Raw genomic sequence first — 45,089 nt, 5'->3', positions numbered from 1 at the left:
TTCGGGTTCACTTCAAAATAAGTTAGTCTTTTTATTCGTAGAAAAACGATTGCGGATTTTGTCTAATGAAAATAATTGTATAATTCAGAAAAATACTTATAATCAAATCTAAGAGGTGATTCAGGTGTCAGAAAAAATAATAATAGATGTAAAAAACCTAACAACAAAAGGACTGGAAACGAGAGAGAAGTTATTGTGTGCTGCAGAAGAGGTATTTGGTAGTAAAGGATATTATGAGGCTTCTATCGTGAATATTACGCAAGAAGCAAAGGTAGCACACGGAACTTTCTATAATTATTTTCCAGCTAAAAAAGATATATTTGATGAATTAATTCGCAAGTTTAACCGTGAATTACGCTTAATTATTAAAGAAGAAATGAAGGGAGGATCTAGTTATGAGGAAGCGCAAAGGAGAGGTTTTCAAGCATTTTTCCGTTGGGTAAAAAAACGCCCCAATTTATATAATATAGTGCAACAAGCAGTTGTTGTTGATAATGAAATATACAAATGGTATTATGCAAAACTTGCAACGGGATTTGTTAAAAGTTTATCGGCAGGTATAGAAGCGGGAGAATTTAAAAAGCTTGATACAGAAACAATTGCATATTGTCTTATGTCAATTGGACAGTTTCTTGGTATGAGATGGGGACATTGGGAGGGGCAAGAAGTTCCAGAAGTTGCTTTTGAAGCAGCGATGTCATTAATATTTGAAGGATTGAGAAAGAGATAAGGGGGTGGAAAAATATGCAAGGTATCGCTTATTGGATTGAAAAACGAGCATATTTACATCCAGATCGCATTGCTGTTATTACGGAAAAAGAGGAAATAACATATAAACAGTTACATGAGTATGTGAGTAATGTAGCAGCATATTTAAGCTACGACTTAAATATACAAAAAGGTGAGAGAATAGCTATTTTATCACAAAATAGCTTGGAATATATTGTACTTTTATTTGCTATAGCGAAAGTAGAATGTATTGCTGTTCCACTGAATATACGGTTAACAGAAAATGAACTTATATTTCAATTAAAAGATAGTGGAGCAACCGTGTTATTTGTTGAAGAACAATTTCAAAACATGAAATTGTTAATGGAGCATATGTCATATGAAAAACGAGTAATATCGCTCTGTAGTTTAAAAGAAATTAAAGGCCGTAATATTCACTTTTTTAAGGAAATAAATGAAAACGCTCCCTTTATTATATGTTATACATCTGGTACAACAGGGAAACCAAAAGGTGCTGTGTTGACACAACAAAATATGTTTTGGAATGCTCTTCATAATATGTTAGCTATTGATTTGACTTCACAAGACCGCTCTATTGTATTATTACCTTTATTTCATATTGGGGGAATTGGCTTATTTGCATTTCCAACTTTGTTTGTAGGTGGCATGATCATCATCCCAAAAAAATTTGAGCCAACAATTGTACTTTCTCTAATAGAAAAATATAAAGTGACTGTTGTAATGGGGGTACCTACTATTCATCAAGCTTTAATGAATTGCTCAAAGTTTGAAACTACAAATTTACAATCAGTTCGTTGGTTTTATAATGGCGGTGCCCCTTGTCCAGAAGAGTTGATGAAAGAATTTATTGATAGAGGGTTTTTATTCGGTCAAGGTTTTGGCATGACTGAAACATCACCAACCGTATTTATGCTTTCGGAAGAAGATGCCAGATGTAAAATAGGCTCAATTGGAAAACCTGTTCTGTTTTGTGAATATGTACTTATTGATGAAAACAAAAATAAAGTTGAAGCTGGTGAAGTGGGAGAGTTAATTATAAAAGGACCGAATGTAATGAAAGAGTATTGGAATAGGCCAGATGCAACAGTAGAAACCATTCAAGATGGTTGGTTATATACAGGTGATTTAGCTAAAGTTGATGAAGATGGTTTTGTATACATTGTTGGGAGAAAAAAAGAAATGCTTATTTCAGGTGGTGAAAATATTTATCCACTTGAAGTAGAGCAAGTCATTAACAAGCTTTCAGAGGTATGTGAAGTGGCCGTCATTGGTATGAAACACTCGACATGGGGAGAAGTTCCAATCGCCTTTATTGTGAAAAAGGGTAGTAGTGTATTAACGGAAAAGGAGGTCATTGAACATTGTCGTTTATTTCTAGCAAAATATAAAATACCGAAAGAAATTGTTTTTCTAAAAGAATTGCCTAAAAATGCAACGGGTAAAATTCAAAAAGCAAAATTAGCAAATCAATTAAAAAGTAGGTGAAGAGATGACTATATATAGCGCTGGTCAACAGGCGTCATGTAGTAAAACAATAACAGAAACGGATTTTGTATTATTTGCAGGTTTGAGTGGGGATTTTAATCCGATTCATATTGATCATGAGTATGCGAAACAAACTAGATTTAATCAAAGGATTGCACATGGTTTATTAACTTCAAGTTTATTATCTCAATTGCTTGGGATTCATTTACCTGGAAAAGGATCCGTTTATATGGAACAAACTATTAAATTTACAGCACCAGTTTTTATAGGAGATACGATTACAGCTACGGCTACAGTACAAGAATTTATTATAGAAAAGAGAGTTTTGAAATTGTTAACGCAGTGTCATAACCAAAAAGGAGATTTAGTATTAACAGGTGTAGCTACTATGATGGTGCCAATAGAAGGGGGAGTAGTCTAATGAATATTGGGGTTGAAGCGACTGGAGTATTCTTCCCAAAAGACATAGAGACGGCTGCAGATTTATCTAAAAAAACAGGTATCCCTGAGAATATTATTATAGAAAAATTTGGGTTATATGAAAAACATGTTGCAGACGAAACGATGCATGCATCAGATTTAGCTATTGCTGCTGCAAAGCCAATATTATTAAAAGTTGATCCTCAATCTATTGATGTAGTTATTTATTTTGGCAGCCCACATAAAGATTACCACGTATGGTCTAGTGCCCCAAAAATTCAGCATGAACTTGGATTGAAAAATGCTTATGCTTTTGAAATTATGAATGTTAGTTCTTGCTTTCCAATTGCTCTCAAAGTCGCAAAGGATATGCTCTACTCTGATAAATCAATTGAAAATATATTATTAGTAGGTGGGTGTAAAGAATCCCAAATTGTAGATTATGATAATCCACGCTCACGTTTCATGTTTAATTTCGCTGATGGAGGAAGTGCAGCTTTAGTAAAAAAGGGAGCTAGCAGCGGTGAAATATTAGGCAGTGCAATTATAACGGATGGTTCATTTCATGAAGATGTTCGTATTCCGGCTGGCGGATCGAAACAGGTTGCTAGCTATGATACGGTGGAGAATCGGCAACATTATATCGATGTAATAGATCCTATCAGTATGAAAGAACGTTTAGATCCGGTTTCAACGCCTAATTTCGACAAGGTTATTCGAGAGGCGTTAAGAAAAAGCGGATTAACTCCTAAAGATATTAAAGTGTTGTTACCACTGCATACAAAACGTTCTATGTTAATAGAATTGTTACAGGGGCTAGGGCTAGCAGAGGAACAAGTTATATATTTAGATCATTATGGACATATGTCAGCGCTAGATCCGTGTATTGGCTTACACTTTGCAAATGAACAAGGAAAATTACAACCTGGAGATATTGCAGTGGCTGTTAGTGCAGGTACTGGGTATACTTGGGCAGCTACTGTAATTAGATGGTAGTAAGCATGAATTTTATCAAAAAAATTATATGTTGTTTTTTCAGTGTTACTCTGGGTCTAGGGGTGTTTGCTTCTGTAGGAAGTGCCTCTGCTGTAAAATATGTGAAATCATGGGGGAGTGAGCTAGATACTTCTAAGTTATTAAGGACACCTGTGGCAATGGCAAGGGATACAAAAGGATTTTTGTATGTTGTTGATATGGGAAATAATCGGGTTTTGAAAATAGATAAAAATGGAGAAGTTGTTAACGCTGTAGGAACTTTAGGTGAAGGTCCGGGACAGTTTAATATGCCATTTGGTATTGCTGTTGATAAAGAAGGTAATATTTTAGTTGCGGATACAGCGAATTATCGTATTCAAAAATTTAATGAGGAGTTTCAATTTATTAAAAGTTGGGGTACGAAAGGTAAAGGAAGTGAGCAGTTCTCGTTTCCTAGGGAAATTGCAGTAGATAGCGATAACGATTACTATATTACGGATGAATACAATCATCGTATTCAAAAATATAGCCCAGATGGGCAGTATATTCAAACAATAGGGAGTTATGGAAAGGCGAACGGAGAAATGGCTTTACCACAAGGAATCGCGATAAATAAACAAGACGAGGTCTATATTGCAGACACATATAACAATCGTATTCAAGTGTTTGATAAAAAAGGGGAGTTTCAGCGAGTAATCGGAACAGGAATTGCAGGTTTAGGCCCATATCAATTCTACCATCCAAGAGGAATAAATTTTGACTCAACATCTGGATCGCTATATGTAGCAGATACATATAACAATCGGATAATGAAATTTACAAATAAAGATCAATTTTTATATACAGTAGGTAACTTTCCACAGTTTGTGTATCCTAATCAGGTTCTTCCGGATGATAAAGGGAATATCTATATAACGGATACGGGAAATAATCGTGTACTGTTATATAATGAGGTAGGCTTAACAGCGGTAATGAAGAAAACCATAGGTAATGAAAGGAATGGAAATACACAATATGCAGGACCTTATGATGTTGAAAGAGACACGAATGGAAATGTTTTTGTATCTGATTCCTTTAATCATCGAATTTTGAAATATGATATATCTGGGAAGATTGTTGGGAAGTGGGGAAGTTTATTTGGTATTGGTGGGCCACTTGGGTTCGGAAGTCTTCCAGGGCAGTTTTTTGTTCCAAGACAAATTGCAACGGATCGTTACAATAATGTGTATGTATCTGATTCTGTAAATCATCGTATCCAAAAATTCACTAATTCAGGGATAGTGCTTGCTTCATATGGTTCATTTGGAGTATTACCAGGTTTTTTTCAATTTCCATCTGGAATAGCTATTGATAGTAAAGGAAACATATTTATAGCTGATTCAGAAAATCATCGCATTCAAAAATTTAATCCATTCTTTGTATATATGAAAGAATGGGGAAGAAAGGGAAGTGGAGAGGGAGAGTTTTTTCAACCTATGCAATTAGCAATTGATTCAAAAGATAATGTTTATGTTGTTGATCGGATTAATAATAGGATTCAAAAATTTAATAATGAGGGTAAATTTATTACAAAATGGGGTACAAATCATGGGGCTGGAAACTTAGATCCACTAGAAAATTGGAGAGAGGGTCCAGGAGATCTTTTTTTGCCAATAGGAATTGAAATCGATATAAATAATACGGTTTATGTCACAGATACTTCAAATAATCGTGTGAATATTTATAATGAAAATGGGGGTTTTTTAGAGTCTTTTGGAAGTTTTAATGGTATGTCAGGGCAGTTTTTCTCACCACAAGGAATAGATGTAGATAGCCAAGGGAATATAATTATTACAGATGGTTTACTCCAAAGAATTCAAATGTTTAAGAAAGCTAATTAATATTGGATACTCAAAATAATTGTTAGAAAGGATAGAAGTTTAATAGAGTGGGAATGCGGTTAAAATATTTATATAAAATTGTAAAGGTGTTTAATGGAAAGCGGAGAAGATACATTTATACTAATAATCTTGTCTATATTATTCAAAGAAAAAGTCATAATTACGGGTGGATAACTTTGGCGTGTTTGATTCTATCAGAAAGTAAAGTATGGGGAGGATCACAATGTCGATGAAAAAGCGTAAATGGCTAAAGACGATGTTTACTGGTTGTGTTTTAGGTTCATTATTAATAACGGCAGCTTGTTCAGGGAAGAAAACAAATACAGAGGATGAAAAAACGATTAAGGTAGGAGTCCTTGCTTCTTTAACTGGACCGCTAGAATCGTATGGAAAACAAACAGTGAACGGATTTGAATTAGGATTAGACTACGCAACTGGTGGAACTGGGAAAGTCGAAGGGAAGAAGATTAAGTTTGTTGTAGAAGATACGGAAACGAAAGCAGATGTAGCAGTTAAAAAAGCTACGAAATTATTAGAAGAAGAAAAAGTAGATTTTTTAGTTGGATCATCAAGTTCAAGTGATACATTAGCAGTTTTACCACTTGCGGGGGAATATGAAAAAATTATGGTTGTAGAACCGGCAGTAGCTGATAGTATTACCGGGAAGAACTGGAATAAATATATTTTTAGAACAGGTAGAAATTCATCTCAAGATGCAGTCGCTGGTGCTGCGGCCATTGCTAAAAAAGAGGTGAAAATAGCAACGCTAGCTCAAGATAATGCATACGGTCGTGAAGGGATTGCTGCATTTAAAGCGGGTGCAAAAAAATTAGGTGCGAACATTGTAAATGAGCAATACGCAGATACGAATTCAACAGATTTTACAGCAAATATTCAAAATATCATTAGTTCAAAACCAGATTACTTATTTATCGTTTGGGCAGGGGCAAATTCACCTTGGAAACAGTTAAAAGATATGAATGTGGAAGCGCAAGGTATTAAAATATCTACTGGAGCGCCAGATATACCAGCATTAAAAACAATGGATGCATTAGTAGGTATGCAAGGTTTTTCTGTATATTATCATACACTTCCAAAAAATAAAGTGAATGATTGGCTAGTTGAAGAGCATAAAAAACGTTTTAATGGTGCAGTACCAGATTTGTTTACAGCAGGAGGAATGTCAGCTGCAATTTCTATTGTAGAAGCCTTAAAGAAAACAAAAGGTGATACAGATGTAGATACATTGATTAAGAAAATGGAAGGAATGGAATTCGATACACCAAAAGGAAAGATGAAGTTTAGAGAGAAGGACCACCAAGCGATGCAAACGCTTTATTCTATCACATTGAAAAAGCAAGATGGTGTTGATTATCCGGTGCCAGTGTTAGACCGAGAATTAACGATGAAAGAGACAGAACCACCAGTTCAAAATAAATAGACTGAATTTTCTGTTGTTTTTGTATAAAGAGGGGATTCCCTCTTTATACGTATTTCTTTCATACTCATGGCTTTAAAGGGAGGGATTTCGTGACACATTTGCTAGAGACGAAAAATCTTAGCGTATCTTTTGGTGAACATCATGTTATTAAAGATGTGAATTTAACTGTCGAAAAAGGAAAGCTCATTTCCATTATCGGACCAAATGGTGCGGGGAAGACAACATTATTTAATTTACTAAGTGGCCAGATTTCACCAACAAAAGGTGAAGTATATTTTAAAGGGCAAGATATTACAAAACTATCGATTTCAGATCGAACGCGCTTAGGAATCGGTCGCTCTTTTCAGCTTACAAACATATTCCCAGAATTAACGGTACTTGAAAATGTCCGTTTAAGTGTTCAATCATACGTACAAGATTACTATAGTTTTTTTCCGAGTCCAGCAAAATTTAAGCAACAAGTTGGAGAGGCGAGACGTTTCTTAAAAACAGTATTACTTCATGAGAAAGAGAACGTATTAGCGAAAGATTTGGCACATGGAGAGAAAAGAAAGCTAGAACTTGCGATGTTATTAGCCTTAAAAACGGATGTGTTATTACTTGATGAGCCGACGGCAGGTATTTCGGTTGAGGAAGTACCTGCTATATTACAAGTGATTGAAAATATTAAGAAACATCCAGAGAGCACAATTGTACTTATCGAACACAAAATGGATATGATACTAGGTTTGTCAGATCATCTTATCGTTTTATTTCATGGAGAGTTATTGGCTGAAGGATTGCCAGAAGAAATGATGAAAGATGAGCGTGTACAAAGTGCTTATTTAGGGGGATTATATAGTGGCACTATTACAAGTGAATAATATAGAGACGTATTTAGATCAGTTTCATATTTTGCAAGGAGTATCTCTTACTGTTGAGAAAGGGACGATTACTGTACTGTTTGGTAGAAACGGGGCAGGGAAAACAACGACATTACGCTCAGTTATGGGATTTCACCGAATCGCAGATGGTGAAATTTATTATGATAGTGCAAAACTAAGTGGATTATCTACACATTTAATTTCAAGGAAAGGAATTGGGTATGTACCAGAAAATCAAGGTATTTTTCATGATTTGACAGTAGAAGAAACATTCGCTCTTGCTAGGGGGAAAGGTGAAGAAGTAGAAGGGAAAATAGAGTGGATGCTTGAACTATTTCCGGATTTAAAGCAGTTTTGGAATAAGAAAAGTGGGCTCTTGAGCGGAGGGCAAAAGCAAATGTTGGCTATTTCAAGGGCGTTTATTAATAGTGATGGATTATTACTAATTGATGAACCGAGCAAAGGGCTATCCCCGATAATGGTGGAGAAATTAATGGTAGCTATTTTGAAGATGAAAGAGAAAACAACAGTTTTACTTGTTGAGCAAAATTTTATGATGGCTAGTCAAATTGGTGATTATTTTTACATTATGGATAACGGACGAATTGTTCATAACGGTTTTATGAATGAATTAAAAAAGGATAAGGGAATGTGTCATAAATATTTAGGAATCTCTTAACATGAATCCGAGGTGAAAAGGATGGATGTGTTAATAAATTTATTTGTAAATGGGATTTCAACAGGGATGCTCATTTTTTTATTAGCATCAGGTCTTTCGCTTATTTTCGGTCTAATGAGCATTCTAAACTTTGCACATGGTGGTTTATTCGCATGGGGAGCATTTACAGGTGTTTGGTTATTTAATATGACAGGAAGTTATATATTAGCTCTAGTTGGAGCAGTTGCTATGGGAATGTTCCTAGGTTTTATTTTAGAAAGGTTTCTTATTAGGCCGGTATACGGAAATCATGTTCGCCAGCTTCTCGTAACGCTTGGAGGAATGCTCGTTCTTAGTGAGTGCATTAAAATATTTTGGGGCCCAAATCCAATTGGTGCAAAACTACCGTTATGGTTACAAGGAAGTTTTACATTTGGAGGCGTCATATTAATTAAATATCGTCTATTCGTTATTTTAATTGGCATCATCATTTACATTGCTTTACTATTATTACTCAAAAAAACAAAGATCGGCCTGATGATCCGCGCTGGTGTAATGGATAAAGAGATGGTTCAGGCGCTCGGCATTAACGTGAAAGCTATATTTTCGTTCGTCTTTCTATTAGGAGCAGGAATGGCAGCGTTAGGTGGCTTCCTATTTGCGCCATATTCAGGCGTTGTTTTCGCCGAAATGGGTATGCAATATGCAATTTTAGCTTTCATTGTAGTAATAATTGGAGGATTAGGTAGCGTCCAAGGTTCAGCTATGGCTTCTTTAATCGTTGGATTAGCTGGTGCTTTTACAGCGTATTTTATACCGGATTTATCACTTGCGATCAATATGCTAATGTTACTATTTTTCTTAATAGTAAAGCCAACGGGTCTTGTTGGTGAAAAGGGGTGAAGTGGTGAACAGTACATCGGACCGAATTAAAGTATACTTCGTAGTATGTATGCTCATTTGTTTAAGTGTATTTCCGTTCGTAAATGATTCAAGAAGCTTGTTAATTTTGTTCACTCAAATCTTCATCTTTGCTATTTTTGCAATGAGTTTTGATGTATTGCTTGGGTATACAGGAATTGTATCGTTCGGTCATTGTATGTTCTTTGGGATAGGAGCATATGGGGTAGCGCTTTTATTTGATCGGCAAGGCGTATCAATAACGAACTTTTTAATAGGAATAGTAGCCGCAATTATTGTTTCAGCAATCGTTAGTTATATAATCGGTTTGCTTTCTTTACGGTTGAAAAGTCATTTTTATGCAATGTTAACACTTGCTATTTCACAGTTGTTTTTCGTACTTGCTGAAAAATGGCGTGGGCTTACTCATGGAGGAGATGGTTTTACATTTGGTGTACCAGAAATATTCCGTGATCGTTTTACATTTTATTATGTATCACTTATATGTTTACTCTTCATTTTTATTCTATTACGTCTTTTTACAAAGTCTTCTATTGGGAAAGTATTAAAGGCAATTTCACAAAATGAACAACGTGTGGAAGCACTAGGATATAAAGTACTTCATTATAAAATTATTGCTAGTATTGTTGCAGGAGTAGTAGCTGCGATTAGTGGTGGTTTATTTGTTATCACACTTCGCTTTGTTAATACGACTGTATTTTCAATTGAAATGACACTAAATGCACTATTGATGACAATGATTGGAGGAGTCGGAACATTAATTGGAGCTATTGCTGGATCTGGGATTATTGAATCACTAAAATATTATTTATCAGAACTAGCGACGGAATATCCGATTTTTGAAAGATGGACGATTATTCTAGGTTTATTATATATTATCGTGCTACTCGTTTTTCCGAAAGGATTGGTTGGAACGGTTAAGAAATTGAAGGGTTTTAAAAGGAATAAGAAGGAGAAAAGTACAGAAGTGGAGCAAAACGTGTGAAAAATCAATTGTATAAAAAATAAAGATCCCTCTTTTATACACGTTCAAGAGGGATTTTTATTTTGAAAAAAGTTTGTAAACAAAGGCATTTTATTAATCAAATAGTTCATCAGGGATATGTTTTATAAAGTTTTGATTCGTAAAAAAATGAACAGCTAACTTTTCAATGGGAACACCTTCAATTGTTACTAATTTATCATTGTTAATTGGTAAAAAAGCTATTCCATTTCCATCATTAATAAACTCTTCCATAAGCGAATAAGAATCCAACTGTTGAAGTTGGCTCTGAGATAGATTGTTTTCTTTTAAAAATTGTATTGTCTTATTCCTAAAAGGGCACTTTTTGTCATTGCTAACGAAGAAAATTTCTTTTGAATAGTCAATGATATACTTTTCTTTCGCTTTTAATAGGCCTATAGAAATTGAAGTAGTGAACATTTTTTTAAAAGCTACGTCGGGATAATCCTCATAAGTTATGACCATATCAACTTTTTGTTGCTGTAGTAATTTTTGCAAATGACTACTATTTTCAACATATACTTGATAATTTCTGAAGTTTTTTTTAATACGCTTACTTAAATAATTTGTCAAAATAGATTGTGACGTCGCTATTATATAAGAAGACCCACTCGTTTTAATTTCATCTTTTACTTCTTCTAATAGAGTTAATATTTTATTCGTGTAGTCTAATAAAATGTCACCAGCAGGTAACAAGGAAACACCTTTGTTATCTCTATGTAGTAAAGGTGTTTCTAATTCTTGTTCTAATTTTTTGATTCGCTCAGTTACGTTCGGTTGAACATATCCTAACTCTTTAGCAGCTTTACTAATAGAACCTTCACTGGCTACAGTTTTGAATATAATAAGATCATTTATTTCCATATATCTCAGCCCCTTATGCACTATCATTATAAATGATATCAAACATAATTTATACCTATTTTACGTCAGCCGCTCATCGATTTATCATAATGTATATAAGATTGAAAGTGAGTGATAAACATGATTGGAATGCAATATAAGGTCATTCTGCCTAAGGATTATGACATGGAGATTATTAAGAGAAGGGTAAAGGATAATGGCTATAAAACTGATGGTTTCCAAGAACTAAATTTAAAAGCATATTTAATTACGGAGACGGGGAAGAATGGGAATTTTTATAACTGCTATGCACCTTTATATATTTGGAATGGTCATGAAGGGATGAACAAATTTATCTTTGAAGGGTATTACGATAATATTTTACAATCGTTTGGGTGGCAACACATAAATATAGGTGTTCCATTGGTTGTTAATCTAAGTGATGGATTTAAGAAAAGTAGATATGTTGTTGAATATGTAGGAAGTATTTCTCAAAGTAAAACGCTGATTGGGATTCAATTAAGCACTATGAATGAAGATGTACAAAATAACGAAAAGTGTTTAGGGAATGTAATCGTTTATAATCCGGATAAATGGGGATATAGTAGGTTTAATTTTTATGAGGAGAAGCCTGACATCGCAGTGAATAAGGGTGTTACAGTATATGAGATTTTACACATTTCACGATGAAATTTTGTTGCATATAAAAAATAAGAAAAGGAATGAAAATCTATGCCTTTTGTGAAGGTTTATTATCCTGAAAATATATTAAATAAAGAAGAGTTGGAAAAGATAGGTGAATGTATCCATCTTTCATTGATTGAATATTTCAACATTCCTGAAAATGATTACTTTCAAATGTTTTTACCTTATCAACTAAATCAATTTTTGTATAATCCATATTATTTGTTGGAAAGAGGAGAAAAGAGAACAGAGAATATGATTTATGTTTCTATTACATGTGGACCGGGAAGAACAGTGCAACAGAAAAAAGATTTGTATCAATCTGTATCCTTAAAAATTCCGGAATGTTCCTACGTTAAAGTTTCGGACATTTTTATTACACTAAATGAGACAGCTGCTGAAAACTGGTCATTTGGTCAAGGAATAGCACAAATGGTGAAAATAAAGGGAGAAAAAAATGAAGAATGAACCTATTGAATTACATATTAAAAAGAAAATGAGAGAAATGGCACCTGCATCTGCTCATTATAGTGAAAAGATATTGTTTGAAGAAGTGTGGCGGGATGCCACTGTAACAGTAAGAGAAAGAAGTTTATGTACTGTGTCGGCACTAATCAGTCTCGGTAATACAGAACAATTACCATTCCATCTGAAGCTTGCGAAACAAAATGGGGTTATGGAGAATGAATTGGTTGCATTAATAACCCATATGGCTTTTTACGTTGGTTGGCCAAAAGCTGTGGCAGCTTTAAATATAGTAATGAATGAAATGAAAAGTTAAAAATAATGATAAGTAAGGATTCATGTTTATATGAATTCTTACTTATCATTATTTATGCAATACTCTATCGCTATATTTTTTACATTATCTCTTGCTTTTTCATCACTTGCGTAGTAAAGTGATAGTAAGATTAACGCTAGGAAGTGACAAAACATGCGTGATAATACGATAGGCTCATTAATATGGTTACGTTTAATACGATTTACGAACCAAAGTAATCAAATGTCAAATGAGTTTTTAAAACGTTTTGATCTAACGACAGCTCAATTTGATGTACTTTTGCAAATACGGACATATCAGCCATTAACACAAATGGAGTTAGCTGAGAAGGTTACTGTTACACAAGGCGGTATTTCTCGAATGTTAACTCGCCTTGAAAAAGAAGAATATATTGTGCGAAAACAAGATTGGAAGACGAAAACAATTAGTCTTACGGAGCAGGGGGAAGCAGCTTTAGAAAGAGCATTGCCAGAACAACTTGCATTCCAATCATCGTTTTTTGAGGATGTATTAAATGAAGATGAACAGAAAATACTATACGAGTTGATGACAAAAGTTCATAAGCATAGTGAAAAAAAAGAATTACCTCAAGAGTAATTTTTTTTACATTATCAATTGACTAATCAAGTGATAGTCGAAGGAGGCAATAACATGTATACAATTCCGGGACATCACCACATTTCTATGGTGACGAAAGATGCGAAAACGAATAATGATTTTTATCAAAAGGTTTTAGGGTTACGACGAGTGAAAAAGACTGTAAATCAAGATAATCCTTTTATGTATCATTTATTTTACGGGGATTTAACAGGTAGTGCTGGAACGGAATTATCATTTTTTGAAATGCGAAATGTAGGAAGAACAATTCGTGGAACGAATGCGATAACACAAATAGGGTTACTCGTACCTTCACTAGAGAGTCTTACTTTTTGGAAGGAGCGTTTTGAATCATTCCATGTGACACATGGAGAAATTACAACATATGCAGGACGGGATGCATTGCATTTTGAAGATCCAGATGGACTCCGTTTAGTGTTGTTAAACAATAACGGAGAGAAAGTACCAGAATATTGGGCTGCATGGGATGAATCTTCTGTAGAGAAAAATTATCGTATTCTAGGCATGGGTACAGTTGAAATGACGGTAAGAGATTTAAATAAATTATCCCAAACGTTAACAGATTTGTTTGGGTATAAAGTAGTATCAAGCTCAAATGATAAAGCGATATATCAATCAGTTCCAGGACAATCTTTCGGAGAAATTTTGGTGAAACAGCAAGAGGGAGAGAATGAAAGACCTGGAAAGGGAAGTATTCATCATTTAGCGATTCGTGTAAAAAATGATGAAGAACTAAACTATTGGAATGAAGCTGTGAAAGAAAAAGGTTTTGAGACGACGGGAGTTATTGATCGTTTTTACTTTAAAAGTTTATACTTTCGTGAATCGAATGGGATTTTATTTGAAATAGCGACTGACGGACCAGGTTTTACTATAGATTCAGCGGTTGAAGAGTTAGGGGGAAATCTTGATTTACCACCATTTTTAGAAGAAAGAAGACAAGAGATTGAAGAGAAATTAATACCACTTGATTAAAGGGGAGAGCAACAATGGAAAACTACCGTATCGATACAAAAAAAGGAATTGAGTTTGGATTATATTCAATTGGGGATCATGTTTTAAATCCACATAATGGGGAGAAAATTACGCCAGAGAAAAGAATTCATGAACTAATTGAAACAGCTAAGTTAGCAGATGAGGCAGGGCTTGATGTGTTTGCTGTCGGTGAAAGTCATCAAACACATTTTACAACGCAAGCTCATACAGTTATTTTAGGTGCGGTCGCGCAAGCTACGAAAAATATAAAAATTGCAAGTTCTGCAACGATATTAAGTACATCTGATCCGGTTCGAGTATACGAGGATTTCGCTACCATTGACTTGATTTCTAATGGTCGTGCTGAAATCGTAGCTGGTCGTGGATCTCGTATTGGAGGATATAGTTTACTTGGTTACGATGTGCATGATTATGAAGAGTTATTTGAAGAGAAGATGGATCTTTTATTAAAAATTAATAAAGAGGAACACGTAACATGGAATGGGCAGTTCAGAGCCCCACTTGAGCACGCTTCAGTTATTCCAAGAGCTAAAAATAATAACTTACCAATTTGGCGTGCGGTTGGTGGACCGCCAGCCAGTGCGATTAAAGCAGGCCGCGCAGGTGTACCAATGATGATAACAACACTTGGTGGTCCAGCTATTAACTTTAAAGTGTCAGTAGATGCTTACCGTGAGGCTGCTCAGCAAAGTGGATTTGATCCAGCTAGTTTACCAGTTGCGACAACGAGTTTATTTTATACGGCAAAAAATTCACAAGATGCACTTAGTGAATACTACCCTCACATTAATGCTGGTATGCTTACACTGCGTGGTGGTGGTGGGTATCCGAAACAGCAATTTACAAATGCAATAGATTATCGTGATGCTTTAATGGTTGGTAGTCCGCAACAAATCATTGAGAAAATGCTTTACCAATATGAACTGTTTGGACAACAACGCTTTATGGCACAAATTGATTTTGGTGGTGTACCATTTGATAAAATTGAGAAAAATATTGAATTAATTGCTACTGAAATTTTACCAACCGTTAGAAAACATAAAACAAAATAAAAAACGAGNNCTCGTTTTTTATTTTGTTTTGGAAAAATGACAAAAAAATGAACTTTTAGTCTAGAAAAGGAGAAGTTGTTTTCTATTTTTGAATAACATTATTTCAGATTTTCATTTTGGGGATGCATTTTTTTCTTGACAAAAAACAAGCTATTTTTCGATAAGAATCCGAGGACATTTTTTCGATGGAAAGTCAAGTGTATGAAGAGAAAAACGATTGTTTTATTGATATAAAAGTAAGTCTTATATTGAAAAAACACATTTTACTAATGAAAAAAATTTAATTCAAAAAATGACAAAAGACATATTTCAGACAAAATGATGTCAATAATACGTCAAAAATAAGCTGAATTTACTATGCAGGTATATTATACAATTCGATTAACGAATAAAACACTACAGAAATAGTGAAAAGGTAAAAAATAGCATTAAAATAGTTTGAAAAACTGAAGTTTCATATTTTTTGACAATACATACAATATGCTTTTGTCTTTTCGTATTTCTTAATAATTGAGTCTGGTAAGATTGCTCAATTAATTTTTATTATAAAAACTATGAAGGAAGTGATTTTAGTATGGAAACGCTCGAATTGGCACGAATACAATTCGCATCAACAACGATTTTCCATTACTTTTTTGTTCCGCTGTCTATTGGTTTAGCTTTTATCATTGCGCTAATGCAAACGTTGTATGTGGTAAAGGGACAAGAAATTTATAAGAAGATGACGAAGTTTTGGACACAAATATTCCTTGTAAACTTTGCGGTAGGTGTAGTAACTGGTATTTTACAAGAATTCCAGTTTGGTATGAACTGGTCAACATATTCACGTTTCGTAGGTGATGTGTTTGGTCCATCACTTGCGATTGAAGGTTTATTAGCATTTTTCATTGAGTCTACATTCCTAGGTTTATGGGTATTCGGTGAAGATAAATTACCGAAGCGAATTCATCTATTATGTATTTGGCTCCTTTCAATTGGAACAATGTTATCAGCATTTTGGATTTTAACTGCAAGTGCATTTATGCAATCGCCAGTAGGATATGAAATGGCAGCAGATGGACGTGCACAAATGAATGATTTCTTAGCAATTATTCAAAACCCGCAACTATGGGTGCAATTCCCGCATACAATTACAGCGGCGATTGCAACTGGTGCATTCTTTATTGCAGGTGTGAGTGCATGGAAAATAACGAAAGCGCAAGAAACTGAGGTATTTAAAAAATCGTTCCGCATTTCTATCATTGTTGGAACACTTACAACTGCGCTTGTATTATTCTTCGGTCATGCGCAAGCACAACAGTTAATTAAGACACATCCTATGAAAATGGCGGCAGCTGAAGCGTTATGGAATACGAGTGAGGATCCAGCGCCATTTACAGTATTTGCGAAAATTGACGCAGAGAAGAAAGAAAATTCGTATGAAATTCAAATCCCTTATATGCTAAGTCTATTGTCGTATGATAAGTTTAGTGGTCAAGTTGAAGGGATGAATCAAATTCAAAAGCAATATGAAGAAAAATATGGGCCTGGAGATTATATTCCTCCAGTGCATACAATGTTTTGGAGTTTTAGAGCGATGGTAATGAGTGGAACATTCATGCTTCTTCTAGGAGCGTACGGATGGTTCTTATCAAGAAAAGATCGTTTAGCTGAAAAAACTTGGTATTTGAAATTAATGGTGTATGCAATTGCACTACCATTTATCGGTAATACAGTAGGATGGATTATGACTGAAATGGGACGTCAGCCTTGGGTAGTTTTCGGTGTTATGAAAACGGAAGATGCTGTATCTCCAAATGTTACGTTCGGAGAAGTATTATTCTCTTTAGTTTCATTCACATCACTATATTTAATTATAGGTGGAATTACAATTTACTTATTCGTTCGTATCATTAAAGGACATGAGAATAAGAAAACGAAACAGGATTCTCAAAGCCATGATCCATTTGATAAGGAGGATGAGTATGTTATCTCTTAATGAGTTATGGTTTATCATTATTGCAATTTTATTCGTAGGCTTCTTTGTACTTGAAGGTTTCGATTTCGGTGTAGGTATAGTTTCAAGGTTTTTAGGAGAAAACGATTTAGAGAAAAGAATATACTTAAATACAATTGGTCCATTTTGGCACGCGAATGAAGTATGGCTTGTTTGTGCTGGTGGAGCTATGTTTGCGGCATTTCCGCACTGGTATGCAACTTTATTTAGTGGGTTTTACATTCCGTTTGTATTTATGCTTCTTGCTTTAATTATAAGAGGTGTTTCCTTTAAATTCCGTGCGAAAATAGATAATCATAAATGGAAAGGTTTTTGGGATTGGGGTATGTTTTTAGGAAGCTTGCTACCGCCTATTCTTTGGGGAGTTGCAATTGCTAACTTTATGGTAGGTATTCCAATTGATGAGACGAAAAATGCTGTAGGTGGATTCTTACAATTACTTCATCCATTTGCATTACTTGGAGGAGTTATGTTCCTTCTGTTATGTATTGTTCACGGATTACAATTCCTTACTATACGTACAACAGGTAAGTTAAGAGAACGTGCACGTATCGCTGCGCTGAAAATTGCACCACTTGCAATTATAGCACTTCTTATTTTTGCTGGTGTAGGGTTATGGAAAACAGATATATTCACTGGTCATGGTACAGAGTGGATTATGGTTCCGATTGGAGCTTTTGTAGCGTTATGCGCGTCAACATTATTAAATAAAAGAAGAAGAGATGGTTGGGCTTTTGTTATGACGAGTTTAACAATCATTTTACTAAGTGCGAGTGTGTTTGCCGGCATGTTCCCACGTGTCTTAATTAGTTCGTTAGGGTCAATATACGATTTAACAATTTATAATGCAGCATCAGGAGATTATGCACTAAAACTGATGACGTATTTTTCAATTGCTATATTGCCATTTGTTTTGGGAAGTCAAATATGGAGTTTCTATGTATTTAGACAACCTGTTAAGTCAGATAAAGATTTGGAGTACTAATGAAAAGAAAAAGAGGACTTCCGTCGTATCCTGGTAGCCGAGTTTTATATGTAGTGTTAACGATCATTAGCATTTTAGAAGCTATAAGTATTATTGCGCAAACAGTGTTTTTAGCGCGGGCTATTACGTTTTTATTTCAGGGAGAAACAGTGCAATCTGTGTTAAATGAAACGGTGTATTTTGGAAGCATGTTTGCAGTTCGCCACATGCTCGTTCGAATAGCGCAAATACTAGTGGAACGTTTTGCTGAAAAAACAGGGTCGCTACTGAGAAAACAATTAATAGAGGCATATTTCACATTAGGTCCACGGTATGTTCAAACTGCTGGAACAGGTCATCTGGTTACCTTATCGATAGAAGGTATTGAGAAATTTAAAACATATGTTGAATTAACAATTCCTAAAATGATTAGAAGTAGTATCGTACCGGGGCTAATTGTACTATATGTTTTTACGCTAGATATTGAGTCTGGAATCATTTTAGTTGTAACGATTCCTATCGTGATCATATTTATGATTCTTTTAGGATTAGCAGCGCAGAAAATGGCAGATAGTCAGTATGAGATATATCGTGTACTTTCTAATCATTTTGTAGATACGTTAAAAGGATTAGAAACATTAAAGTATTTAGGTAAAAGTGAACAGCACGAAGGAAAGATTGAAAAAGTAAGTAAAAGATATAGAAAAGCAACGATGCGAACTTTGCGAGTTGCTTTTCTTTCTTCTTTTGCATTAGATTTCTTTACGAGTTTATCAATTGCATTTGTGGCAGTTGGATTGGGGATACGTTTAATAGATGGAACGATCATACTATTACCGGCCCTTACGATTTTAATTTTAGCTCCGGAATATTTTCTGCCGATTAAACAAGTGGGAGCAAATTATCATGCTACATTAGATGGACAAATTGCGATGGAGCAAATAGAAGAGATTTTGCAACAACAAAAAAGAATAGAAAAGAAAGATTTAAATGAAGATATAGTATGGAATGCCTCTAGTAGCTTGAAATTACAAGATATTAAAGTAAATAATGATGAATCTGAAAAAGCTATATTAGAGGGAATTGATTTTACTTGGGAAGGTAATGGCGCTATAGGTGTAATTGGTGAAAGTGGAGCAGGAAAATCAACGTTAATCGACGTATTAGCGGGATTTTTAACTCCTTCGGGTGGAAAGATGATTGTAAATGGTGTGGAAATTGACGGGGCTACTCGTGAAGAGTGGCAAAAGAATATTGCGTATATTCCGCAGCAACCTTATATTTTTCCACTTTCATTAAAGGATAACATTCGTTTTTATGAAACAAATGCAACGGATGGGGACATTGAAAGAGTTATTAATGAAGTCGGCCTTCGTTCACTCGTTACATCACTTCCAAATGGGATGCACGAAAGAATTGGAGAAGGTGGACGTATGCTAAGTGGCGGACAAGAACAACGTGTTGCTATGGCGCGTGCACTTTTAAGTAAAAAGCCAATCATTTTATTAGATGAGCCTACGGCACATCTTGATATTGAAACCGAATTTGAAATAAAGCAAGCGATGTTACGTCTGTTTAATGGAAAGTTAGTATTTTTAGCAACGCATCGTCTACATTGGATGAAACAGATGGATCATATTCTTATTTTAAATAAAGGAGAAATAATAGAAAGCGGAACGTATGAAGAACTTCTAGAGAGTGAGACATTACATTTTCATAGGAAAGAGGGGGGAAGAGATGAGTAATTGGGTTAAACCTTATATAAAACAAAATAAAGGTAGAATGACTTTAACTATTTTCCTTGGTCTTCTTGGAGTTAGTTCAGGAGCGATGTTACTTTTTATTTCAGGTTATTTGATCTCAAAATCTGCCCTTAGACCAGAAAATGTAATGGCTGTATATGTTCCCATTGTTGCAACACGAGCGTTTAGTATAGGGCAGGCTGTGTTTCATTATATAGAGCGGTTAGTCGGACATGATGTTGTACTACGTATATTAGAAAAAATGAGAACGAAACTATATAGAATAGTAGAACCACAGGCGTTATTTTTCCGTTCTCGATTTCAAACGGGCGATATGTTAGGAGTACTATCCGAAGATATAGAGCATTTGCAAAACCTATATTTACGTACAATATTCCCTAGCATATTAGCGCTAGTTGTTTATAGTATCTTCGTACTTGTTATCGGTGCATTTGACCTCGTGTTTGCACTTATTGTAGGTTGTATGTTAGCTATTATCGTGTTTCTTCTTCCACTTGTATCATTACTTTTGATGAAGAAACACCATATTACTTTGAAGCAAGGCAGAAGTCGTTTGTACCAACAACTGACAGATGCTGTTTTTGGATTATCTGATTGGCAGGCAAGCGGTCGTAAAGATGAATTTATTAATGAGTATGTAAAGCAAAACGATCAGTTGTTAAAAATAGAAAAGAGAGTGAAACGCTGGTATCATATTCGAGACAGTATCATTCAATTAGTAGTAGGTATTGTAGTTATTTCAATGATCATATGGACTGGAAATGAAGCGGCAAGTGAACAGATTGCACCTACTGTTATCGCGGCTTTTGTCTTAATGACGTTATCTGTCACAAACGCGCTAATTCCTGTGTCAGATGCTATCGATCGAATTCCATCGTATGTAGAATCTACCCATCGTCTTAATGGCGTAGAAAGTGACAGTGATTTACATGATGAAGTGGATTTGTATGGAGATAAAGATTACGTTGAACCAAGACATGTAGATATTGAACTGAATCACGTATCGTATAGTTATCCAGATAGTAATGAGATGGTATTAAAAGATGTATCATTACAAATAAAAGCAGGGAAGAAAATTGCTATTTTAGGCAGAAGTGGGACAGGGAAATCTACTTTACTAAAATTGCTAACAGGGGCGTTAAGCCCAGTAAATGGCCAAGTTGTATTGAATGGTGAACATGCTCATACGAATCTTTTATCGAAATATATTTCTGTATTGAATCAAAAGCCGCATTTATTCGATACGACAATTGGAAATAATGTGCGAATCGGTAAACCAGAGGCTGCGGATGAAGAGATATGGACAGCTTTAGAGAAAGCACAATTAGCTTCGCACATAGCTTCTCTTCCGGACGGATTACAAACAAAAATGCATGAAATGGGAAAGCGGTTTTCTGGTGGTGAAAGACAAAGGGTTGCTTTTGCTAGAACTCTTATGCAAGAAACACCCATCATTGTACTTGATGAACCGACTATCGGTTTAGATCCGAAAACAGAATTGTCTTTAATTGAAACGATGTTTTCTGCAACGGAAGAAAAGACGGTTATTTGGATTACGCACCATCTTGTAGGAATAGAACATGTAGACGAAGTTATCTTCCTTGATCGTGGCCAAATTGTCATGCAAGGTAGTCATGAACAACTTCTGAAAGAAAATGAAAAGTATCGTAAACTTTATGAGTTAGATAAAGGAATATAGTTTGAATAAGCAATAATTGTAAAAATAGCTACGCCTAATGGTGGGGCTATTTTTTTGTTTTGAAATGAATAGTCTATTCTTTTTTTGTTAGATTGCAGGTGTATATGATCGTTACGAATTAAAAATGAATTTCATATTATACATATAATGGAGGGGATGTACATGAAGGAGCAGTATAAAATCATTGTTTTAAGTGATGAATTATCCGAGGAGAGGATTCGAAATACATTAGACAAAAATAAATGTAAAACAATAGTTCATGTTGTAGATGTTTCAGATGTTGTTCGTGTAGAAAATTCTTTTCAATATATAGTCATTTGGAGAGTGGACGCAGAAAAACTTACAAATGAATTGATAAACAGGGGCGTGCAAAGTTCAAAAATTATTAATTTAACAAAATACATGTATGAATGGAAGGATAAATTAATTTCTATCTATCAAATAAATCCGGATCTGATGTCTTTATACATGTCTATGAAAAAAGCAAAGAGTGATCCGACGTATGAATTGTTTGCTACCGGTTTGTCTTATCCGCATTGTGGCATAAGTACGGAGCTTCTCTCAAAAAAGTCAATAAAATTAACGCTTCCATCGCAAGATCTATACTATGATTATTTAATAGCGTCACAACTTCTATCAAACACTCATTCATTTCAATATTGTTTAATAGGAATAGCTTATTTCTCATTTTACTTTGACATGTCGTTATCATCTGAATCATATAGAATTCACAAAGTATATTATCCATTGTTTCAAGATGGTCATCATACTGTAGTTCATTCTCCTTTACCCACTGATGGATTCTTACATCTAAATACTCCGAAACCACTTATTTCTATTTTTAATTTGCATTTTGAATATATTTTATTAGACGAACTAAAAGATGAATCATTGATGCTGCCGTGGATAAATGCTGAGTGGAATAACACTTCTCTTCACATTCCTTTTGAAGAACACGGGAAAATAAGAGCAACTTCACATGCTAAATTGTCGTATCCTCATACTTTAGTTGGAAATAAAATAATTTTTAAAAAATATTTAGACTTACTGTTAAAAAATGATATAAAGCCACTAATTGTTGTATTCCCTGTTACTTCACATTATTTCAATTGTAGTAGTAAGAAATTAAAGGAAGATTTTTATAAAGTTATAAATGATTTTCAAACTCAATATTCTTTTCGAATCATAGATCTATTTGATTCGCCATTATTTTGTGATGATGATTTTTATGATAGTGATCATATGAATAAAAAAGGTGCAAATAAAATGTCCACGTTATTAAATATGTTTATTCAGGAACGAAAAGTATGATATTTTGTTTCATGTTTGCATAAAAGTATATAGGCTCCATACAGTTAAAATAATGTAATTTTTGTGTCGCGTATATAAATAATATACGAAGAGGTGAGAGAGTAAAATGGGAACTCGTATTGAAAGAACTGAAGAGGTGGTAGAACAACTTCCACTGGTAAGTGTATTAATTCCTACGTATAATCGTCCTCGCTATTTTGAAAAGGCTTTATGTAGTGTGTTAGAACAAACGTACCTTAATATAGAAATTATAGTTGGAGATGATAGTACGAATGACGAAACAGAAAAGGTGTTGCAAAAATACTTATGTGATCATTCAAATATTATTTATATAAAAAACAGGTCAACTCTCGGACAATTTGAAAATGCGTTAATGTTATTTCATGAAGCGAACGGTGAGTATATAAATTTTTTAATGGATGACGATATATTTCATGTGAATAAAATTGAAAAAATGATGCAGTATTTTTTCAATGATCTAGATAATGAAATTAAGCTTGTAACATCTCATCGTCAAGTAATTGATGATAAAGGGAAAGAACTGCGACATATTTATTCAACCATCCGTTTATTTGAAGAGGATACGATTATAGAGGGAACAGAATTAGGAAATAGGGTAATTGTGGATCAAAAAAATTATATTGGGGAACCGACGACAGTTTTATTTCGTAAAAATGATTTACAAGAACCGTATGGGACTTTTGATAAGAGGCGGTATTTATGTAACGTAGATATAGCTTCATGGTTATCTTTATTAAGTGAAGGAAAAGCAGTATATATAGCGGAGACACTTAGTTATTTTCGATTACATCCGGATCAACAGTTAAATGAATCTAATAAAATGATGGATGGGTTAGAAGATTTTTCACATAGTATTATAGCAGGAGAAAAATATGGTTTCTTATCCACCGAAAAAGAGTTAGACAAAGCGATAACTAATTTTCTAGATTATGCAAGAAGGATAGTTCCATCATCCATATTATATACATTAGACTATTATCAAAAAATTAGGGGAAAGAAAATAAACATAGAAAAGAAAAAACAGCATATAAATAATAATTCTTCTTTACCGAAAGTAAGTATACTTATTCCTGCGTACAATAGACCTTATTACTTGGAATTAGCGCTCAACAGTGCTCTGAATCAAACATATGAAAATATAGAAATTATTATTTCTGACGACAGTACAAATAATGAAGTCAATGCTATGATTCAACTGTACTTACGTGAATATGAGTGTATTACATATGTTAAAAATGAAACGCCGTTAGTTGCTGAAAACTTTAATAAGTGTATAGAACTTGCGAATGGGGATTATATAAACTTTTTATTAGATGATGACGTATTTCATCATGAAAAGATTGAGAGAATGATGAAATACTTTTTGGCGTTAGAAAATATTTCATTTGTGACGTCATATCGTGAACTGATTGATGAGAATGGAGAAATATTACCACCCTCAACATTGAATATGAAAATTGCGAAAGAAACTACACTTTTTGAAGGAAAAGAATTAGGGAATTATATGTTAAAAAACTTAAAAAATATAGTTGGAGAACCGACAACTGTTTTGTTTAATCGGGATTTGTTTGAAGGGAAGTTTGGGTATTTTAAAGGAAAGGCTTATTCTGCTATTAATGACATTGCAACTTGGATAGATATGATGAGAAAAGGGAAAGTAGTTTATATACAAGAACCTCTTAGTTATTTTAGACAACATAGTGGACAAAATCAAAAACAAATGCATTTCATGTTAATGACAATTGAAGAGTGGATTGAATTAATTATAGATGCATATAATAGTGGATTTTTAAGTTCTGAAAGTGAGTATAAAGAGAGTTTATCTTATTGTTTAGAAAATGCGGGATTGATAGTTAAGGATGCAGTAAGAAATGGTGAACTAGATCAAATTTATAATGAAAAGATAAAAAAAGGGTTAAACAAATTAGTTGCTCATATGTTTGAGAAAGAATCTTGTTATTGCCAATATTGCAATCAACAATTCGAAAAATTTTCACCTTGGCCAGCACAATATGATTTTCCGAAATATAAATTTGAGATGTGGAATAAAGATACAGGGATATGTCCAGTTTGTAATTCGATGGATCGTGAAAGATTGTATCGTACGTATATTGAAACGGAAACGGACTTGTTAAGTAGAAAATATACTATGCTTCATATTGCACCTGAAGCGAAGTTAAGAGATTGGTTTAACCAGTATAAAAATATTACATATGTATGTGGTGACTTAGAACCAAAGGATCCGTTAATGAAGGAAATTGATGTTACAAGAATTACATATGATAGTAATACTTTTGATGTCATTTTATGTAGCCATGTATTAGAACACGTCCTTGATGATGACAAAGCAATACGAGAGTTATATAGAGTTTTAAAGCCGAATGGGTGGGGGATTATTCAAGTACCAATCGTAATGAATGTAGATTTTATTATAGAGAATGAATTAATTGTAACACCACAACTGAGGAAATTAGCTTTTGGTCAAGAAGATCATGTGAGAATTTATAATCAATCGGGATTTATTCAACGATTAATGAATGCAGGATTTAAGGTAGAATTATATAACATAGCGGAAAAACAAGGAATGAAAAGTGCTAGGAAATTTGGATTATCTGAAACAGATATGCTCTATATTGTCCGAAAATGATAGGAAGGAATAGATAGGTATGGAGAATATTCCTTTTTTACGTGCTTCAACGGTACCAGTAATTGAGTATTTGGACGAATTGAAGGAAATTGATACATCTCACATATATACGAATTATGGACCTATAAATCAACGTTTTGTGGAAACAATTATGTCGGAATTTTTTCAGAACAGGGGAGCTGTTACAACAGTAGCAAACGCAACGTTAGGGTTAATGGCGGCTATTCAATTAAAGAAAAGAAGAAAAGGAAAATATGCTCTTATGCCTAGTTTTACATTCCCTGCGACTGCCTTAGCGGCTATTTGGTGTGGATTGGAACCTTACTTTATCGATATTTCAATAGATGATTGGTATATGGATAAAACAGTACTTTTGGATAAGATTGAAGAATTAAAAGAAGAGGTTGCGATTGTAGTCCCGTACGCAACTTTTGGATCATGGATGAACTTAGAAGAATATGAAGAATTAGAGAAGAAGGGCGTTCCGGTTGTCGTAGATGCGGCACCGGGATTTGGATTAATGAATGGTGGGATGCATTACGGTCAGGATTTTAGTGGAATGATCGTATATAGCTTTCATGCAACAAAGCCTTTCGGAATTGGTGAAGGAGGGCTCATATATAGTAAAAACGAAGAAGATATACAACGTATTAAAAGAATGGGGAATTTCGGATTTGATAAAAATCGTGAATGCACGATGATGGGGTTTAATTGTAAAATGTCTGAATACGCAGCAGCTATTGGGGTAGCGACTATAAAAAAATGGGATCAAAAATTAAAAGAACGCACCCGTATTTCTGAATGGTATAAACAATTGTTACAAAGTACTGGGTTAATGAAAAAAGGGTGGCAAGTCCAAAAGACAGAAGCAGTGATTCAACAATTTATGCCTATTCTTTGTCCGGAAGAAGCGTGCAACATACAAGTAATAGAAGAACTGAAAAAACAGAAAATAGAAGCTAGATTATACTTTTCACCATCTTGCCACCAACAAGTTCTTTTTAGAAACTATAAGTCTACAGATTTAACAAAAACGAATAAAATAGCAAAACGAATCGTAAGTTTACCTCTATGGGAAGGGATGACGAAAGAAATAGTAGAACAAATTGTAATCGGTTTAGGGCAGAAGGTGGTGTCGGCAAATGAATAGTTTTTATAGTCAAGAAGAACTGAAGAAAATTGGATTTTTATCCGTTGGAAAAAATGTATTGATTAGTAAAAAAGCAAGTATATATAATCCAGGTGCTATATCAGTTGGCAATAATATAAGAATTGATGATTTTTGCATTTTAAGTGGCAACATCACAATTGGAAGTTATTCACATATATCAGCTTATACAGCGTTATATGGAGGGGAAGTTGGGATTGAAATGCATGACTTTGTAAACATCTCAGCTAAAACAATCGTATATGCAGTCCTTGATGATTTCAGTGGAAATACATTAATAGGGCCAACCGTCCCGAATCAATATAGGAATGTGAAAACAGAAAAAGTTATTTTACAAAAACATGTGATTATTGGTGCTGATTCTATTGTTTTTCCAAATGTAACTGTAGGAGAAGGCACGGCAGTCGGCGCGATGAGTATGGTAAAAGAGAGTTTAGATGATTGGTATATTTACGCTGGAATTCCCGTAAGGAAAGTAAAACCACGTCAAAAAAAGATGCTAGAGTTGGAAATTGATTTTTTAAAAAGCATTCATTCTTAATAAAAAAGAATGAATGCTTTTTATTTTTATCCCGCTATTTGCCGGGCAGTAAGACCTCACCTCAAAATTCAGCGAAAGCAAAGAAGTTAGGTGGGGGCTGATTAAAGTTTCACTTTATGCTAGGGCAGAGTGTAACTTAACTTATTATGTTTTAAATTTTGCTGACCAAGGCAATACTGAGCCATAGTGAATGTAAAGTTGGAGGGCGAGCGTATATGTTTGATGAGGATGGGATTGTTTTAATTATGGAACCAGCTGATGAAAGAAACTTGAGGAGATTTATTTTTTCAGTGCCAAAGTCAGTGTATGAAAAGAAGGGGATTACATTACACTATGGAACAGCTATAGGACAAGGATATATGGATATAATTGAAGATATTATTAGTGTACATATAGAAATAGATGTTGTAACGATAATAGGGCATGTAAGAGTATAAATAGCTATTTGAAAAAAGGTTGTAAGCAATTTAGCTAGAGGTTATGATAGAGAAAATTACAGACAATTATAAAGACGAAGGGAGTCTAAAATGAAAATAAAATCAATTTTATTAGTATTTATAGTTTCAATTGGTTTAATGGGATGTTCAATAGTGGAGGAAGGAAAGAACTCCATAGATTATGCTCAAAAGGCGACAGATTATGTAAATGAAATAAGCGTATTTGCAAATGAAGCACCAGCATTAGCTGAGAAAGCTATTAACGATGGGGAAGCTCGAAAAGAATTAGAAACGAAGCTGAATGAAATTAAACAAGATATACCAGCTTTCAATGAATTAACGCCACCAGATGTAGCGAAGGATCTTCATCAACAAATCGTTGGATATAATGAAAAGCTAAATTCGTTAATTGATACGTCTATGAAAAAGATAGAGGAAGGGAAAATGGACGTAGAGCAATTTAAAAACTCAGAGCTTATGCAGACGATAGATCAAGTTCGTGATTTGAAAGATAAGGTGCAAAATTTAGGTCAATAATAAAAAGCTCCGTTTGTTATAAACGGAGCTCTTTGTTATTGGATACAATAAACGATTACACCAACGATAATAATCATGTTGCCGATGAGTTTACGTTTCGTTATTTTTTCCCCTAGGAAATACCAACCGAAAATTAATATGATGATATAACTTAAGGATTCTAATGCTGAAGCTTGTTTTAATTCCATGCCCTTCATGGCGATTACATTTAATCCAGCATTAAGTACAAATAAAGAGTAACCGATAATAACATAAGGATTCACATATTCTTTTATTCTAGAATCGTATTGTTGTAAAGTAGCTTTTTTTAATAATATTTGTGAGTAATTTGCTAAAATTATCCCGAAAATAAACAATAGCATATAACTATTCATCTTTTGTCACCACCACAATTCCGACGATAATAATAGCTGCACCAAGTAAATGATTCCACTGAATCGTATCCCCAAATAAGAATACTGACCAAAGCATTGACCATAATATAATAATCCCGCGATGTGAATATGCTTTTGATATTTCGAAATGTTTAATTACTTGTTGCCATAAAATTGCATACCCGAATAAAAGTATAACTAGTCCGAGATAAGCAATAAAAAATGAGATTGAAGCAATAGGAAATTGAGCTGCCCATTTCATGTAAACCATAATGATAGAATATATCAAAAAAGCTACATGTAAAAATACGTAATTTTTAATAGTTGGTTTCATTTATTCACTCTCTTTTACATATAAATATCTATTTATATTTGTTTTTTTATGATAGATATTGAAGCGTATTTTGTTTAATCTTTCACATTCCAAATTATATAGTATCATGGCTTTTATTGTAAAACAATAGAAGCCATGCATTCATTTTTTCCAAGGTTCTACAATATGTATCGTTTGATTTGTTACATCCATCTCTACTTGAACACCTATAGGTATGGTGATCATTGGATGTGTATGGCAACAATCGAAGTCAGCTAGAAAAGGAATTCTTTGATTTTGAAGTACTTCTAACAGTATTTCAAAAGGTTTTCGATTTGTACCACAATCATCAAATTGCTCATGTTTTCCAAGAATGATACCTGAAACTTTATCAAATACACCGTTAATTTTAAGGAATGAAAAGCTTCTTTCAATAGTAGCTGCATCTTTTGAACTGTCCTCAATAAAGAGAATATCGCCTTCCTGAATATGTGGCATATAGGGGCTAGACCAAATCCCTTGTATCGTGTTTAAATTCCCGCCAATAATACGCCCAGTAGCTTTTCCATCAATTACTGAAATCCAATTGTTTGGACGAAGTTCTTTCTCCTTCGTCTTTTCTTCCCAATTAATAAATTCATCTGACCAAAATAATGGTTGTTTTATATGATAAGGAAGAGATTGATCATGTAGTAAAGTTTCTGCAAAATATTTGTATGTGCAATTAACAAAAGGTTCAAATTCACCAAAGGAAGGGACGAGAGCTGGCCCATAAAATGTAGGGATTCCTGTTTTTGCATAAATTCCTAGTAATAAAGCAGTTGCATCTGAATAGCCAACCATTATTTTGGGGTTATTTAGAAAGGCATCATAATCAATATAAGGTAATATTGAATTTGAATTCATCCCACCAATTGTTGACATAATACAAGAAATATTAGGATTTCTTATCAAGACATTTAGTTCCTCAGCACGTTCTTGTATACTACCAGAACGATAAAAATCATATCGACCTGTTAATGAACCTTCTAATATATGAAACCCTTTCTGTTGTAAGTAAGATTTTGCTCGTTCGAACCTTTTTGGAGAAGTGTAAGTTACTGGCGAAGAAGGTGAGTAAATCCCAATTGTGTCTCCGTATTTCAATGGTTTTGGAAGTAGCATTTGTATGAATCCCTTCTATTAAATAGTTTATTTACGAGAATTTATCATTGAATATTCTTACATTTCAGTATTGTAAGTGTAACATAAACAAATTAAAATAATAATTACTGTATATGAATAAATATACTTTTTACCTTGACTGTATAAAGGAATTGTTGTTAAGGTTAAATGTGAGCGTATAAAAGGTTTGCTAAAGGAGTTTTGAAATGAATCGGTTAAAATGGGGAATGATGACAGCCCTATTAGTCATTATTTTAGGAATCTGTTGGTTCTTATTCCAAGGAACTCAAAAGAGTGTAGCAAATGTAGAGGGACAACCTCTGCAAGTGGCAGAACTACCTAAAGCAGGATTTACTGAAAAAGTAGTCCCGCCAAAGTACATCCCACCAGAAATTAATGCAAAAGCAGCTATGATTATCGATGCGAGTGATGGAGATATTATTTATCAATATAATGAAAATGAAGCTTTTGCACCGGCTAGTATGTCTAAGATGATGACAGCGTATCTTCTACTAGAGAGTATACATAACGGGAAAGTTCGCTGGGAAGATCCAGTGAAAATGAGTGCGAAGGCGGCACAAACAGAGGGAGCAAGAATCCCAGTACAAGTTAATGATACATTAACTGTTAAAGATTTATATCATGCATTAATGATTGAATCGGCTAATAATTCGGCTGTAGCTTTAGCGGAACATATGGCAAAAACGGAGAAAGGTTTCGTTCAGCTTATGGATGAAAAAGCGAAACAGTTAAAAATGTCGGAACATGCTAAATTTGCAAATGCTTCTGGATTACAAGAGCCAGATGGAAGTGAAACAAAAATGACGGCTGCTGATGTAGCACAATTGGCGTATCATCTTATAAAAGATTATCCGGAAATATTAGAAGTGACTCACTTACGTCAAAGTCAGCTAGCATTTAATAATATTAATGTTATCAGCACAAACGACATGTTAAACCAAAATAATAAAAGTTTATATATAGAAGGAATGGACGGACTAAAGACTGGATTTACAGATAGTGCAGGATACTGTTTTACTGGGACTGCAAAGCAAGGTGATAATAGAATTATTACAGTAGTCATGGGGACCTCAAGTAAAACAAAACGTTTTACAGAGACGAATAAGTTAATGTCGTATGCATTTGGATTAGTTAATTAAGTAAAATATCAGTTTAGATCGCTACATAAGTAAGACTGTTTGTTGTTACTAATTTTAGATAACAATAAACAGTCTTTTTATTTTAACTTTTAAAAGGAAAAAGATTCTAAATATAAGTGTTATCATTTGAGTTTGTCCCGCTATTTGCCGGGCTGCCCGTAAAAGTCCGATTGGTGAGGGCTGATAATCAGTGGGGATGAACAAAACCCCCACTGATTAAAGTTTCACTTTATTTGTTGCTATGATATTATAAAGTTATGAACTTATTAATAATAAGTTTGAGGGGTCGTAATATGATGTATACATATGAAATAGCCTCATATGAAAATTGGAGGGAATTATGATGGCAAAAGATTTTTACTCAGCAATTGAAGACAGAAGATCTATTTATGCAATTAGTAAAGAGCAAGTAGTTTCTGATGAGAAAATTCAAGAAGTGATTTATCATGCTGTAAAACATACACCTTCAGCTTTTAATTCTCAAAGTGCTCGTGTTGTTGTTTTATTAGGAGAACAACACGATAAATTATGGGATATTACGAAAGAAACGTTACGAAAAATTGTACCTGAAAATAACTTTGCACCTACTGAAGAAAAAATGAATGCATTTAAAAGTGGTTATGGAACGGTTTTATACTTTGAAGACAGTGAAGTAGTGGAAGGGCTTCAAGCAAACTTTGCATTATATAAAGATAATTTCCCGACTTGGTCTCAGCAATCATCAGGAATGTTGCAATTTGCAATTTGGACAGCTTTAGAAATTGAAGGATTTGGTGCTACGTTACAGCATTACAATCCGCTAATTGATGAAGAAGTGAGAAAAGAGTGGGATGTTCCAGAGAATTGGAAACTCACTGCGCAAATGCCATTTGGTAAACCGGTAGTACATGCTGGCGAAAAAGAATTCCAACCGTTAGAAAACCGTGTGAAAATTTATAAATAATTTGATAAAAGGTGAACAGGAATATAACCTGTTCACCTTTTTTATAAGTAATAAGGGTTTTTTTGTCCGGCATTTTTCATCTGATTTTTTAATACATTTTTACGTGTTTCAATAGCTGATACTTTTCGCAATGTTATCATTGAAACGAATTGAATAAAAGCATAGTACAGCTCTATATTTTTTTGTATAGGGTCATCTATTATATGTCTCACAAATATGCCTCCTCTTTTTATCCCAATAAAATTCTGTATTAATGGGTAACCCAAGTGGTGAGGGCTAATGATCATTTGGGATGGATAAAAGCCCTGCTGGTTAAATATAAGGGAATGAAAAAATATCAGTTCGCTGAAATTCCATTTTATTAGGATATGTATATAATACTATAAGTATCCTATAAATTCCATTACCGGAAAAAGAGAACAGTTGGTACAGTATGTGTTTTTTTAAAAGTAGAATGCCTTTTATGAAATAAATCTTACAATTCGTCAAATTATTTCAAAATTGTAGACAGTATAGAAAATTAGTTTTCTAAAAATATTATACTATTGATAAATAGAGTGATTTTTGTCATGATGAAAGTATGCTTCATGTAAGCAGCTTTATAAGGAAATACATATTTTAGTTTGTATTAGGTTAATAGAATTTTTTATAGTAGATAGAAAAGGGATATTTTATATTGAAATATTAAATAGAATGTCGAATTTTTATGCGATATATAAGAAATTTGAAAAAATCATTGCAAAAACACTATGTTTAATGGTAAAGTTCACATGAAGTTCACACGGATTTCACTTCATTCATTTAAAATGAACTACGTGTGAAAAATAAAACTCTTGCTAAAAAATGGAACTGGATGAATATTTTACTTTGATAATATTGTAAAGTATTAAAGTTTTAAGTTTTTTTAAGAGGATAGTAGGGAAAGGAAGTAAAGACAACTTATGAAAAAAGTAATTGCAGGTTTAGCAGCAGCTTCTGTAGCTGGCGTTGCAGTTCCAGGAATGGATTCTGCTCATGCACAAGTTTCAAATGAAGCGCTAAAAGAAATCAATGGACAAACTCAAACTCAAACGACTGTAACTGAAACAAAAACTGTAGAAACAACTTCTGAATTAAAATACACAGTAACTGCTGATGTATTGAATGTTCGTTCAGGTGCTGGTACAGGAAATAACGTTATTTCTAAAGTAAAAGCAGGCCAAGTGCTACAAGTAGTTGGACAAGAAAACGGTTGGTTCAAAGTAAACGTAAATGGTCAAACAGGTTATGTAAGTAGTGACTTCGTAACGACTGGTGGCAAAACAGGAACGACTGTTCAACAAGGAACAGGTACTTACACAGTAAACGTTTCTTCACTTAACGTACGTACAGGCCCAAGTACATCTCATACAGTATTAGGTTCTGTAAATAAAGGTAAAACAGTACAAGTTGTAGGTGAAGTACAAGATTGGTTTAAAATCAACTTCAATGGTGGAACTGGATACGTAAGCAAAGACTTCGTAACAAAAGGTGGTTCTGCTGTATCTAACGAAACACAACAACCAACTACAAACAACAATAATACAACAGTTCAAACTGGTGGTTCTTATGTTGTTAACACTGGTGCTTTAAAAGTACGTACAGGCCCAGCTACATACAACGCTGTAATCGGTGGAGTAACAAATGGTAAAGTATTAAACGTTACTGGCGCTGAAAATGGCTGGTACAAAATTAACCATAACGGCCGCACAGGTTACGTAAGTGCAGACTTCGTTAAGTTTGTAAAAGGCGGAGTAAACAACGTTACAAATAACAATAACAATAACAATAACGTTACAAATAACGTTCAACAACCAGGTAAAGACGTACAAAAACCAACAACAGGTGGAGATACATCTTCAATCGCTGGATTCGCTAGATCTTTAAATGGTTCACCATACAGAACTGCTGGTACAACACCTGCTGGTTTTGACTGCAGTGGATTCATTCACTACGTATTAAATCAAACTGGTCATAAAGGCGCTCGTCAAACAGTTGCTGGATACTGGAGCTCTAAAACAAAAACTAGTAATCCACAACCAGGTGATTTAGTATACTTCCAAAATACTTATAAATCAGGTCCTTCTCACATGGGTGTTTACTTAGGAAACGGTCAGTTCATTAGTGCAGAAACAGATGCAACTGGTGTACGTATTAGTTCTGTAAGTAACTCTTACTGGAGCAAGCACATTTTAGGTTACACAAAAGCATACTAAGAAAAAGTAGTTTATATACTTTTTGAATAGAGAAAAGGCTTTCCAGGGAAACTTGGGAAGCCTTTTTATTTGAATAAATTGGAAGTTTAATAGTCTTTATTTTAACTTTCCATTTAAAAATCGATCATATAAGTCATGGAAATAGTTAGGGCGAAATAAGTTCGCTGCATGTCCTGCTAAAGGTATTTCCTCATATAGAACATTAGGTAAAATAGATTTTAAATCGAATAGACAAGATTTATAGAGATGATCATGCTCGCCCATTACCCATAATATAGGGTGAGGAAGTGATTTTAATTTAGATTTTAAATCAAATTCTAATCGATGTCGTAATGATTGGGCAATAATTGATGAATGTAATTGTAATCCGAAACGGTAATAAATGTTTCTTGAAATGACTGCGAACGGATTCGCTTTTAATATACCGCTCGGAAAAATAGTATTTGCATATTGAGAGAGCCATTTAGAGTATTCATCTCCTCGCTTCTCCCAAAACTTTTGAAATACGTTATATAAACGAGAAGGGTTATTGTAATGTCCACCAATATGACAAATACTTAACACTTTTTCTGGATGCATTTGTGCAAAAATTGTAGAGATGTAACACCCATAGCTTAGAGCACAAATATGAGCCTTTTTAATACCTTCTTGTTCATATAAGTTCAATAATTGATCTACGAGGCGCTGTAATGAAAAGTCGATTGCTTCTCCTTTATCGTCACCGTGACCTAATAAGTCATAAGTTATAATGTTGTAGGAGGCAGAAAATCGTTTTTGCTCTTTTTTAAAGGCGCGACGATTGCCAACTAGGCCATGAATAAAAATGATTGTTTCCTTTTCGGAATGTATATTTGTTTGCAAAAAGGATACTCCTTTCAATAACTGGAGATTTATATCGTGTTTTAAATTAGTTATCTATAATTCACATAGAATAATATTAAGTACCAGGTAATAATATCAGATGTTTATATCTGTTGTAAAGATGAGTTTGTATGTATATTTTGTAAAAATAGAAAAAGTGTGTTTACATTCAGTTTACATTTGTATCGTATTCTAATTTTAGAAAGAACAGTTTGGTTTAACACGAGGAGATGAACAGGAATGGAAGTTAGAAATGAAATGAAGAAAAAAGGGAGTTGGAGGCAGTTTTTACGCCTTATTCAAGATACAAAACCTCCGAAAGGAATTCTAGTTTTTGCGTTATTAATGAGTTTGCTTTCTACGGGAGCGAGTTTATTTATTCCTATGTTAACAAAAGGATTAGTAGATAATTTTTCGCTTTCTTCAATTAGTGCAGGGCAAATTGTTGGGCTAGTTGCTTTCTTTGTAATGCAAACTATTGCAGCAGGATTGTCTATATATTTACTAAATTATATTGGTCAGAAGATTGTAGCGGGACTAAGGGAACGTTTGTGGAAAAAGGTACTTATCTTGCCGGTATCTTATTACGATCAAAATAGAACAGGCGATACCATTAGCCGTATGACGAATGATACAGGTGTTGTGAAAACGTTAATTTCTGAGCATTTGTCAAACTTATTAACAGGTGGTATTTCAATTGTTGGATCGTTAATTGTATTGTTTGTTTTAGATTGGAAAATGACTGCGTTACTTTTAACAGTTATTCCGTTGTCTGTATTAATTTTAGTTCCACTCGGAAGAAAAATGTATAAGATTTCAAAAGCGCTTCAAGATGAAACAGCATCTTTTACAAGTGTGTTAACGCAAGTGTTATCGGAAATTCGTTTAGTGAAATCTTCAAATACAGAAAAAAGAGAATATGAAACAGGTAATACAGGTATACAAAAATTATTACAATTTGGTTTGAAAGAAGGAAAGGTGCAAGCATTAATTTCGCCAGTTATGTCGTTTGTTTTAATGGCATTACTTGTTATTATCGTAGGATATGGCGGAATGCGAGTTTCTAGCGGTGCATTAACAACTGGTGAACTTGTAGCGTTTATTTTGTATTTAGTTCAAATTGTAATGCCGATGAGTCAATTATCTATGTTCTTCACACAATTTCAAAAGGCAATTGGTGCAACGGAAAGAATTAGTGCGATTTTAGAATATGAAGTAGAAGATCATGAAACTGGTGTGAAAGTGACAAATGCTAAGCAACCGATTGTTCTTGAAAATGTATATTTTGAGTATAACGAAGAAGAGCAAGTTTTAAAAAATATTGATTTCACAATTGAATCTGGAAAAGTGACAGCGATTGTAGGACCGAGTGGTAGTGGGAAAACAACGTTATTCTCATTACTGGAACGTTTTTATGAGCCAACTAGTGGTGCCATTAAATTAGGAAAAGAATCAATTACGAGTTATTCATTACAGTCATGGAGACGTCAAATCGGTTACGTATCACAAGATAGTCCGTTAATCGATGGAACGATTCGTGATAATATTTGTTACGGTGTTGAGGGTGAAGTAACAGATGAAGAAATTGAAAAAGTAGCAGCGATGGCATATGTTGACGCATTTATCCATGACTTACCAAACGGTTATGCAACAGAAGTTGGAGAGCGCGGTGTAAAGCTTTCTGGAGGACAAAGACAGCGAATTGCGATTGCTCGAGCACTACTTCGAAATCCGCAGATTCTTATGCTGGATGAGGCAACTTCAAGTTTAGATAGTAAATCTGAGTCTGTCGTTCAAAAAGCGTTAAATAACTTAATGAAAGGCCGAACAACGTTAGTGATTGCACATAGGCTTTCTACGGTTGTAGATGCAGATAAAATTATCTTTATTGAGAAAGGGAATCTTACAGGAAGCGGTACACATGATGAATTATTACGTACACATGACATGTATCGTGAATTTGCAACGCAACAATTGAAAATTAAAGAGGGCGCATTATAAAATGAATCATTAGTGGGGATTTTACTCCACTGATGATTCATTTTTAAAAAATATATAATAAGATGAGTAGAAAGGGGATGGTTCCTTTGATACCTAAAATTTTAATAGTAGACGACGATCCGCACATTAGAGAACTCGTTTCTGTATTTTTAGAACGAGAAGGTTTTCAAACGTATGAGGCAATTGATGGAATAGATGCACTTCAGAAAATAGACGAAGTAAAAGTCGATATGGTTATTCTTGATATTATGATGCCGAATATGGATGGATTTGATGTATGTTTTGAATTAAGAAAATACTATGATTTCCCGATTCTGATGCTAACTGCCAAAGGGGAAACATCACAAAAAGTAAAAGGATTTCACCTTGGAACAGATGATTATCTTGTAAAACCCTTTGATCCTATAGAACTAGTAGTGAGAGTAAAGGCATTATTGAAACGTTACCAAATTACAGTCTCACAATCGATTCAAGTTGGAAATGTATTATTAAATCGTAAAACATTTGAAGTTACAGCTGGAGCACAAACGGTTACGTTACCGTTAAAAGAATTTGAGCTGCTCTTTACTTTAGGGTCTAAATCGGGAAGAACTTGTTCGAGAGAGCAATTAATTGAAGAAATATGGGGATATGACTTTGAAGGGAATGAACGTACACTAGACGTTCATATTAATCGGTTACGTGAGAAGTTTCAAGAAGAACAGTCGAATTTTAGTATTAAAACAATAAGAGGATTAGGGTATCGCTTAGAGGTAAGTAAATGAGAAAAAGAAAACGAATGAGTAAGTTGAAGATGCTGAAAGTATTTGGAGCGGTATTAGCGCTCTTTTCTTTTCTTACTATCATTTGGTCTATCGCATTTTATGTAGCAACTAGTATATTGAATGCTCTTGACGTAAACGTATCGCCGTTTGTTGCCTTTCTAATTAGTGATATGGTCGGTTTTGTATTTATTATTCTAATTTGGACATTGATTGGAATATTAATGAGACCAAAACGAGAGGCGATGATTTGGACTATTATTGAACCGATACAAAAAATTGCAAAAGGAGACTTCTCCGTCAAAATACGAAATGAAGAAAAGTATGATGGAGAAATTGGTGTGCTCGTAAAAAGTATAAATGATATGACAGATGAACTGAATGCGATGGAGAAAATGAGACAAGAATTTGTATCGAATGTTTCTCATGAAATACAGTCACCATTAACTTCTATAAAAGGGTTTGCTAGAGCACTACAAGACGATAATCTTTCTGAGGAAAAAAGAAAGCATTATCTTACTATTATTGAAACTGAAACAACGAGATTATCTAAACTAAGTCAAAACTTATTGAAGCTAACTCTTTTAGAATCAGAAGAGTATGTACCGGAAAGAGTGACTTATCGATTAGATCAACAGTTAAAGCAAATTGTGTTAAATAGTGAACCACTCTGGGCTGAAAAAGAAATTGAGTTAGAACTAGATTTAGAAAAAGTACATGTTATTGCTGACCAAGAAAGTATGAGTCAAGTGTGGATTAATTTCATTCATAATAGTATTAAATTTACTCCAAGCGGTGGTACGATTACTATTCAGTTAAAGGAACATGAGACAGTAGTGGAAGTGCGCATCCGTGATTCAGGAATTGGTATATCAGAAGAACAGAAACAACATATTTTTGAGCGTTTTTATAAAGCGGATTCTTCACGAAATCGTGCTTATGGAGGAAGTGGCTTAGGTTTAGCTATTGTAAAGAAAGTACTCGACCTTCATCAAGGAGAGATAAAAGTGGAGAGTGAAGAAGGAAATGGTACTGAATTTATTGTGCGTATTCCTAATTATGAAGAAAAATAGTGTAGTGATAAAGAACCATTTTTTATTTCATACGTAGACACTCTCTTATGAGGAGGGTGTCTTTATTTTGCATGAATAAGGAAAAATACGTGCAATGAATTAATAGTAATTTTCTATAGTTACCTATAAGTAACCTACGCACATGAAAGTGCATCATTGCCTTTTTGCATAAACATAGATACACTTTTAATATAATAAACAACTGAGAAGATTAAGGAGTGTTATACTTGGCAGAATTATTACAAGGTAAAAATGCTTTAATTACAGGAGCAGGTAGAGGGATTGGTCGTGCTGTAGCAATCGCATTAGCGAAAGAAGGCGTAAATGTAGGCCTATTAGCTCGTTCAGAAGAAAACTTAAAAGCAGTAGCGAAAGAAGTAGAAGCAGAAGGCGTAAAAGCTGTTATTGCAACTGCTGATGTATCTTCATACGAAGAGGTAACAACTGCAATCGAAACGTTAAAAAATGGTTTAGGATCTATCGATATTTTAATTAATAACGCTGGTATTTCTAAGTTCGGTAAGTTTTTAGAACTAGACGTTGCTGATTGGGAAAAAATCATTCAAGTAAACTTAATGGGTGTATACTATGCAACTCGTGCAGCTTTACCAAGTATGATTGAACAACAATCTGGTGATATCATTAACATTTCATCTACAGCAGGACAAAAAGGTGCACCTGTAACAAGTGCATATAGTGCTTCTAAATTTGGTGTTCTTGGTTTAACAGAATCGTTAGCGATGGAAGTCCGTAAGCATAACATTCGTGTAACGGCTTTAACACCAAGTACAGTAGCAACAGACATGGCTGTTGATTTAGGATTGACTGACGGAAATCCTGATAAAGTAATGCAAGCAGAAGATATTGCGGAGTTTATCGTAGCGCAGCTGAAATTAAATAAACGTACATTTATTAAATCAGCTGGACTTTGGTCTACTAATCCATAAGGGACAAATTGAATAAAAATAAAGAAGGGATATCTATTCTGTAATGGGATAGGTATCCCTTCTTTATTTTTTGTATTTGAGACAGAATTTTCGGTATAATCAAAAGTGAATGGTAGAAAGCATTGAAAAATTGAAAGGGATGGTATTTACATGAGTACAATTGAGAAATGGACGGCTGTTGATCAATATATGAGTGATGTATTAATACCGAAAGATTCTACATTAGAAGGGGTTCTTCAAACTAATACTGCAGCTAATTTGCCAGCACATGATGTATCACCAACGCAAGGGAAGTTTTTACAACTATTAGTACAAATTCAAGGAGCTCGTAATGTTTTAGAAATTGGCACGCTAGGTGGATATAGCACGATATGGCTTGCTAGAGCATTGCCATCTGGAGGTCGAGTTGTTACATTGGAAGCAAGTGAAAAACATGCTGAAATTGCACGTAACAATATTGAACGTGCTAATTTGAAAGATAGAATAGAAATAAGAGTAGGATTAGCGCTAGATTCTTTACAACAAATTGAAAATGAGAAGTATGAGCCATTTGATTTTATTTTCATAGATGCTGATAAACAAAATAACCCTACCTATTTTGAATGGGCACTGAAACTATCACGCCCTGGAACTGTAATTATTGGTGATAACGTAGTACGTGAAGGAGAAGTTATTGACAATACGAGTAACGATCCTCGCGTACAAGGGATACGTCGCTTCTATGAATTAATAGCTGCAGAGCCACGTGTAAGTGCTACTGCGCTTCAAACTGTAGGAAGTAAAGGATACGATGGGTTTGTCATGGCAGTTGTAAAAGAGTGATGTGAGGAGGTAAATGGGATGAAAAAGAAATTTCAAAAGTTATAACATGTATCGTGTACAACGCAGCTAGCTCGTGGACCTCCAACATACTTGGAAATATAAGTTTATATAAAAATTGGAGGTTAGGAATAGATGAGAACTGAAAAAGAAATGTTAGACTTAATTATAAATACAGCAAAAGAGGATGAAAGAATCCGAGCTGTCATTATGAATGGATCACGTGTAAATTCAAATGTGAAGATAGATTGTTTTCAAGACTACGATATTATGTATGTTGTACATGATATACAATCTTTTACGTCTAATCATAAGTGGATACGTAGATTTGGAGAAATAATGATTGTACAAATGCCAGAAGAAATGTCATTAATTCCAGCGGACGAAGACGGGAAATTTCCATATTTAATGCAATTTATGGATGGAAATCGAATTGATTTAACGCTCGTTCCATTTGATTTGATAAATATGTTCGTTGGACAAGATAGTTTAAGTAAACTGCTTCTTGATAAAGATAATTGTCTGGAAGAATTCCCACCAGCAAGCGATAAAGATTATTTAGTAAAAAAGCCTACAGAAAAAGAGTTTTTAGATTGCTGTAATGAATTTTGGTGGTGCAGTACAAATGTAGGGAAAGGGTTATGGCGCGAGGAACTTTCTTATGTGAAAGGAATGTTCGATGGCCCTGTGCGAGATATGTTCATCGTAATGCTAGAATGGCATGTTGGTATGAAAACAGATTTTACAGTTAATACAGGTAAGTTTGGAAAGTATTTCGAGCAATATGTTGAAGAAGATATGTGGAAGCAATTTAAAAAGACATTTTCTAATGCAGAATACGAAAATATATGGGGCTCATTCTTTGTCATGGGTGATTTATTTAGAGAAGTGGCGAATGAAATTGCTAACACATATGGATATCAATATCCGCAAGATGATGATGATAAAGTGACGAACTATTTAAAACATGTGAAAGCTTTGCCAAGAGATAGTACATCGATTTATTAATAATATGAAGCAGTAGGACTGTCCTGTTAACGGACAGTCTTATTTTTGCTTATGGATAACAATTTCTCTAACAAAGTGCAGATGAATCACATATGAAAATTTAGGGAGGTTTTTATCATGTATTATTTTTATTCGCCAGAAATGTTCATTCCATATCAATGGGGACTAGAACGAGATGTTTCGTATGCTTATATGCCATATAACTCATTTTATTATGGAGACTATAAAAGCTCATTACCTTACGTATATACCCCTCAAAATTATGAAGTACCAATGAAAGCGTATGAGCGTGGATCATGGACACCATTTTCGTGGGTCGAAAAATATGCGTATGCATTTTCAGGTCCTTACAATAAAGCAGAAGTAGCCCTTACATTTGATGATGGGCCAGATTTAGTCTTTACGCCAAAAATATTAGATAAGTTAAAACAACATAATGTGAAAGCGACTTTCTTCCTGCTTGGTGAAAACGCAGAAAAGTATCCAAACGTAGTAAAGCGTATTGCAAATGAAGGGCATGTAATTGGTAATCATACGTATAGTCATCCGAATTTAGCAAAAGTAGATGAGGTTGAGTACCGTAATCAAATAATAAAAACGGAAGAAATATTAAATCGTTTAGCTGGTTATGCACCGAAGTTTATACGTCCGCCATACGGTGAAATACTTGAAAATCAATTAAAATGGGCGACAGAGCAAAATTTTATGATTGTACAGTGGAGTGTTGATACGGTTGATTGGAAAGGTGTAAGCGCTGATACGATTACAAATAATGTGTTAGGGAATTCATTTCCTGGAAGTGTCATCCTCCAGCATTCAACACCAGGTGGGCATTTACAAGGATCTGTAGATGCACTAGACAAAATCATTCCGCAGTTAAAAACGAAAGGGGCACGTTTTGTAACACTTCCAAGTATGTTTCAGACATCAAAAGAAAGAAAGTGAATGTGTTACGAATTGGAAAAAACAGGGTTATGCCGTATGATGAAAGTGTAAGTTAGGAGGGACATAATTGATTTATGCACTAGTAAACATAGGAATAAGCATATTGATTGGAATTATATTTATACTTGCGGCACTTATCCTTCAAAAAAACCCACCGACAGATATTAATGCGGCATATGGTTATCGTACGAAACGATCTATGAAAAATAAGGAATTATGGGATGTGGGTAATAGGTATAGTGCAGAAGTGATGAAGCAAAATGGATTCATCATGATGTTAATTGGGAGTGTTATTAGTATACTGTTTAGATATCCACATACAATGATAGCGCTTATGGTGGTTATGCTGTTATTAATTATGCGTTTATTTATACAAGTAGAGAGTAGATTAAAAATACTTGAGCAATAATGAAAAATAGGACTCCACGCAATATGATGCTGAGAGTCCTATTTTATTTATAAACTATTATTTTTTAATACTTCTTTTCCTTGCTCTATAACAAATTCATAGTATGCAAAATCATACGGATAAATATCTTCAAATGTTATCGTAATCGGTGTATTGTTTAAGACTGAAATAGTCTTTAAAGATGAAATTTCTCTTTTTAATAGTTGTAGAAAAGAAGTTGCATGTACTTTCATCACATCGTCTACTTCTTCACCTGGTGCGAATGGAAGTGGATTGATAACATTGTGAAAATACATATGACAAAATTCACGATCAGTAAGATTTGAAATTTCATAATCTATCTTAAAGATGCCTTTGTATATTAAATCAGTAGTTTGAAAGGAAAGCCCCAATTCTTCTTCGATTTCACGGAGGCCACCAATTTGTACATCTTCATCATGCATAATATGTCCAGCTGAAGTAATATCCCATATACATGGAGCTTCTTTTTTATTTTTAGAGCGTAATTGGAAATATAAGAACATATCTTCAGTATCTTTTTCTACAAACCAACAATGAAATGTTTCGTGCCAATCACCGTCACGATGCACTTCATCACGTAATTTCTTCCCAAGTGTATTTCTTTCAGGATCAAATATTGTTAACCACTCTGTCATTTTAATTCCCCTTTCTGCAAATTTCATTATACAATATTTGTATTGAATTTTGGGAAAATAAAGAAAAAGGAGTGGTTATAAGTGGGGATAGAGCGTGCGGAAATAAAATCAATTATTTCAACAGAGGAAGAGTTACGGAAAATATTGGGGCAACCAAGTGAGCGAGCGTTAAAGAAAGTTATTTCATCATTAGACCACCATTGCGTAGATTTTCTGTCTAAATCTCCTTTTCTAGTATTATCTACTGCAAATAAATTAGGAGAGTGTGATGCTTCGCCGAGAGGAGATGAACCTGGATTTGTATACGTATTAAATAATAATAAAATTATCATTCCAGAAAGACCGGGCAATCGTCGTATAGACTCCATTTTGAATATTATTTCAAATCCACGTGTAGGATTAATCTTTTTTATTCCAGGTCTTGGGGAGACGCTTCGAATAAATGGTCGAGCGTATATTACAAACGACGAAGAAGTTTTGAAAGAAATGCAGGCGAATGGACGTAATCCGTTGCTTGGAATTGTTGTTGAAATAGAAGAGTGTTATATTCATTGTGCAAAAGCTTTTATTCGTTCTAAGATGTGGGATCCAGAATCTTGGTTAAATAAAAAAGAGTTACCTTCAGCAGCAAAAATGTTGCTGGAGCATGCGAAAGTGAATGCTTCAGAAGAAGATGTTGCTCGTTCTTTAGAAGAAAGTTATAGGGAAAGATTGTATTAAAAATTACTTTTTAAATATAGTGTTAAAGTGTAACGCTATAAACGTTTTAGCGTTACACTTTAATACAAATATTGTTAGTTTTTATGTAATAAATATATGTGCAAGGGTATAAATCTCTATTAGATAATTTGTTATTTTAAAATATAATAATTCATATTCTTAAAAATAGTGAAGAAAAATAGGCTTGCTTTTTAAAAAGTTCATAACTATAATAAATTAACAAATAGACATGAACGAAAAAGTAACG

At 34.1% G+C, this 45,089-nt stretch carries 45 protein-coding genes; 38 read left to right on the top strand and 7 right to left on the bottom strand.

Annotation, left to right across the window (positions count from 1 at the left end):
- The first annotated feature begins 124 nt into the window (after window positions 1-124).
- The 10 genes from COK05_RS14170 to COK05_RS14120 all read left to right on the top strand — a co-directional run bounded on the left by COK05_RS14170 (window position 125) and on the right by COK05_RS14120 (window position 10,378).
- Complete coding sequence (locus COK05_RS14170; protein WP_141539096.1) at window positions 125-730, top strand: TetR/AcrR family transcriptional regulator; 606 nt, start codon at window positions 125-127, stop codon at window positions 728-730.
- A 14-nt stretch (window positions 731-744) separates the two neighbouring features.
- Entirely contained in the window at window positions 745-2,235 is a 1,491-nt protein-coding gene (locus COK05_RS14165) for an o-succinylbenzoate--CoA ligase (RefSeq protein WP_098613081.1), read from the top strand.
- 4 nt (window positions 2,236-2,239) lie between these two features.
- Window positions 2,240-2,656 (top strand): MaoC family dehydratase, encoded by a 417-nt coding sequence (locus COK05_RS14160; protein ID WP_098613080.1) that lies wholly within the window; start codon window positions 2,240-2,242, stop codon window positions 2,654-2,656.
- Window positions 2,656-3,651, top strand: coding sequence for a 3-oxoacyl-ACP synthase (locus COK05_RS14155; RefSeq protein WP_098613079.1), 996 nt, complete (start codon window positions 2,656-2,658; stop codon window positions 3,649-3,651). Before COK05_RS14160 ends, COK05_RS14155 begins: the two co-directional genes overlap by 1 nt.
- Before the next feature lie 62 nt (window positions 3,652-3,713).
- Window positions 3,714-5,510, top strand: a complete 1,797-nt coding sequence (locus COK05_RS14150; protein ID WP_098613083.1) for a 6-bladed beta-propeller — start codon at window positions 3,714-3,716, stop codon at window positions 5,508-5,510.
- Window positions 5,511-5,733: 223 nt separating this feature from the next.
- Window positions 5,734-6,951, top strand: coding sequence for a substrate-binding domain-containing protein (locus tag COK05_RS14140; RefSeq protein ID WP_098613077.1), 1,218 nt, complete (start codon window positions 5,734-5,736; stop codon window positions 6,949-6,951).
- 89 nt (window positions 6,952-7,040) lie between these two features.
- Complete coding sequence (locus tag COK05_RS14135; protein ID WP_098613076.1) at window positions 7,041-7,814, top strand: ABC transporter ATP-binding protein; 774 nt, start codon at window positions 7,041-7,043, stop codon at window positions 7,812-7,814.
- Complete coding sequence (locus COK05_RS14130; RefSeq protein ID WP_098613075.1) at window positions 7,792-8,493, top strand: branched-chain amino acid ABC transporter ATP-binding protein; 702 nt, start codon at window positions 7,792-7,794, stop codon at window positions 8,491-8,493. Before COK05_RS14135 ends, COK05_RS14130 begins: the two co-directional genes overlap by 23 nt.
- 21 nt (window positions 8,494-8,514) lie before the next feature.
- Window positions 8,515-9,375, top strand: coding sequence for a branched-chain amino acid ABC transporter permease (locus COK05_RS14125; RefSeq protein ID WP_098613074.1), 861 nt, complete (start codon window positions 8,515-8,517; stop codon window positions 9,373-9,375).
- A gap of 49 nt (window positions 9,376-9,424) precedes the next feature.
- Window positions 9,425-10,378 (top strand): branched-chain amino acid ABC transporter permease, encoded by a 954-nt coding sequence (locus COK05_RS14120; protein ID WP_141539098.1) that lies wholly within the window; start codon window positions 9,425-9,427, stop codon window positions 10,376-10,378.
- 93 nt (window positions 10,379-10,471) lie between these two features.
- On the opposite strand, the gene COK05_RS14115 is transcribed toward COK05_RS14120, so the two are convergent.
- The gene (locus tag COK05_RS14115; RefSeq protein ID WP_098613072.1) at window positions 10,472-11,260 is read right to left on the bottom strand and encodes a LysR family transcriptional regulator; all 789 of its coding nucleotides are present in this window, start codon (window positions 11,258-11,260) and stop codon (window positions 10,472-10,474) included.
- 120 nt (window positions 11,261-11,380) lie between these two features.
- Between COK05_RS14115 and COK05_RS14110 the strand changes: the two genes are divergently transcribed.
- The 16 genes from COK05_RS14110 (at window position 11,381) to COK05_RS14035 (ending at window position 28,454) form a co-directional block, all read left to right on the top strand.
- Window positions 11,381-11,929: a DUF4865 family protein gene (locus COK05_RS14110; RefSeq protein WP_098613071.1), complete on the top strand. Its 549-nt coding sequence runs from the start codon at window positions 11,381-11,383 to the stop codon at window positions 11,927-11,929.
- A gap of 42 nt (window positions 11,930-11,971) precedes the next feature.
- Window positions 11,972-12,391: a tautomerase family protein gene (locus tag COK05_RS14105; RefSeq protein WP_098613070.1), complete on the top strand. Its 420-nt coding sequence runs from the start codon at window positions 11,972-11,974 to the stop codon at window positions 12,389-12,391.
- Window positions 12,381-12,704: a carboxymuconolactone decarboxylase family protein gene (locus COK05_RS14100; protein WP_098613069.1), complete on the top strand. Its 324-nt coding sequence runs from the start codon at window positions 12,381-12,383 to the stop codon at window positions 12,702-12,704. The genes COK05_RS14105 and COK05_RS14100 overlap by 11 nt, the downstream gene beginning before the upstream one ends.
- A gap of 153 nt (window positions 12,705-12,857) precedes the next feature.
- On the top strand, window positions 12,858-13,301 hold the full coding sequence (locus COK05_RS14095) for a MarR family winged helix-turn-helix transcriptional regulator (RefSeq protein ID WP_098613068.1): 444 nt from the start codon (window positions 12,858-12,860) through the stop codon (window positions 13,299-13,301).
- Window positions 13,302-13,355: 54 nt separating this feature from the next.
- Complete coding sequence (locus tag COK05_RS14090) at window positions 13,356-14,297, top strand: ring-cleaving dioxygenase (protein WP_098613067.1); 942 nt, start codon at window positions 13,356-13,358, stop codon at window positions 14,295-14,297.
- A 14-nt stretch (window positions 14,298-14,311) separates the two neighbouring features.
- Window positions 14,312-15,370, top strand: a complete 1,059-nt coding sequence (locus COK05_RS14085) for an LLM class flavin-dependent oxidoreductase (protein WP_098613066.1) — start codon at window positions 14,312-14,314, stop codon at window positions 15,368-15,370.
- A gap of 574 nt (window positions 15,371-15,944) precedes the next feature.
- On the top strand, window positions 15,945-17,348 hold the full coding sequence (gene cydA, locus COK05_RS14080) for a cytochrome ubiquinol oxidase subunit I (protein WP_098613065.1): 1,404 nt from the start codon (window positions 15,945-15,947) through the stop codon (window positions 17,346-17,348).
- Window positions 17,335-18,351 carry a cytochrome d ubiquinol oxidase subunit II gene (gene cydB / locus COK05_RS14075; protein ID WP_098613064.1) on the top strand — a complete coding sequence of 339 codons (1,017 nt, stop codon included), beginning with the start codon at window positions 17,335-17,337 and terminating at the stop codon, window positions 18,349-18,351. The genes cydA and cydB overlap by 14 nt, the downstream gene beginning before the upstream one ends.
- On the top strand, window positions 18,351-20,075 hold the full coding sequence (cydD, locus tag COK05_RS14070) for a thiol reductant ABC exporter subunit CydD (protein WP_098613063.1): 1,725 nt from the start codon (window positions 18,351-18,353) through the stop codon (window positions 20,073-20,075). The genes cydB and cydD overlap by 1 nt, the downstream gene beginning before the upstream one ends.
- Window positions 20,068-21,792 carry a thiol reductant ABC exporter subunit CydC gene (cydC, locus tag COK05_RS14065; RefSeq protein WP_098613062.1) on the top strand — a complete coding sequence of 575 codons (1,725 nt, stop codon included), beginning with the start codon at window positions 20,068-20,070 and terminating at the stop codon, window positions 21,790-21,792. Before cydD ends, cydC begins: the two co-directional genes overlap by 8 nt.
- Window positions 21,793-21,954: 162 nt before the next feature.
- Complete coding sequence (locus COK05_RS14060) at window positions 21,955-23,103, top strand: hypothetical protein (RefSeq protein WP_141539095.1); 1,149 nt, start codon at window positions 21,955-21,957, stop codon at window positions 23,101-23,103.
- 106 nt (window positions 23,104-23,209) lie between these two features.
- The gene (locus COK05_RS14055) at window positions 23,210-25,771 is read left to right on the top strand and encodes a glycosyltransferase (RefSeq protein WP_098613060.1); all 2,562 of its coding nucleotides are present in this window, start codon (window positions 23,210-23,212) and stop codon (window positions 25,769-25,771) included.
- Window positions 25,772-25,790: 19 nt separating this feature from the next.
- Window positions 25,791-26,921, top strand: coding sequence for an aminotransferase class I/II-fold pyridoxal phosphate-dependent enzyme (locus tag COK05_RS14050; protein WP_098613059.1), 1,131 nt, complete (start codon window positions 25,791-25,793; stop codon window positions 26,919-26,921).
- Window positions 26,914-27,480: an acyltransferase gene (locus tag COK05_RS14045; protein WP_098613058.1), complete on the top strand. Its 567-nt coding sequence runs from the start codon at window positions 26,914-26,916 to the stop codon at window positions 27,478-27,480. The genes COK05_RS14050 and COK05_RS14045 overlap by 8 nt, the downstream gene beginning before the upstream one ends.
- Before the next feature lie 215 nt (window positions 27,481-27,695).
- Window positions 27,696-27,917 (top strand): hypothetical protein, encoded by a 222-nt coding sequence (locus COK05_RS14040; RefSeq protein WP_141539094.1) that lies wholly within the window; start codon window positions 27,696-27,698, stop codon window positions 27,915-27,917.
- Between the two features lie 90 nt (window positions 27,918-28,007).
- Window positions 28,008-28,454 carry a DUF6376 family protein gene (locus COK05_RS14035; protein ID WP_098613056.1) on the top strand — a complete coding sequence of 149 codons (447 nt, stop codon included), beginning with the start codon at window positions 28,008-28,010 and terminating at the stop codon, window positions 28,452-28,454.
- A 35-nt stretch (window positions 28,455-28,489) separates the two neighbouring features.
- Here COK05_RS14035 and COK05_RS14030 read toward each other — a convergent pair whose 3' ends face one another.
- The 3 genes from COK05_RS14030 to COK05_RS14020 all read right to left on the bottom strand — a co-directional run bounded on the left by COK05_RS14030 (window position 28,490) and on the right by COK05_RS14020 (window position 30,305).
- Complete coding sequence (locus COK05_RS14030) at window positions 28,490-28,828, bottom strand: EamA family transporter (protein ID WP_001089874.1); 339 nt, start codon at window positions 28,826-28,828, stop codon at window positions 28,490-28,492.
- Window positions 28,821-29,162 carry an EamA family transporter gene (locus COK05_RS14025; protein WP_098613055.1) on the bottom strand — a complete coding sequence of 114 codons (342 nt, stop codon included), beginning with the start codon at window positions 29,160-29,162 and terminating at the stop codon, window positions 28,821-28,823. Before COK05_RS14025 ends, COK05_RS14030 begins: the two co-directional genes overlap by 8 nt.
- Before the next feature lie 141 nt (window positions 29,163-29,303).
- Window positions 29,304-30,305: a S66 family peptidase gene (locus tag COK05_RS14020; RefSeq protein ID WP_098613054.1), complete on the bottom strand. Its 1,002-nt coding sequence runs from the start codon at window positions 30,303-30,305 to the stop codon at window positions 29,304-29,306.
- A 206-nt stretch (window positions 30,306-30,511) separates the two neighbouring features.
- Here COK05_RS14020 and COK05_RS14015 point away from each other — a divergent pair, with 206 nt between their 5' ends.
- Entirely contained in the window at window positions 30,512-31,465 is a 954-nt protein-coding gene (locus tag COK05_RS14015; RefSeq protein WP_098613053.1) for a D-alanyl-D-alanine carboxypeptidase family protein, read from the top strand.
- 340 nt (window positions 31,466-31,805) lie between these two features.
- Window positions 31,806-32,408, top strand: a complete 603-nt coding sequence (locus tag COK05_RS14010; protein WP_176539441.1) for a nitroreductase family protein — start codon at window positions 31,806-31,808, stop codon at window positions 32,406-32,408.
- 41 nt (window positions 32,409-32,449) lie between these two features.
- On the opposite strand, the gene COK05_RS14005 is transcribed toward COK05_RS14010, so the two are convergent.
- On the bottom strand, window positions 32,450-32,620 hold the full coding sequence (locus COK05_RS14005; RefSeq protein WP_098613052.1) for a DNA mismatch repair protein MutT: 171 nt from the start codon (window positions 32,618-32,620) through the stop codon (window positions 32,450-32,452).
- Window positions 32,621-33,349: 729 nt separating this feature from the next.
- Between COK05_RS14005 and entFM the strand changes: the two genes are divergently transcribed.
- Window positions 33,350-34,642, top strand: a complete 1,293-nt coding sequence (gene entFM, locus COK05_RS14000) for an enterotoxin EntFM (RefSeq protein WP_098613051.1) — start codon at window positions 33,350-33,352, stop codon at window positions 34,640-34,642.
- 96 nt (window positions 34,643-34,738) lie between these two features.
- Here entFM and COK05_RS13995 read toward each other — a convergent pair whose 3' ends face one another.
- Window positions 34,739-35,503, bottom strand: coding sequence for an alpha/beta fold hydrolase (locus tag COK05_RS13995; RefSeq protein ID WP_098613050.1), 765 nt, complete (start codon window positions 35,501-35,503; stop codon window positions 34,739-34,741).
- A gap of 240 nt (window positions 35,504-35,743) precedes the next feature.
- Here COK05_RS13995 and COK05_RS13990 point away from each other — a divergent pair, with 240 nt between their 5' ends.
- The 8 genes from COK05_RS13990 (at window position 35,744) to COK05_RS13955 (ending at window position 43,466) form a co-directional block, all read left to right on the top strand.
- Window positions 35,744-37,504 carry an ABC transporter ATP-binding protein gene (locus COK05_RS13990; RefSeq protein WP_098613049.1) on the top strand — a complete coding sequence of 587 codons (1,761 nt, stop codon included), beginning with the start codon at window positions 35,744-35,746 and terminating at the stop codon, window positions 37,502-37,504.
- Window positions 37,505-37,590: 86 nt separating this feature from the next.
- The gene (hitR, locus tag COK05_RS13985; protein WP_141539093.1) at window positions 37,591-38,268 is read left to right on the top strand and encodes an envelope stress response regulator transcription factor HitR; all 678 of its coding nucleotides are present in this window, start codon (window positions 37,591-37,593) and stop codon (window positions 38,266-38,268) included.
- Entirely contained in the window at window positions 38,265-39,338 is a 1,074-nt protein-coding gene (gene hitS / locus COK05_RS13980) for an envelope stress sensor histidine kinase HitS (protein ID WP_141539092.1), read from the top strand. Before hitR ends, hitS begins: the two co-directional genes overlap by 4 nt.
- 227 nt (window positions 39,339-39,565) lie before the next feature.
- Entirely contained in the window at window positions 39,566-40,285 is a 720-nt protein-coding gene (locus tag COK05_RS13975; RefSeq protein ID WP_000818985.1) for a 3-ketoacyl-ACP reductase, read from the top strand.
- 150 nt (window positions 40,286-40,435) lie between these two features.
- Window positions 40,436-41,107 (top strand): O-methyltransferase, encoded by a 672-nt coding sequence (locus COK05_RS13970; RefSeq protein WP_098613047.1) that lies wholly within the window; start codon window positions 40,436-40,438, stop codon window positions 41,105-41,107.
- Between the two features lie 132 nt (window positions 41,108-41,239).
- Entirely contained in the window at window positions 41,240-42,112 is an 873-nt protein-coding gene (locus tag COK05_RS13965; protein WP_098613046.1) for an aminoglycoside 6-adenylyltransferase, read from the top strand.
- Between the two features lie 117 nt (window positions 42,113-42,229).
- Window positions 42,230-43,057: a peptidoglycan-N-acetylglucosamine deacetylase gene (locus COK05_RS13960; protein ID WP_098613045.1), complete on the top strand. Its 828-nt coding sequence runs from the start codon at window positions 42,230-42,232 to the stop codon at window positions 43,055-43,057.
- A gap of 67 nt (window positions 43,058-43,124) precedes the next feature.
- Window positions 43,125-43,466, top strand: a complete 342-nt coding sequence (locus COK05_RS13955) for an SdpI family protein (RefSeq protein WP_098613044.1) — start codon at window positions 43,125-43,127, stop codon at window positions 43,464-43,466.
- Window positions 43,467-43,513: 47 nt separating this feature from the next.
- On the opposite strand, the gene COK05_RS13950 is transcribed toward COK05_RS13955, so the two are convergent.
- On the bottom strand, window positions 43,514-44,122 hold the full coding sequence (locus COK05_RS13950; protein ID WP_098613043.1) for an NUDIX hydrolase: 609 nt from the start codon (window positions 44,120-44,122) through the stop codon (window positions 43,514-43,516).
- 81 nt (window positions 44,123-44,203) lie between these two features.
- On the opposite strand from COK05_RS13950, the gene COK05_RS13945 reads away from it, so the two are divergent.
- Window positions 44,204-44,842: a pyridoxamine 5'-phosphate oxidase family protein gene (locus tag COK05_RS13945; RefSeq protein ID WP_098613042.1), complete on the top strand. Its 639-nt coding sequence runs from the start codon at window positions 44,204-44,206 to the stop codon at window positions 44,840-44,842.
- The last annotated feature ends 247 nt before the right edge of the window (window positions 44,843-45,089 follow it).

The sequence above is a fragment of the Bacillus cereus genome (genome assembly GCF_002567495.1).
In the GTDB taxonomy this organism is placed as follows: domain Bacteria; phylum Bacillota; class Bacilli; order Bacillales; family Bacillaceae_G; genus Bacillus_A; species Bacillus_A cereus_AQ.
The sequence above is the reverse complement of the archived record's forward strand: the minus strand, read 5'-3'. Positions and strand labels throughout refer to the sequence as shown.

Excerpts from the sequence above, each read along its gene's own strand:
- COK05_RS14025 (WP_098613055.1), bottom strand. The coding sequence starts at position 29,162 with ATGAAACCAACTATTAAAAATTACGTATTTTTACATGTAGCTTTTTTG.
- COK05_RS14160 (WP_098613080.1), top strand. The coding sequence starts at position 2,240 with ATGACTATATATAGCGCTGGTCAACAGGCGTCATGTAGTAAAACAATA.
- COK05_RS14165 (WP_098613081.1), top strand. The coding sequence starts at position 745 with ATGCAAGGTATCGCTTATTGGATTGAAAAACGAGCATATTTACATCCA.
- COK05_RS14015 (WP_098613053.1), top strand. The coding sequence starts at position 30,512 with ATGAATCGGTTAAAATGGGGAATGATGACAGCCCTATTAGTCATTATT.
- cydB (WP_098613064.1), top strand. The coding sequence starts at position 17,335 with ATGTTATCTCTTAATGAGTTATGGTTTATCATTATTGCAATTTTATTC.
- COK05_RS14035 (WP_098613056.1), top strand. The coding sequence starts at position 28,008 with ATGAAAATAAAATCAATTTTATTAGTATTTATAGTTTCAATTGGTTTA.
- COK05_RS14055 (WP_098613060.1), top strand. The coding sequence starts at position 23,210 with ATGGGAACTCGTATTGAAAGAACTGAAGAGGTGGTAGAACAACTTCCA.
- COK05_RS13990 (WP_098613049.1), top strand. The coding sequence starts at position 35,744 with ATGGAAGTTAGAAATGAAATGAAGAAAAAAGGGAGTTGGAGGCAGTTT.
- cydC (WP_098613062.1), top strand. The coding sequence starts at position 20,068 with ATGAGTAATTGGGTTAAACCTTATATAAAACAAAATAAAGGTAGAATG.
- COK05_RS14045 (WP_098613058.1), top strand. The coding sequence starts at position 26,914 with ATGAATAGTTTTTATAGTCAAGAAGAACTGAAGAAAATTGGATTTTTA.
- entFM (WP_098613051.1), top strand. The coding sequence starts at position 33,350 with ATGAAAAAAGTAATTGCAGGTTTAGCAGCAGCTTCTGTAGCTGGCGTT.
- COK05_RS14155 (WP_098613079.1), top strand. The coding sequence starts at position 2,656 with ATGAATATTGGGGTTGAAGCGACTGGAGTATTCTTCCCAAAAGACATA.
- COK05_RS14030 (WP_001089874.1), bottom strand. The coding sequence starts at position 28,828 with ATGAATAGTTATATGCTATTGTTTATTTTCGGGATAATTTTAGCAAAT.
- COK05_RS13970 (WP_098613047.1), top strand. The coding sequence starts at position 40,436 with ATGAGTACAATTGAGAAATGGACGGCTGTTGATCAATATATGAGTGAT.
- cydD (WP_098613063.1), top strand. The coding sequence starts at position 18,351 with ATGAAAAGAAAAAGAGGACTTCCGTCGTATCCTGGTAGCCGAGTTTTA.
- COK05_RS14020 (WP_098613054.1), bottom strand. The coding sequence starts at position 30,305 with ATGCTACTTCCAAAACCATTGAAATACGGAGACACAATTGGGATTTAC.
- COK05_RS14010 (WP_176539441.1), top strand. The coding sequence starts at position 31,806 with ATGATGGCAAAAGATTTTTACTCAGCAATTGAAGACAGAAGATCTATT.
- COK05_RS14060 (WP_141539095.1), top strand. The coding sequence starts at position 21,955 with ATGAAGGAGCAGTATAAAATCATTGTTTTAAGTGATGAATTATCCGAG.
- COK05_RS14095 (WP_098613068.1), top strand. The coding sequence starts at position 12,858 with ATGCGTGATAATACGATAGGCTCATTAATATGGTTACGTTTAATACGA.
- COK05_RS14105 (WP_098613070.1), top strand. The coding sequence starts at position 11,972 with ATGCCTTTTGTGAAGGTTTATTATCCTGAAAATATATTAAATAAAGAA.
- COK05_RS14125 (WP_098613074.1), top strand. The coding sequence starts at position 8,515 with ATGGATGTGTTAATAAATTTATTTGTAAATGGGATTTCAACAGGGATG.
- COK05_RS14140 (WP_098613077.1), top strand. The coding sequence starts at position 5,734 with ATGTCGATGAAAAAGCGTAAATGGCTAAAGACGATGTTTACTGGTTGT.
- COK05_RS14120 (WP_141539098.1), top strand. The coding sequence starts at position 9,425 with ATGCTCATTTGTTTAAGTGTATTTCCGTTCGTAAATGATTCAAGAAGC.
- COK05_RS14100 (WP_098613069.1), top strand. The coding sequence starts at position 12,381 with ATGAAGAATGAACCTATTGAATTACATATTAAAAAGAAAATGAGAGAA.
- COK05_RS13960 (WP_098613045.1), top strand. The coding sequence starts at position 42,230 with ATGTATTATTTTTATTCGCCAGAAATGTTCATTCCATATCAATGGGGA.
- cydA (WP_098613065.1), top strand. The coding sequence starts at position 15,945 with ATGGAAACGCTCGAATTGGCACGAATACAATTCGCATCAACAACGATT.
- COK05_RS14110 (WP_098613071.1), top strand. The coding sequence starts at position 11,381 with ATGATTGGAATGCAATATAAGGTCATTCTGCCTAAGGATTATGACATG.
- COK05_RS14090 (WP_098613067.1), top strand. The coding sequence starts at position 13,356 with ATGTATACAATTCCGGGACATCACCACATTTCTATGGTGACGAAAGAT.
- COK05_RS14040 (WP_141539094.1), top strand. The coding sequence starts at position 27,696 with ATGTTTGATGAGGATGGGATTGTTTTAATTATGGAACCAGCTGATGAA.
- COK05_RS14050 (WP_098613059.1), top strand. The coding sequence starts at position 25,791 with ATGGAGAATATTCCTTTTTTACGTGCTTCAACGGTACCAGTAATTGAG.
- COK05_RS13965 (WP_098613046.1), top strand. The coding sequence starts at position 41,240 with ATGAGAACTGAAAAAGAAATGTTAGACTTAATTATAAATACAGCAAAA.
- COK05_RS14115 (WP_098613072.1), bottom strand. The coding sequence starts at position 11,260 with ATGGAAATAAATGATCTTATTATATTCAAAACTGTAGCCAGTGAAGGT.
- COK05_RS13950 (WP_098613043.1), bottom strand. The coding sequence starts at position 44,122 with ATGACAGAGTGGTTAACAATATTTGATCCTGAAAGAAATACACTTGGG.
- hitS (WP_141539092.1), top strand. The coding sequence starts at position 38,265 with ATGAGAAAAAGAAAACGAATGAGTAAGTTGAAGATGCTGAAAGTATTT.
- COK05_RS14085 (WP_098613066.1), top strand. The coding sequence starts at position 14,312 with ATGGAAAACTACCGTATCGATACAAAAAAAGGAATTGAGTTTGGATTA.